The following is a 57,671-nucleotide window of genomic DNA, read 5'->3' on the forward strand; positions in this document are numbered from 1 at the left end:
AAAGCAGGCGAAGAATTCAAAGTAGACACCAAGACGATTGAATCGACAGACCCGGCAGCATTTGAACAAAATCTGCGTGCTGCGGTTGCCGAGAATTATGATCTGATTATTACAGCCACTTTCCAGGCAGAAGATGCATTGAAGAAAGTCGCTGCAGAAAATCCGGACAAGTCCTTTGCAATTGTAGATACAACCGTGGATCTGCCTAACGTACGTAGCGTTGGTTTCCGTGAATATGAAGGGGCGTACCTGCTCGGTGCAGCCGCTGGATTGTCCACCAAAACAGACAAAGTCGGCATGATCGCAGCAATGGATGTACCATTGATCAAGAAATATACAGAAGGTTTCAAAGCGGGACTGGAATCCGTGAATCCGGATGCAGAATTCCTCGTGAACTATGTAGGTGGATTTAATGACCCGGCCAAAGCCAAAGAATTGGCACTCGTACAATTCGGCAAAGGCGCTGATTTCATCGCTGGCGCATCCGCTGTAGGTGATCTGGGTGTGTTCGAAGCAGCGAAAGAAAAAGGCTTCTATACTTCAGGTCAGGATACGGACCGTACGGTTGAAGACCCCGAACATATCGTATTGTCTCAATTGAAATCAACCGATACCGTTGCTTATGAGACTGTGAAAGATTTTGTAGAAGGCAACTTCAAAGCAGGTGCAGTGAACTATGGCTTGAAAGAAGACGGTGTGGGCCTGACTTATGTTACACGTGATAGCGAATCCCCGCTGAATGCTTTTGTTGGACAAGAAGTAATCGACAAAGTGAAAGCAATCAAGGATGATATCGTATCCGGTAAAATCGTAGTCAAAGATCCATTGCAACAATAGTTTTGAATTGTTCTTTTCAATGAATGAGTGATGGAATGGATCAGCCGGCTGCCCGATCAGGCAGCCGGTTTTGCTGCTATTAAATGACCAGTATATGTTCAACTTATCGTTTACACGATAACGAAGAGGACAGAAATAACCTGAAGAAGCTAAGCTAAAAGCTTTCTGAAAGAAAGCTACTTCGGAAGCATACACCTCGCCTTTATCTCCGGATTTTCCCCTTTATATAAAGGGAATCGAAAAATCTGGGGATAACAGCGATCAGAAGGTTGTTCTGTCATCGTAGTGGCGAGTGTAACCTTTTAAGTTGAACTGAGAGGAGCGAACGCGAGATATGCTGTTGGAGATGGAGCACATTACGAAGAAATACGGCGGCTTCACCGCGAACCGTGACATCCGTTTTAATTTGCGTGAGGGAGAGATTCATGCCCTTGTAGGTGAGAACGGGGCCGGTAAAACAACCTTGATGCGTATGCTGTACGGTATGGAACAGCCTACGTCAGGAACAATCAAAGTCCGTGGACGCGAAGTGAGCTTCGCTACGCCGTCCCAGGCGATGGCAAATGGCATCGGCATGGTGCACCAGCATTTCATGCTGTTCCCTTCCTTTACGGTGGCGGAGAACATCGTGATTGGACGCGAACCGGCAGCGGCAGGTGTATTTGACCGTAAAAAAGCAGCAGCCCAGGTGAATGAGCTTGGTAAACAATATGGCATGCCGGTTGACCCGTGGAAAAAAGTGTCCGAGTGCCCGCTTGGCATGCAGCAGCGTGTTGAAATTCTCAAGGTGCTGCATCAGGGCGCAGACATCATTATATTGGATGAACCTTCGGCAGTACTGACGCCTCTGGAAGTAAAGGAACTGCTCGCGAACATGAAATCACTCGCTAAGCTGGGCAAAACCTTTGTACTAATCACGCACAAGCTGCAAGAAGTCATGGATGTAGCCGACCGGATTACGGTACTTCGGGATGGTCAGGTAACGGGTACGCTCGAAGCCAAGGATACACATGTGGAGGAATTATCCCGTCTGATGGTTGGTCGTGAACTTGTGCGTATGGACAAGCAGCCATCGGTTCCTGCCGAAGCGGTGCTTCAGGTGGAAGGGGTCAATCTGTCTGGCGCCAAGGATCGTTCGGCGCTCAAGAAGATTCATATGGAGGTTCGTAAAGGCGAAGTCGTTGGCATAGCCGGCATCTCGGGTAACGGCCAATCGGAATTAATTCAGGTGATTGCGGGACTGCGTAAGGCGGACAGTGGTCGCGTTGTGCTCTCCGGGCAGGATACAACCAATTGGCCTGTACGGCGCATTCGGGAGCATGGACTTGCTCATATCCCGGAAGATCGTTATATGTGGGGAGCGGCCAAGGATGCGAGCGTTCGTGAGAACGGGCTGATGGGACATCATCATCGCTTGCAATCACGTGGCATTATCAAAGCGAAAGCAGCAAGAACAATGGTAGAAAGTTGGATCAAACAGTTCAGCATCAAGACGGGTTCTGCGGAAACCAAGGCACAGTTTCTGTCTGGAGGTAATTTGCAGAAGCTGATTGCCGCTCGTGAATTCGCACAGGATACACCGTTTCTAATTGCAGCCGAACCGACTCGTGGTGTGGATATCGGAGCGATGGAGACGATTCATGCCGAATTGCTACGTAAACGCAGTGAGGGTGCAGGTATTCTTCTCATTTCATCGGAGTTGTCTGAGATTTTGCAATTATCGGATCGCATTATAGTGATGTATGAAGGCGAAATTGCCGGAGAACTGAGAGCAGAGGAAGCGACGGAGGAACAGATCAGTTTGTTAATGGCAGGAGGGAAAGAGCGGATATGAATCGGGTAAAAGAAACACTTCGCGGACTCGTACAGCCGCTGCTTGCCGTATTCATCGGTCTGATTGCAGGGGCTGTGGCGATTCTGATTGTTGGCGGTAATGTGGTGGATACGTATGCGGAGATGTGGAAAGGGGCCTTCGGCAACTTCTACTTCTTCACCAATACACTGGCTCGTTCCACACCGATCATCCTGGCGGGACTTGGCGTAGCCTTGGCATTCCGTGCCGGATTTTTCAATATGGGAGCCGAAGGCCAGATGATTCTTGGCGGGCTCAGTGCCGCGCTCACGGCGCTCTACCTGCCAGGCCCGGGCTGGTTCGTGTGTATTGCTGCGATTGTCGCAGGTATTGTTGCCGGGGGAATCTGGTCTCTGTTTGCAGGTTGGCTGGATGCTCGTTTCGGCATGAATCTATTGATTACAACCTTACTACTTAACTATATCGCTATTTATTTTGGCGGATACATGGTCTCCTATCCATTCAAGGATCGGACTGGATCTGCAGCGATGGCTCAGACACCCATGATTGATCAGAGTATCTGGTTGCCGAAGTTGTTCCAAGGTATGGGACTGCATGCCGGCTTCATCATTGCCATTGTCGCGGCTATTCTGATCTACTGGTTCACTCACAAAACGGTGACGGGTTACGAGATCCGCATGCTCGGCAGCAACCCGTCCTTTGCAACCTACGGCGGTGTTCGCCGCATTCGCATGATGATGCTGTCCATGGTCATCAGTGGTGGACTTGCTGGACTGGCAGGTGCGGGGGAAGTGCTCGGTACACAGTACCGTTTCCTTGATGGATCGCTATCTTCTGCAAGTTACGCCTGGAGCGGCATTATGGCCACGCTGCTTGCCCGCTCGCATCCACTCGGTACAGCTGTAGCAGCTATTTTGCTGGCTGCGTTACAGACAGGTGCCATGGGGATGGAACGGAATACGGATGTGCCGCTTGAAGTCGGCAGTGTCATCCAGGCCGTATTGACGTTATTTGTATCAGCTCAGATCGGTTATTCATTCCTGAAGCGGAGAAAGGAGAAAAAGTCCAATGCAACAACTGTTTGATGCAGCCATGTTTGGCTCAACCTTGCGGATTATGACTCCAATCCTGCTTGCAGCGCTCGGTGGGGCTTTATGTTCCCGTGTCGGTCTGTTCAACGTGGGTCTCGAAGGACTGGTTTTGATCGGTGCATTCTCCGCCATTGTCGGTAATTATCTGTTTGGCAATGTGCTGCTGGCTGTACTCTTTTCCATTATTATTGTGATGTTATTCTCGGCGCTCTTTGCTTTTATAAGTATTAATCTCAAGGCCAACGCCATCGTGGTCGGGATCTCGCTCAACTTCCTGGCTGCGGGAGTGACGACCTTTGCACTGCGTGCGATTTTTGATGTAAAAGGTGCATACTACGACAAAGACATGGTGGGACTTCCCAAGTGGGATATTCCGCTGATTAAGGACATTCCGTGGTTGGGCGATGTATTATCGGGACATAGTCCCTTGGTTTACCTCGGTATTGTGCTCGTGATTGGACTGCAATTCTATCTGTTCAAAAGTGTATCCGGCTTCCGCCTGCGCTCTGTCGGTGAGAATCCGATTGCAGCACAGAGCATCGGGATCAAGGTACGCGGCATCCAGTATGGTGCGGTTCTAATGTGCGGTGTGTTGTGTGCTCTGGCTGGCGCGCAGTTGTCGCTCGGTCAGGTGACGATGTTCACCGAAGGCATGACCGCGGGTCGTGGCTTCATTGCACTCGTAGCAACGATGCTGGGACAAGCGAATCCGCTTGGCGTCATGGGCTCCAGTGTGTTGTTCGGCTTCATGGAGGCATTGAGTATTCGTCTGCAAGGCTTCTCCTTGCCAACCCATTTCACGTTGATGCTGCCGTATATTGTGACGCTGGTCGCGATGTTCTTTTTCAAAGACCGTACTTATGCACAAGATGCATTGAAAGCGGGCGGAAGCTCGCGTTAATTCCTGAATGCCCATGCTAGGGGCAGAAGAAGAAGGAGGAATTCCACTTGCATAACAAGGCTGAACGTTTGAAAAAAGGAAAAGCCCCGGCACCCAAAGCGGGCAATGATTATGGAGATCGCTTGCCGCCGGGACAGATGTTGACGGAGAAATTTCCGATTCTGCATGAAGGGGAAGTGCCGGAATATGACCTGTCCACCTGGGACCTGAAAGTATTCGGAGAAGTGGAAGAGGAGAAGGTGTTCTCCCTGGCCGAGTTGCAGGCGATGCCACAGGTGAACACGGTGAGTGATATTCACTGTGTTACTCGTTGGTCAAAATTCGATACGCCGTGGGAAGGTATTCGCTTCTCGGATTTTGTGAAACTTCTGGGGGTTAAGCCGGAAGCAAAATACGTCATGATCCATGCGGATCATGATTACGAGACAAATGTACCGCTCGAAGAATTGATGCATGATGATGTATTGCTTGCATTCAAATATAACGGCGAACCACTAACGCCCAAGCATGGTTTTCCACTGCGTATGGTTGTGCCACAACTTTACTTCTGGAAGAGTGCGAAGTGGATACGTGGTTTGGAGTTCATGACAGAAGACCGGAACGGCTTCTGGGAAGTGAATGGTTTCCATCATTTTGCCGATCCGTTCAAGGAACAACGTTTCTCGGGTGAAGATCTGCCGATTCCGGAAGACGAGTGGACGAAGAAGGAGTTTGATTGATATGTTGATGCCTATTTTGCAGATTCATTCGGAAGACATGCCGGCATATGCCATCGTCTGTGGTGATCCGGCACGTGCGGAGAAGATTTCCCGTAAGTTGGAGCAAGCGAGAGAACTGGCGTTCAGTCGGGAGTATCGCACGTTTGTTGGTCTGTACGAAGGGGTACAGATCGCTGTGGTCAGCCATGGTGTAGGGTCACCTGGAGCGGCTGTCTGCTTCGAGGAATTGATTCGAGCAGGTGTAACAACTCTGATTCGTGTAGGTACGGCGGGATCGTATACAGCGGATTTTCCGGCAGGTAGTGTGATTGTGAGTACAGCCGCTGTTCGTACAGATGGGTTGACTCGCCAGCTGGTGCCGAATGGTTTCCCAGCGGTAGCAGACATTGGTGTGACGCAAGCGTTGATCGAAGCTGCTCGTGAGCAGGGGAACGCAGCAAATGCCGAATCTGCGACTGCAGCGGGTAAAGTTGGTGTGGGTATCACCGTAACGCTGGATGCGTTCTTTGCAGGCGTGGAAGAGATTCCACATCGCAAGTACAAGCAGGCTGGAGCACTTGCGGCCGAGATGGAAATTGCGGCACTCTACATCGTCAGCACCTTGCGTGGCGCTCGTGCCGGAGCCATTGTCGCGATTGACGGATTCGCGGACAGCGACCTGGCTGCTGAGTATGATCCGCATACAGATGCGGTTGGACAAGCGGTGGAGCGTGAGATTAATGCAGCGCTACGTGCGCTAGTCACGCTTGCGCGTCAGGATCAGGCGTAATACAAAGCTAGTAATTTAGTCGGTTAAACGTCCACCTGAGGTGGACATAAGGAAAGAGGGCATTCCGTAGGGTCATGATAATGGTCTGGGGGAATGCCCTTTTTTGCGCCCAAAAAAGTTGGGGAATTGTATCGACGATAATTGTTTTAGGGATTTGTGAGTATAAGCTGATGTGAGAAGTGGAGGTTATGAATGGTGTACTGTTTCACCTAACGAACCCAGCACGTCTTATTCGAGGGGATATCGCAAGTATGAAAATCTAACGAATCGTTGGCACGCTAATGCCGGAATTAATGCCTGTTTTCAATCCAATATAATGAATTACCGTTAAATAACGTGTCTGAGATTCGCTACATTTTCACTCCGTCGATATTTGCCCATATAAGGTGTGTAGGATTCGTTAGCCTCTGACGTCTATCCCTCGCTGAGAATGATAATGCAGAAAATGGGCACGTTATATAAAGGAACATCACCATGAACATGAATACGAAAAGGGAGGACTCTACGATGACACAGAACAATCAACCTCAGGACGAGGCAGAAATTCGCAACAAGCTGGATGAAGACGGGGATTCCTTGATGGAGAAAAAGAAAATCTTGAGCGGAGTGGACATTGAGCCGCAGGCGGATGAATGGGCAGCGAAGCCATCACCTGTTGCTTTTAATGAAGGAAATACTTCTTCGAAAAAATAATCATCATGAACATCCTATGGGCTTGATGGAATGAAGATAAATTTAGCGAAGCAGGTACCCTTATGGTATCTGCTTTTTGGTTATATAATAATGTAAAATTCAACAGACGAAAGAGTGATGGGGATGAGCACGAAGGGGAATGTTAACATTCGAAAGGCAGAACTCAGGGACTACTCTGGCGTGTCATTGTTGATGGATGAACTGCACCAGATGCATGTCGAGGCGCGGCCGGATCTATACAGAGTGTTAGAGACTAGAATGGAGGAAAGGGAATTTACCGAACTACTGGAAACGGACAAGCGATACCTGTATGTTGCCGAGTCTTTAGAAACAGGCTTGATTCTGGGTTACGGGAGTGCGCAGTTGAGTGTAATTCAGGATAACCCATTGATGGTGGATCGCAAGATGCTGTACATCCATGAACTTGTAGTGGATACCAAGCATCGGGGTCAAGGAACGGGCAAACAGTTGATCCAGGCATTCATCGAGCTAGGAAGAGAGCTTCAGGCAGACAGCATGGAATTATCCGTGTCGACGTTTAACTCGGACGCACAGGCTTTCTATGAACAGATGGGTCTGGTCGTTCGCAGCAGCAGGATGGAATATACCTTGTAAGATGCACTGCTCTTTATCAATCGAACAAGCAATCATCTATTTTTAACAAAATATCAAAATGAACTTGAATACCCCCATGGGGTATGTTACTCTTAGAAAAGAACGAAAGAAAAGGGGTGTTCATGATGGATCATCAGAGCCATCCCGAGGAACCTTTGCAATCCTCCATGTCCGATTCAACGGAAGCTTCGGCTACAGTTCAAGAAGCAGTATCCTGTCATACCGAAGGCAGTGATGGGAAGCATGTGCGCAAGAGTCACCATTCGCAGGAGATGAAGAGTAACCTGGTTTCTCGTTTGAACCGTGTGGAAGGTCAGATTCGCGGGATCAAGGGATTGATCGAGAAGGATACGTACTGTGATGATGTGCTGACGCAGATTGCGGCGGCTCAGTCTGCTCTTAATTCAGTAGGCAAACTTCTTCTTGAAGGCCATATGAAGAGCTGTATTGTTGAGCGTATTCAAGCTGGTGAACATGAGGTTGTGGATGAACTGCTGGTTACGATGCGGAAGTTAATGAAGTAAGCTGAATCAATTCACCTAATTAATTTTATCATTTTAATATATCCCAAGGAGGAATTTACAATGTCTAATGTTACGTTGAACGTTACGGGAATGTCTTGCAATCACTGTGTGAAGTCGGTTGAAGAGGCTGTGAAGAATGTTGGGGCGAGTGGTCACGTGGATCTGGCAGCGGGAACGGTAGCTGTGGAATATGATGAGCAGAAAGTGAACGTGGATCAGATCAAAGCTGCGATTGAAGATCAGGGATACGATGTAGTCTAACGGCATTCCAGGCTTAAACCGAACATGCTCATGGGTAAAAAGAGGTCAGAGGTCTTTTTTCCTACGAGTCAGGTTTAAGCCTAATTTTCTGTCTGACACATACCCCTTGGGGGTATAATTGATTGCAACATATAATAATATGAATCGACATGAAAGGAGCTGACATGATGGTTAACTCAACGAATAAAGCAATGGATGCATCATCAGAACCTACAACATTGCCCCCTATGGCAGACGCGCCTGGACTGAAGACAACACTTCACATCACGGGCATGACCTGTGCCGCATGTTCGACACGAGTGGAGAAAGGCTTGTCCCGCATGGAGGGTGTGCATCAGGCCAATGTGAACCTTGCGATTGAACAGGCAACCGTTTCATATGATCCGAAGACAACCAACGTGAATGCATTGCGGGATAAAGTAGAAGCACTTGGCTACGGTACGGTGTCTGAATCAGTAGATCTGAACATCACCGGTATGACGTGTGCTGCCTGTTCTGCGCGGATTGAAAAAGGTCTTTCCCGACTACCCGGGGTATCTCAGGCGAATGTGAATCTGGCGCTGGAGACCGGGCATATCGAATATGCCGCGGGCTCATTGAAACCTTCGGATATTACCGCCAAGATTAAGCAAATGGGCTACGGTGCTGAACTGCAATTGACGCAAGAAGAGACTACATCGGTTCGTGAACGTGAGCTGCAACGCAAAAAGTGGAAATGGATGATATCAGCTTTGTTATCAATTCCGTTGCTGTGGGCCATGGTGGGGCATTTCTCGTTCACATCCGGAATCTATGTACCTGAGCTGTTCATGAATCCGTGGTTCCAACTGCTGCTGGCAACACCGGTACAGTTCGTGATTGGGTGGCAGTTCTATGTAGGAGCGTACAAAGCACTACGCAACCGTAGCGCGAATATGGATGTTCTTGTCGCACTGGGTACCAGCGCAGCGTTTTTCTACAGTCTGTATCTGACGTTATCCAGTGGGTACTTGCCTTTTGCGTCGGTGGATCATGGGGCAATGGGAACGGGTACAGCCGCCATGCCTTCGGTAGAACTCTATTATGAGACAAGTGCGATTCTAATTACGTTAATTTTACTGGGAAAATGGTTCGAAGCTGTGGCGAAAGGCCGATCTTCACAGGCGATTAAAAGCTTGATTGAACTGGCTCCACGTGAAGCCCGTGTCATCCGGGATGGACAGGAAGTTATGGTTCCTGCTGCATATGTTGCGGTAGGAGAGCTCGTTCTGGTGAAGCCGGGTGACAGCATACCTGTAGATGGTATCGTTGAGGAGGGGCAATCCTCTGTGGATGAATCCATGCTAAGCGGAGAGAGCCTTCCCGTGGATAAAAAACCGGGAGATGCCGTTACAGGTGCTACGTTGAACAAAAATGGCGTATTACGACTGCGTGCGACACGAGTGGGATCGGACACGGCGTTGTCCCAGATCATCAAAGTGGTAGAGCAGGCGCAGGGTTCCAAAGCACCGATTCAACGAATCGCAGATGTTATATCAGGCATATTTGTTCCGATCGTCGTTGGCATAGCCGCGCTGACATTCCTGATCTGGTATCTGTTTGCAAGTCCGGGTGACTTTGCGGGTTCCCTTGAAAAAGCGATTGCCGTGCTCGTCATTGCCTGTCCATGTGCACTTGGGCTGGCCACGCCGACCTCAGTCATGGCTGGATCAGGCCGTGCCGCTGAGTACGGCATTCTGTTCAAAGGCGGCGAACATCTGGAGTCCGCACAACAGATTCAGACCGTGGTGCTCGACAAAACAGGTACAGTGACTCAAGGTAAACCCGTGCTTACCGACGTTATCACGGCTCCGAATTGGACGGAATCTGATCTGCTTGAGCATGTGGGAGCGGCTGAACAGAGTTCGGAGCATCCGCTGGCAGAGGCGATTGTTGCAGGTATCCGTGCCAAGGGTCTGGAGCTGACCTCAACAGAGAAGTTCGAGAACATACCGGGATATGGTGTGCGAGCTTCAGTACAAGGGCAGGAGATTCTGGTTGGCACACGGCGGTTGCTTGCGGATGCACAGGTGGATGTCTCTGAGGAAACCGTTCAGCAGATGAACCGACTGGAAGAGCAGGGGCGTACAGCGATGCTGGTAGCGGTAGATGGTCAGTGGGCAGGCATTGTGGCAGTGGCTGACACCATTAAGGATACCTCTCGTGAAGCGATCGGTCGTCTTCAGGCGATGGGGATTGATGTGATCATGATCACCGGAGACAATGAGCGGACTGCTCGCGCTGTAGCGGAACAGGCAGGGATAGGTAAAGTGCTGGCTGAGGTTCTGCCCGAAGGTAAAGCTGCGGAAGTGAAGAAACTTCAGGAGAGTGGCCTGAAAGTTGCGATGGTAGGTGACGGCATTAATGATGCTCCGGCACTCGCTACTGCTGACATTGGGATGGCCATTGGAACAGGAACGGATGTAGCGATGGAAGCGGCGGATATTACCTTGATGCGTGGTGATCTGAACAGCATTGCAGATGCGATTGAGATGAGCCGGCGCACGATGGGGAATATCAAACAAAACTTATTCTGGGCACTCGGATACAACGTTATTGGTATTCCCATTGCGGCAGTTGGCTTCTTGGCCCCATGGCTGGCAGGGGCGGCGATGGCGTTCAGTTCCGTGTCGGTTGTCCTGAATGCGCTGCGACTGCAACGCATGAAGCTGAATAGAAATGGCTGACCGGCCCATGTTTACAGAGATATTCAATGCCTCATGGTAACAAAGTGAGGATAATACATGCGCGGTTCGCTGCAGGCGGGCCGTGCTTTTTGTTGAGAAGAAACAGTTTGAATCGTGAGAGAAGTACGGCCTGAATCGTTGGTCTAGATGTCCTTTTCTATGGAGAAAAGTTGGTATTATGCTGTTTTGTGAAAATGGATTAATTACATTCATGAATAAATCTTATATTTTCTGAATATTTCAAAAATGAGTTGACAATATGGTCATATTCACATAAAATTTAAACGATCGTTTGATTCAAACAACTGTTTAAATCAAATTAGAACTATTTTGAGTAATGGAGGACACCTTTTATGTTACAGGCTTTACGTACATTGTTTAAAAAACCGCCAGTGATTGTAGGGATCGTAACAGCACTTATGTTCCAAGTGATCTTTAGCGTGATCTGGATGACCGCATATTCTGGAGTAAATGACCGTACGAAAGAATTAACGGTTGCGATTGTGAACGAGGATGGTGAAATGTCCAAAGGAATTGCGGATTCGCTCGCAGGAACACTGCCTTTCCATACCGTATCCAATCTGAGTGCAGCTGAAGCGTTGGATCAGTTGAATCATCACAAAGTACACATGGTGCTGGATATTCCGGCTGGGTTCAACGAACTGCTTCAGACGGCTGGCTCAACCGCCGAGATTAAATACACCATAAATGAAGCGAACCCGGTTACGATTAAAAGCATGATGCAAGGTGTATCGCAAAGTGTGACAAACACGATTAACAAACAAGCTACAGCACAAGGCGTTCAGACGGTGTTAACTGCTTCAGGTGCGCCTGCCGATCAGGCTGCTGAAGCTGCTGCGAACCTGGCTACCCGAGTGGAAGGGGCAACAACGTCCATCAACCCGGTTAACGGGATGAATAATCAGATGGTGCCGATGATGATGGTACTGGCTTCCTATGTAGGTGCCATGATTATGGGGATGAACCTGCAGACAGCCATGGGTATGCTGTCATCTACCTATTCCCGCTTGACTTTGTTTGGCGCGAGAGTTGTCATTAACGTGGGTTCTGCATTGGTCGTTTCCTTGCTGGGATCATCGCTGATCGTTGCATTGGGCGGACAGATTGCACAAGGATTCGTTGCGTTCTGGTTGTTCCAGGCACTCTTCCTGTGTACGTTCATGTTCTTCTCCCAGTTCTTCCTGATCTGCTTCGGACCGGCAGGAAGTCTGTTCAACATCATCTCACTGTCCTTGCAACTGGTATCTTCCGGTGCTATGGTACCGCGTGAATTGCTGAACAGCTTCTATAGCGGCATTGGACAGTACCTGCCTGCAACATACGCCGTTCAGGGTATTCTGAGCGTGCAATTGGGAGGCCCAGGAGTTCAGTCTGCTGCAGGATCTATCGTCATTGTACTGTTGGTTGCTGTTGCTCTGTCACTGGTTGTGACGTTGTTGAAAAAACAACGCATGCCAGCTGGTGCACCACGCCCGGTTCAAGCACACAACTAATACAACAGATACATGTAACGGCTTCATAAGATAGGACAATAGGATAGGACAAGCACCCCGATGATTTTCATCGGGGTGCTTGGTGTAATATAATAGACAGATGATTCGCTGGCTGCTGTCCTTGAGCTAGAGCGAATGAGATGAACGGACAAGAGGGAGCGGGACGGAATGACGGAACCGGAGTTGGATATCAAAACGAGGATATTGCTTGCAGCCAAGAAGCTTTTTGCACAGCAGGGGTATGACGGGACGAGTGTTCGTCAAATCTGTGATGAGGCGGGTGCGAATGTGTCGCTGGTGTCATACCATTTTGGCGGCAAAGAAAAGGTGTTCGAGGCATTATTTGAACATTTCTTCCCCGATCATATGATGAACTCGTTGGCGGAAGAGTCCATGTCCTCGCCTGTGGAAGGTATCCGACGAATTATTGGTGAAGTTGTGAAGTTCACGATGACAGATCGAGAGATGAGCGATATTGTGCAGCTTGAAATTACACTGCGTACACATCGCACAGCTACCGTATTTCGTTTTCTGGACCCCGTCTGGACACGCGTGAGGGAACTGCTGCAAGAAGGAAAGGACCAGGGATTGTTCCAAATCGAGTCCGTATCTTATGCAATGCTTCAGGTTATGGGTGTGGCTTTGGCACACAAACGGGCCAAGAATTCACGATTTGGCTTTGATTATCAACATATGAATACAGACGAGCTCGCGGAGCAGACCATTGAGTTCGTACTTCGAGGATTGGGAGTGAATCGCCATGAATGAAACCATTGAGTTGATGATGAAACACCGCTCTGTACGAAAATTTAAGCCAGACCCGGTAAGTGATGAGCAGCTTGCAGCCATTGTATCGGCAGGGCAGATGGCTTCTTCTTCAAGCAGTGTACAAGCTTACACCGTGATTGCCGTGACTGAATCGGAGCAAAAAGCCAAGCTGGCTGAATTGGCAGGCAATCAGGCCTACGTCAATGAATGTCCCGTGTTTCTCGTGTGGTGTGCTGACCTATATCGGCTGAGTGATGCTGCGAAACGTCATCTTCCTGAGAAGGAATCGTATGCCGATTCGACCGAGAATTTCATGGTAGCCACGATTGATGCTGCTCTGGCTTCCCAGAATGCCGCTCTTGCAGCCGAATCTCTTGGCTTCGGAATTGTATATATCGGCGGGCTTCGTACTCGGATTGAAGAAGTCGCTGAGCTGTTGGGATTGCCGGAAGGCGTATATCCGGTGTACGGCATGTGTATTGGTGTTGCAGATCAGGAAACAGGAATTCGGCCACGCCTGCCATTGAAAGCCGTTCTGCATCATAATCGCTATAATGCCGAGCAGAGCCTTCAAGGTGTTGAGCAGTATGATGAGACTACAACTGCGTACATGAAAGAACGGACCAATGGAGAACGAACGACCCCATGGTCCGAACTGATGGCGAAGCGCCTGACTGAGCCGGCACGGTTGCAGGTGAGACCGTTCCTGGAAGGCAAAGGATTCCTGAAGCGTTAAGTTGAACGGAAGGTAAAAATTTTGTTCCACTTATATATATGTAGATTAGAAGCCAGTCGGGGTGAAAACGACTGGCTTTTTTGTGTTGTGTGGGCACGGGCAAGTGAGAGTGCTTGCAATTACTTGACTGTAATCAAGTTAAGCCGTAGAAACGCTTTGTATTTTGATAAAAGAGACGGGCGGCCCGTTCGGTTCCCATGCCGGTGATCTCACTCCATGCCTGAATGACTTGTCTGGTCATGGCAGGGTGTGTCATTCGTCCCTGAAACGGCCCTTCGAAGGGCCAAGGTCCGTCGGTCTCGGCCATGACTTGTTCTACTGGATACTGCCGGGCGAGTTCACGAATCTCTTCTTCATAACGAATATCCGGCGTGAAGGAGATGAAATAACCGTTGTCTGCCATGCGTCTTACCGTTTCGCGGGACCCTTTGAACCAGTGGAAGTGCGCGCGTCGGAAATGATTTTGCTCCAGCAGATCACAGACGATATCCGCATCTTCGTATACAGCATGAAGGACAAGCGGTTTGTTATGCTTTTTCGCGAGTTGGATGAACCGTTCAAGCAGCTCGATATACCCGCTCTGATCGAAGCGCTGTCCTGCCTGCTCAGCCTCCAGACGATTGTAATAGGGAAGGCCGACTTCTCCGATGGCTGTGGCTTGTCCCATATGCTTCTCGATCCATTGGAAGAACAGGTCCATCTCTGCAGCGGATGGCAGTTCCTGTTCCGGATGAAAACCGAAGGCCGGATATATGGTGCGTGGATGTTGATTTGCAAGCTCCAGATTGACCTGGGCAGAGGCCAGATTCATGGATACTGCAATGACCGCTTCAACCTGCTGGGACGGAAATGATAGCAGCATCTCGCGTAGTTCGTCAGGGGGATACTGATCCAAGTGAATATGAGCATCAATTAATGGAGCGAAAGCTTGAGAAAGCATGAGGGAAATCCTCCTTGTGTTCATATATAGTTTAATTATGGTACGTCAGATTTCATATAATGGATCACCCATTAAAGGAAAATAATAACTTAAAAACCCGCGCTATTAGGATAGGCGGGCTTTCTGCTGTTCTTCTCTCATCCACTGTGCAATCTGCCGTTTACGTTCAAGGAATGCCGATTCCTCCGTAATTTCTTCCCGTCTGGGGCGATCAAAAGGAACATGTACCTCATGCAACACCGTTGCAGGCCGGTTGGATAATACATAGACCCGATCCGCAAGCAGCAATGCTTCTTCGATATTATGGGTGATGAACAGCACCGAACGACGGTTCTGTTCCCAGATATCGAGCAGCCAGCGCTGCATGTCGCTACGTGTGAGTGCATCCAGCGCGCTGAAGGGTTCGTCCAGCAGCATCAACTCCTGCGGACTAAGCAGGGCGCGCAGGAATGCAGCGCGTTGCTGCATACCGCCCGACAGCATATGCGGGTATGCCTGCTCGAATCCGGCAAGACCCACGCTACTTAACCATTTTCGAGCCTCCGCAAGTGCTTCAGCCCGGGGAGGAGTATCCATAGCTACTTCACCAGCAAGCAGTACATTGTCTTCAATGGTACGCCAAGGGAAAAGGGCAGGCTGTTGTGGCATATAACTGATTTTGCCACGTTGGCCCGTAACATCGTGACCGTTCATGAGCACTTGCCCTTCCTGTGGCTTCAGCAGACCACCGATGATATGGAACAGGGTGCTTTTGCCACAGCCGGATGGCCCAACGATAGCGACAAACTCACCTTGCTTCACAGTCAGGGACAGGCCGTTCAACACCGGTAGCCTGCTCCGTCGTTCACGAAATGATGCATGAACATCCACGACGTCCAGTGCAGGTGGAACCGAAGCAGCAGTCGTATATGTCGGTAGCCCGGAATTAGTCGAGTAAATTTTTTCACCGTGCTTTGGTTCCAATGTGCGTGCTCCCCGTTCAGGCTGGACGTGTTCGTCCTGTTGCTGATTCATATGCTGATCACTTCCTAATATATAGACTTACATGCTTTGTTATCGCTTCTGTGGCCGCCAGCGCACGAGCAGCTTCTCCAGCAACGCGATGAGCAGGAAGAGCAGCAAGCTGAGCGCGACAATAATCATGATTGCCACGAATAAGCGATCTGTGCGATAAGCTGATTTTTGCAGCATCATATAATAACCAATACCCTTGTCTGCACCAATCCATTCGGCAATGATGGCACCCATCACGCTATAGGTAGCGGCAATTTTGACACCGGAGAACACGGAGGGCAGGGCATGGGGTAGTTCCAGCTTCCAGAAGATATGGTGACGTTTCGCACCAGCCATGCGCATATAGTTCATCATCGCTGCATCGGTACGAGTCAAGCCGTCCATCGCAGCTACCGCAACGGGGAAAAAGCAGACTAGTATGATCGTAATCAGCTTAGGCAACAACCCGAATCCGAACCAGATTAACAGGAGCGGCGCGAGCGCGATGGTCGGGATATTTTGACTAAGAATAAGTAAAGGATACAGGGCTGACTTGAGAAAAGGAACTAAATGCAGCACCATTGCAATCAGTAATCCAACCGCTGTGCCGGCCGCGAATCCGATCAGGGTTAACTGAATGGTTGCGGAGGCATGCATGCCAAGCCGATCAGCCTGGGATGCCGCTTCGCGGGCGATATCGGACGGTGCTGGCAGCATCCATTTCTCGATATGGAATAGGGAGACGGCTCCCTGCCATATCGCTATAAAGAGAATAACCGCCACGAAGGGCGGCCATACACTTTTGAAATAAGCATTCATTAGCGGTACTTCTCCGTCAGGGTATCCATGCTGAAGCCAGTAGGGCTATGGGCGATTTTGATCTGAGAGATGATGCTTGGGCTGCCAGCCTCGACGAGTACTTCGTGCATTTTGCGGACAACCTCCAGCAGTTCCTCCAGTTCCCCCTCCATCGTGGTGTCGAGCGGGTTCACCTGATATTTCAGACCAGACTGTTGAATAACTTCAATGGCGCGATCTACATAAGGATAAGAGTTCTCGCCATTTGGCGTTTTCGGAATAACCTGAATGCTAAGTAATGTGCTTGCCATGAGAGATCACGGCTCCTTTCGTGATAAATTGCATGAATTGAACCAGGTTTACACTTATCACTCCGATTGCAGTACCCTCTTCCGATCACTGTTATCTCCGGATTTCTTTAATGAATTCTAATGGAGGAAATCCGGGGATAGCATATGCTTCCGAAGGAGCTTTCTTTCAGAAAGCTTTTAGGTGAGCGCTTCGCTTCTTCAGATGGGTTCTGCACTCTTCGTTCTTGTGTAAAAAAGTTAAACTTAAGCAATTTTTATTGGGGTAAAAACGCGTTCGTATATGCTTTGCTCACGTCGACCTGTTCATCCAGCAGTTTTTTGCTAAACATCCAGTCGGTGTAGTTCTGCCATACTTCCTGTTTCTGTTCTCCCCAGCGCAGGGCGTCATCCGTGTACTTCGGACTCAGCCATTTCTGGCTTGCCAGTACCAGGTCTTTATCCAGATCAGGTACGGCCTTGATCAGAATATTCGCTGCGTCTTCGGGATGATCAATTGCGTATTGATATCCTTCTGAAGTGGCTTTCAGGAATGCTTTCACCAACTCAGGATCGTTCTGAATCGTCTGCTCGTTCGTAACGAGAACAGGCGTGTAGTAATCCAGTGCATCTGAATAATCCTTCACATATAACATGTCGATCGGTTCCCCGCGCAGTTCAGCTTCAATCCCCGTCCAGGCGTAGAAAATCCATGCGAAATCAATATCCCGTTTCACTGCGGTGAAAAAGTCGGCATCACCCATGTTAATGTTTTTCACTTTGGATACGTCGGCGCCTTCGCCTTCCATAATGGATTGCATCACGGCTTCTTCCACAGGCGAACCCCAACCACCATAGGTTTTCCCTTCAAAATCTTTCGGTGATTTGATATTCCGATCCGCCGGAGCAGCGAACCCGGATGTATTATGCTGAATAACTGCTGCGATGGAGACGAGTGGAACCCCTTGTGTACGGGCTTGAGTTACACTTTCCTGATAACTTACGCCAAATGGCACTTCATTGGAAGCAACCATCGTATCGGCGCCGCCGGCACCTGGCTGAACAATCTCCACATTCAAGCCTTCGGCCTTATAAAAACCTTGATCTACGGCCGCATACAAGCCGGTATGATTCGTATTTGGTGTCCAGTCGAGCACCACTTTAACATCCTTGAGGGCTGCGTTGTCACCTTCATTGCTGCTCTCCGTATTCGTGCTGCCGTTCTGTTCAGCCGGGGCAGCTTCTTTACCGCCACATGCGGCCACAGTCACCAGTAGTACACATAAGAGCAACAGTCCCATTGTTTTACGCCATTTCATCTGTGATTCTCTCCTTCGGTATGTCCGGCCAGTGGCACGGGTACTCCTTGGCTTCATATCCAAGCTTCTTGCATAAATCGGCAGATTTATACCAGCTATGATCCGGATAACGTCACTTTTTTTAGCTCTCTGGCTATATAAAAGAACATTAAAAAAAGCGCCCCGTAATCCGGGACGCGTGCAGGCGTTAGAGAGGTGGCGTTCAGCCATAGGGCTGTGCCATTTCGATATACTCCGATTCCTACGCTGGCATGATCCAGATCAGGTCTAAGGGTTAGTATCTTGGTGGGATACACTCTCAGCCGGCCAATTCCGACTCCCCTGGGAAACTATGAAGTTACGGGCATTACTAGGTGTAATTATAGGCCAGAGGCCCAGTCGTGTCCAGTCAGGAACTGGATGGGAACGGATTTCCGGTCATCGTCTATTTGCTTCTAAGCCGCTTCGGTGATTAGTTTTTGATCGTTTGGCCTTGAGCCGAGCAGCTTGATTCATTTAAACAACATAATTTAGGTACAAAAGGAGATAGTACTGCTATACCAATAAATACTTTTACATAAAAATGGGGGAGTACTGAATGATCCTTAAAACCATAATCGCAATGATTCTGTGTTATAGTGCCTACGTTTTCTTCACAGCCTACCTTTTATTTTTGGTTCCGTCTCCATCTGCTATTGAAAATACGGATATGCAAAAATCGTTAACAAGAGGAAGTACAACAGATCGCGTAATGCTCCTGGAGGACGGCTTTCAATCGGGTCAGGTGAGAATCCAGACCATTCGAGAGGCAAAAACAAGCATCGACCTGGCCTATTACTCCATTCAAAAAGGAAAAACATCTCAGCTTTTTTTTGCTGCTTTATTCGATGCGGCTGATCGGGGTGTTCAAGTTCGAATCATTTTAGACGGGATTTTTCACAGCATGCGCGGAGAATTGCGTGATATTCCAGATGCCATTGCAGCTCATCCCAATGTCGAATTAAGATATTATGAACCACTCCACCTATTTATGCCATGGACATGGCATAATCGTCTGCATGACAAGATCCTTCTTGTCGACAACACATATGGAATCATTGGCGGCCAAAATATTGGTGATAAATATATGGCATTGCAACCCCCAAAAGACTATGTTTTTGATCGGGATGTCCTTGTTTACAATGCAAACGATAATACGAACAGCACGGTTGTTGAAATGAAACAATATCTAGATCAGTTATGGAACCATCCATTCACCAAACCAGAAAAACATGCAAAACGTCAGCATCATGCAAAAGGGTTAAAAGAGCTGGCTCAGCTGGCTGATTTATATCAAAAAGCCCAGGCTCAGAGTGATCCTTTTGTGAAAGTGTTGCCCAAGGAATGGGTTCGAGGAGCGCTTCATTCCGACCACGTTGCTTTCATTCACAATCCAATTAAAAGGCTGTATAAAGACCCCATCATGTGGAGGACATTTGTTCATTTCGCCAATCAAGCAAAGTCGAAAGTGTACCTTCAGACGCCATATGCCATTCCTACCAAGAAAATGGAGAAAGCCGTACATCTGTCGATGAATCCAAAAGCAGAATGGGTCATGCTGACGAATTCAATCCAGCAGACCCCTAACCCTTTGGCTTTCGCGGGATACTTAAGCTCTAAGGAACGGTTGCTTGATACCAGTCTGGCCGTATATGAATACGAAGGCCCTTATTCCATACACGGCAAATCATTTGTCATGGATGATTACCTCAGCATGGTTGGTTCGTATAATCTTGATCCCAGATCTGCCTTCCTAAATACCGAATCCGCTGTGGTCATTTACGGTTCTGCATTCGCCAACGAACTAACAGAGGCTATGGATATCAAACGTGCACATAGTACACTTGCGGTTAAAGATGAACATCCAGCAGAATCTACGAATCAGAAAGGCTCTATTTTCAAACGAATAGCAATCACAGCGTTATCCAAACTGTCTTTTCTCTGGAAATTTATGTTGTAGAAAAAATCGTATTCTCTTGAGCTTAACTTTTTCTCCGGTTTATCAAAACTTGAAAATCAGATTTGTTCACGGAATGTTCACTTATGTAGTGGGAGTCATCATCTCTATAATTACGAAGGTAAACAGAGAGGATGAGAGAATTGCCAACGAGCAAGAAGGAACAAATTATTTTCGGCTTAATGATGTGTACAGGAATGGTCCTGGTGATGATGACTTTCAATTTGTGGCACACTGGGATACTTGGCAAGTTGTCCCCGCTTGAGATCCTGTTTCAATTCCTATTGTGTTTTGTCATCGCTTTTCTGGTAGAGTCCTTCATTGTTGGCCCAGTAGCGAGAAAAATTGCATTTTCCTTACCTTTTGACAAGTCCAACAAGATTCTTGGTGTGCTGGTCATGTCATTTTTTATGGTGATTGGCATGGTCCTGATCATGTCTTTGTACGGAATGATTTCAGCGTATCTTGCGGACCAATTAAATGTGGTATCCGTACTTGGTACGTACCTGCATACAATCGCTCGTAATTTCAGTCTGGCACTTCCATATCAGTTGATCATTCTAGGGCCGCTCGTACGATATGTATTCGGTAAATTCATCAAGAGCAACGGGCATATAATGCCTACTGTTAACAAAAGTGTGTAATTCCGATGGCCTTAAAGTATTTCCTGGGCAATCTTGTGCAAATGAATAGATCGTAACGAATCGAGAACACTTTATTAAGTCGGTTCTTGGGGAATGAAAAATCTAACGAATCTCAGCGGCGTTAATATGCAAAAAAATGCAACAAGACCTTGATTTGAAGCTGCTTATCTACAATAACTTCTCTAAGGTTCGTTAGATTTCGAACATACAGAAATGGAGCGGAATAGCGTGTGCTGGGTTCGTAAAAAACAGAGTAACGCTACCAAAAATGTCTACCGTCAAGTCATGACAGTAGACATTTCGATTTCTTTAATAGGTAATTCTGATTCTATCGCTCTGGACTGTATCACCCATAGCTGTTAAGTCGCTGGATCGACCAAATGTTTGTTCTGCCACTGGTACGTGATCACGCTAATGACAAGCAGGCCAACTGCAAAGATAGCAAGCATCCATGCGGATTGATTAACCGCCAGATGATCAAGACTCCATCCCGTGGTCAAAGGCAAAATGGCACCGCCAACCCCACCTGAGGCAATCAAAATGCTAGGTGTGGATTCTTCGGTTCCAGGCAGCAGTTTACTGGCGAAGACTAGGGCAATCGAGAAAATGCCTGACATGGCAAGTCCGAGTAGCAAGATGATGAGAAACGCAGACCAGATTTGGTCTGTAAATGGAAACACCATTAACAAAAGCACAGATGCAAGACAACTGTACAGCACATAGACGCGGTACTGGAATTTCTCTGCGATATATCCCGCGAAGAGTCGTCCTACAGACATGGCAATCCAGAAGCAGGTGACACTAAGCGCTGCTCCGGCTTCCTTCATGTTCATTTTCTCAATCAGGATCGCTGGCATGAAGTTTGCAAGGCTCATCTCAGTGCCAACATAAAGGAAGAAGAACAGGACGAACAGAACCAGAAGAGTCAGGTTGCGTCCACGATAGGTTGGGCCGGGTATACGGGTATCTGCGGAATGCGGTTCACCTGATGCACTGGCAGTGTGAGTGTGTCTCGAAGCATCGGCTGGCTTCCGTCGCTCCAGAACCTTGTCCAGCTCACCGAATGATCCTTTCGCCCAGAAAGCAAAGGTCAGCGCTGCGCAGATCGCAACAACGAGAAAGGATAAACGCCAGTATCCGGCAGCAATCAGACCGCTGGCCATGAGCGGCATGACCATCGCTCCGATCCCGAATAACACTTCCAGTCGGCTCATGGCAACAGCAGTATTGTCTTTGATTGCAGCGATGATAATGGTGCCAATGACAGCTTCAACCATTCCGAATCCGAAACCGGCAGCGGGTGCGATGACGTACATCCAGCCCCATGGCGGCAACAGCATGTAGGATAATTCTGCGATACAGAGCAATGCTGTTGCGATTAACAGGCCTCCCCTTTTACCAAAGCGTCGGTTCAGCCACGGAGATAACAATACACCGCCCAGGAATCCGGCAAATTGAGCGAAGATCAATGTCCCGCCCTGGCTATAATCTTTGCCGTAATGTTCCAGTGCAACGGGCAGAATGGAACCAAGCACAACGTGGGCAAGTCCAATGAGGAAATAGGAGAGACACCCGATCCAAAGTAATTTTTTCATAAAGAACTCCTTCTACATATATACATAAATTGAGGATCACAATAAAGCGCAACCATGAAGACAAAGTCTATCATAACAGGACAGGTTACGTTGTGCCATGAATTCCTGATCGATACAAAAGGTTGCAATCTGGTCTATCGTTCGTATATACTGAGACACAACAATTACAGATCGGACCATGCCGTTGATGAGCATCCAACTCGGAGGCGTTTTCGCCAGGGGAGCGATATTTCCCCAAGTTAACCGGAACCGCCCGTTATCGCGGACCAAGAGGCTGGAAGCAGGATATCCTGATTCAGCAAGTTGGGTGGCACCGCGAGCAGAGCGCTCCTCGTCCCAAGGGATGAGGGCGCTCTTTGTATTTTTACAGCCAAAGGAGACGGTGACCATGTTGGAAATGAAGTGGATTCGGGCACACGCAGAAGAGGTTCAGGCGGCAGCAGACGGGAAAAAAATCAAGATTAACATTCGCACATTGCTGGAGCGGGATGAGGAACGCAGAGCACTTTTGCAGGAATCGGAAGAAGGGCGCAGATTACGCAATACGTTATCCGCAGACATCGGCAGACTCATGCAAGCCGGGAATCGGGAAGAGGCCGATGGTTTGCGGGCGCAGGTGAAACAGATCAATGAACAGTTGGAACAGGTGGAAGCGAAGCTCGCCCCTGTGCAGGAGGAAGTAACCAGGCTGCAATGGCTGGTACCTAATATCGTATCCCCGGATACCCCGAAAGGCACGTCGGATGAGGATAATGTGGAATTGCGACGTGTGGGAGAGGTTCCAACGTTCGAGTATACCACCAAAGATCACGTGGAACTTGGGGAGTTGCATGATCTGATCGATATTCCCCGTGGCGTTAAGATTGGTGGTACAAGAAGCTATGTATTGAACGGCGCTGGCCTGTTATTACATCGGGCAGTACAGCAACTGGCGCTGGATCTGTTGCTGAAGCACGGCTTTACACCAATGGAGGTTCCGCTGATGGTCAGGGAGGATGCGCTGGTGAACACCGGATTCTTCCCAACGGGTCGGGATCAGGTCTACGAACTCGAAGGGGAGAACAAGTGGCTGGTGGGGACTTCTGAAGTGCCGCTTGTCTCGTATTATGCGGATGAGATTGTCGATGTGAAGGAGCCGGTGAAGCTGGCCGCGGTATCGACGTGTTTCCGTAGTGAGGTTGGCTCCGGCGGACGTGATGTACGCGGATTGTACCGTGTGCATCAGTTTGCCAAAGTCGAGCAGGTCATTCTCTGTGCCCCTGATGCGGAAGAATCGGAGCGCATGCTGCAAGAGATTACGGGACACGCTGAGGAATTGCTGCAATTACTTGAACTGCCGTATCGTGTTGTCGCCGTGTGCACCGGAGATATGTCGCAGAAAACGTACAAACAGTATGACATCGAGACCTGGATGCCGAGCCGTGGTGCATATGGGGAAACCCATTCGTCGTCGAATCTGCATGATTTTCAGGCTCGCCGTTCGAATATTCGTTGCCTGGATGCCGAGGGTAAGTTGGCCTATTGTCACACGCTGAATAATACGGCGGTGGCATCGCCGCGTATCCTGATTCCGTTGCTTGAGAATCATCAGCAAGAGGATGGAAGCATTCGCATTCCGGTAGCCCTGCGGCCCTATATGGGAGGCGTGGAGAGCTTGATTTTGCCAGAGCAGGATGAAGTGAAGTAGAGAGGTTATGTGACGCTTTAGGCACTAGAAGAGGGGATGTTCCACACGTCTTGTAAAATGACGAGGGACATCCCCTTTTAAGCGGTACCATTTTTTAATCAATCCATCCCCTAAAATTTTGTGCCAAATTTAACTGATCTGTTAATGCTCGGACCTAAGATATAGCTTACTTTCTTGATCACTAAATTTCTTCGTTTATGTAAGTAGATAAAATTATTTTAAAATGTTAACGCAGCTTCCATTCACGCTCGTTAATGATTTCAATTTGTCCAGATTCAAGGGCCTTTTTGAAACGATTGCGGGCTGTTTTCATCAATAGAACCATTTCGTCTTCAGGACGAATCATGGTGGATGTCGAAGTGACGATAGCTTTCATACGTTTACGATTATTTTTAGGTGAAACCATATCAAGCAAATTCTTTTCGATCATACATATCCCACCCCCATCTTTTAGGTTTATTAAAACAGTATTACGCGACCTTCCCATATTATACAATGAAAATCATGAATTGTTCCAAGACTCCCACTTGCGTTATTCAACTTTATGCCAATCATATCCGATATAATATAATAGAAGTAAAATATTGGATTATGGGAGATGGAGATAGAAATGAGTAGAATCAAACTGGCGCTTCGAGGCACGCTTGCTCTAATTATGGCATTAACAATACTTGTCCCTTCGTTGGCCTTGGCGGCTACAGGTGATGTGACATCGATTGAAATAACCAATAACAGTCCGCAGAAGATGAGTGTATCCGAAACAGCTACACTTCAGGTGATGGCCACAGTAGAAGGTTTTGATAATAAGCAGGATGTTACCGAAGGCGTGACTTGGTCCATGAGTAATGCAGCAGTTGCAACGATGGTGAAAGGCAAAGTCAAGGCTGTGGCCGCAGGCGAAGCAACCATTTTTGCAGAAGTAGACGGGGTTAAGGCCCAGTTGGTTGTGCAAGTTCAGGAGAAGATCAAAAGCATCAAAGCTTCACCAAACTCCTATAATTTTGTTAAAGGCAGTGAAAACACCCTCCCGAAAGTAAGCATTACACGTGCGAACGGAAAGGTAGAGGATGTGACGTCTGAGATTGTATGGTCGGTATCAAGTAGCGCGGCTGTGCTGGAAAACGGTAAAATCAAAGGCGTTACGCCAGGCAGAGTATTGCTTCAAGGCAAATACGGAACAACGATTGTGAAAGTGCCCGTTGCTGTGACGGACGAAATTACCAAAGTTGAGGTTACACCTGCATCTATGCAGCTGAACATCAAGAAGTCCAAAGCGTTGAAGGTGATTGGCACCTATGCAAACGGCAAGACGATCAACCTTTCGAAACAAGTGATATGGACCTCTTCCAATACAAATGTAGCTATCGTAAAAAATGGAGCAGTCAAAACGCTGACTGAAGGAAAAGCCACCTTGACAGGAACTTATCAAAATCAGACAATAAAGGCAGAGGTTACCGTTGTACCTTTGCTCAAAAAGCTAATTTCAGGTCAGAAAAAACTGGTTTTATCCCCACAGGGAAGTACAACGCTGAGTGTGATGGCCCAGTATGATACGGGTAAAACCACTGTTGTGACTGACAGTGCGGTGTGGAGTAGCACAAAGCCGAGCGTAGCGACAGTAACGAATGGCAAGATTGTAGCTGTAGGCAAAGGTAAAACATCCATAACGGCCAAGTGGGGCAACAAAAAAGTGACCATCCCTGTTACGGTAAAATAAATCTTTATATAATGAAGCACTTTGCATCAATCCAAAAATTCAGTACATCATCACGTTAAATAGCATTATATGATCAAGGGTATCAGACAATTAGGGGCGTAGACATACGCTCCTTTTTGGATATATAGAAATAGGGATCTGGAATGCCTTCTGTTTTAACAACAATATAACGGGAATGGGTGGATGAATATGAAAGCATCGATTATAAGCTCAGACCCTAACTCTAGTGATCTGGCTTACCTGAAATATCTTCTTCTATCCCTAAGTTCCATACTTACATTTCAACGGAGTACTACGATTGAATGCATGAAGCAACGCACCTATGAAAAATACAGAGAAGGTTACCATTTAAGATGTCATGTGGAAGAGGAGATACCTGAATGACAGATCCAATGCAACCGGAAAACTGGCCTGCCTGGGCGACAGAGTCGGTAGAGATCGCTCCGCCCAATCCGAATTGGGACTTGCAGGCTCAGGAAGAAATTCGGCAACTTCAACACCTTTTAGAGCAATTTAATATCCATCAATTCGAACATATTGGAAGTACATCCATACCAGGGTTACCCGCCAAACCCATTATTGATCTGATGGCAGAGGTTCAGTCATGGGATGACATGGATCGGATTGCCGATCAGTTGAATCCGTTGGGCTGGAACTACGTTCCGCCTGAACTGGATGGTCGGGATTATAGACGATTCTGGGTGAAGGTTAAGGATGGCAAGAGAGCTGTACACCTTCATCTGATGCGCCCGGGAGAAGAACGTTGGAATCGTCAAATGCAGTTTCGGGATGTGCTCAGAAAACGCCCTGATCTGGTGGAAGCTTACGCCACCCTTAAGATGAAGCTTGCTGATGAGAATAAGGAAGACAGGGAATCGTATACCGCTGCCAAAACGCAATTTATTTTACAAGTGCTTGATGAAGGCGTGTGATTGATTGAAAATCGTACTTATCAGAGACAGGCTGATCTATTTCTTCGCAGTCATGATGACCATGGCGGCAGGACTCGCATCCAGACACTATGGTGAACGATTGCCGGGTTGGGTGTACGAACATTTCGGGGATGCATGTTGGGCGGGTATGATTTATTTCGGAGTACGCATGGTGTGGCCTCGTCGCAGTTTGGTATGGGCGATGTGTTTGAGCTGTGCATTCAGCTGGATGATTGAGTTCTCACAGTTGATTCAGACGCCTTGGCTGATTGAAATACGTTCAACCGTATGGGGTGCACTTATTTTGGGACATGGTTTTCTGGTGATCGATCTGATTCGATATATGGTCGGTATTCTATGCATGGTTATGATCGATCGTTATTTCCTGAGAAATAAGATGGGTGGAACCTGAACTCAAGTGAATCATGGAGGTATGCTGAATGAATGTAGAAAAACTTTTTGCCGAATCACCCGAATTCGAAACACAGCGCTTAAGACTGAGACGTCTTACGATGGATGATCTTGACGAATATTATGCGTTTGCCTCTGATCCAAGGGTGAGTCAGCAAAGCTTGTGGAATTGCCATGAGACGGTTGAAGATTCCATTCAATATATTCAACGGGTACTGGATAATTATGAACGGAAAACGGTCCATATCTGGGCTTTTGTCCTGAAGGAAACAGGGACGTTAATCGGGAGAGGTGGCATTTTTCATCTCAACGAAGACATGCAAAGTGCTGAATTGGGATACGGGATAGCCAGCAGTCAATGGGGCAAGGGGCTCGCTGTAGAAGCGATGCAACCCATCGTGGATTATTGTTTTCAGGAACTGGACTGCAACCGGCTGGAAGGGAAATGTAATGCAGGCAACATAGGCTCAGCACGTGTCATGGAGAAACTGGGCATGTCGTATGAAGGTTTGCTGCGTAAACAGTTGAAGATCAAAGGTATCTTTACAGATCAAAAAATGTACTCCCGTATCCGGGATGATCTATAATATTTCCAACGACACATAGGGTACATCGCAGAAAATGAAGGAGGCGGAACCATGATCTACAGTATTATTTCCCGTTCATTGTGGGAGGAAGTGTCCAAGGGCAGTGAGTATGCACCAGACAGCCTGGAGACAGACGGATTCATTCATTGTTCCACCAAGGAACAGATTCCATGGGTAGCCGGGCAATATTATGCAGGTTGCACGGATCTGTTATTGCTTAGTATTGATGAGAAGGCGTTAAAGCCGGAACTGGTGTATGAAGATCTATACGGATTGAATGAACTATTTCCACATATTTATGGAGAACTTAATTTGGATGCGGTACGTAAAGTCATTCCATTTGAACCGAATGCTGATGGTACATTCTCATTTCCTGAATAAAGGCAAGTGACGTATCGGGATGAACGTGATCAGGGCGATATTACTTTTTTCGAAGGGTGGTTAACGGATGGATATGAATCAGGTTTTTCTGGAAACGGCGGAGAAGCAATTTCTGTATTACAAGCAGCTCGGGGAAAAAGCTATGGCGCAACTGGAGTCCGAGCAGTTGTTTCAATCCTGGAATGAAGACGCGAACAGCATCGCGGTGATTGTAAAACATCTCTGGGGCAATATGCTGTCCCGTTGGACAGATGTACTGACAACAGATGGAGAGAAACCTTGGCGTGAACGGGATGCCGAATTCGTGAATGATATTGCTTCCCGGGAAGAGTTGATTGCCAAATGGGAGGAAGGCTGGACGTGCCTACTCGAAGCCATTCGTTCATTTACCCCGGAACAATTGTCTCATATCATATATATTCGCAATGAAGGGCATACCGTCATGGAGGCCATTATTCGGCAATTGGCGCACTATCCATATCATGTCGGACAGATGGTATTTGCCGCAAAAATGCTTAAAGAAACAGCGTGGGACAGTCTCTCGATCCCGAGAAACGGATCTGCTCAATATAATGGCGGCAAATTTGCCAAGCCAAAGGCACGCAAACATTTTACAGAAGATGAACTTCATATCGAAAAAGGTGAGGAACAACAATGACTGAAATTGCACTGATTCGCCATGGAAGCACAGCGTGGAATAAGGAAAAACGTTCTCAGGGCCAGACGGACAATCCGCTGGATCAGGAGGGAAGGGAACAAGCGGTTTTACTTGCAACGAGACTGGCAGAGGAATCATGGGATGCCATCTATGCAAGTGACTTGGAACGTGCAAGTGAGACGGCTCGCATCATTGGTGATCGCTTGGGCATTCAGGAGATCCATCTGGACTCCAGACTTCGCGAGATGGGCGGAGGACAGGTCGAAGGAACGACGGAAGAGGAACGGTTAGCCAAGTGGGGAGCGGACTGGAGTACCCTGGATCTGGGACGGGAGCTTGCAGATGCAGGGACTGTTCGAGGCAGTGCAGTGCTTGAAGAGATTGTACAGCAGCATCCTGATGGCAAAGTAATCGTGGTCAGTCACGGAGCCGTCCTGCGGAATACATTACGAGGTCTGGTGCCTGAGCTTGATATTAGCGTGAAGCTGTCCAATACATCCATTACGCGGATTGCCAAGAAAGATGATACATGGCAATGCGAACTGTACAATTGCAGCGTGCATTTGAATTCGTCCAAGGATGCACAATAGATGGATGCTCTGACGTTAAAGCAAAAATTGCAGCATATCCAGTCAGCTAATCGGTCCATAGACCATGTGGAACAACCTTACGAATTGGCGCTGCATATGATGAAACATATTGGCAGTCCTGACCCTGTCCTGCGGGATGAATTGATCTATATTACGTTTGCAACCTGGATTGGAAAGGGTGTATTTACGGAAGACGAGCTGAGGCATCTGTTGCAGTTGGCTCTGGATGATCAGCACCTCTTCCATGGCATCGGAGAGCAGGGAACGGACAGTGTGTTTACACGGACGTTCTCCATATTGTTACTGCCTCCAATCCTGAATCTGGATCGTGAGAAACCTTTCCTGAACAAGGTGGATATCGCAGGGATTCATCATCGGTCGATTACATATCTGGCATGTGAAAAAGATCTTCGCGGCTATGTCGATGATAAGGGCTGGGCGCATGCCCCCGCACATGCGGCGGATGCGGTTGAAGACCTGGCTCAGTCACCATATCTGGAGCGAATGGAACTGCTGGAACTTCTGCATACAATCAGTCGGAAAATAACCGAATCAAGTGACGTTTACATCCATGATGAAGATCAGCGAATAGCGCATGCTGTAGTGACCATTCTTCGTCGCAATCTGCTGGAGCAAAAAGATATTACGTTGTGGATCGATTCCCTTCATCAAGAAACTAAGGCAGTAAACAGATCATTTCTGGATACCAGTCATAGGGACCTGAATGTGCGTCTGTTTTTGCAGACACTGTATCTTGCGATACGTACAGAAGAAGACGAGCCGTTTCCGGCGGTTCGTTCACTAGTATTGCTGACATTGGAGAGAGATAAATAACGATACGCTAAACGTGTGGACAGAGGGGAGATCGCGCATGAGCGAATTACCGTATGCTTGGACAAAGGAGATTTTGTTTCCGCTGGGTGAGACAGCCGTTATCATCGATTGCGGGGATCACTTGTCTGTCGCGGTACAGCGCAGAGTGGCGTCTGTATGTGCTTTGCTGGAAAAAAGAACTCTGCCTGCCATGATCGAATGGGTGCCTTCATACACATCCGTTACACTATTTTATAATCCGTTCATCTCCCCGTACCCCGAGTTGTGCCGCGCTTTGCTTCAACAGTTGAACCAAATGAAGGAATCCGTACAAGACAAGCCCAGAACGGTCACGATTCCCGTATGTTACGGTGGCGAATGGGGGCCTGATCTGAACTATGTTGCCAGTGAGCATGGACTGACCTCAGAGGACGTTATTGCAATTCATACATCCGGGGATTATCTGGTCCATATGATTGGATTTGCCCCAGGTTTTCCGTATCTCGGTGGGTTATCTGAACGGATTGCTACGCCCAGACGGGCAACGCCAAGGCTTCGGGTAGAGGCCGGTACAGTTGGGATTGGGGGCAAACAGACAGGAATCTATCCGCTAGATACACCCGGAGGATGGCAATGTATTGGACGAACGCCCCTCCGGTTGTTTCGGCCGGATGAGAAGGTACCAAGTTTGCTGGCAACAGGTGATCGGGTTCGATTTGAACAGATTACGAAGCAGGACTATCTGGCGTTGAAGCGGATGGAGGATGAACGATGAGTGTCGAAGTGATTCGTCCTGGGCTGTTATCTACCATTCAGGATGAAGGCAGAACCGGCTATCGCCGGTATGGTATTCATCCTGGCGGCGTCATGGACACCTTTGCAGCCAGAGCCGCCAATATGCTTGTGGGCAATCCCCGAAATGCAGCACTGCTGGAGATGACGATGACGGGGCCGGAGCTTCGATTTCAGGAGAGCCAGCTAGTCTCATTATGTGGGGGGGATCTGACAGCAACGGTGGATCATCTGCCTGTACCTTTGTGGCGTCCTGTGCTGGTGCGGGCTGGAAGTGTAATGAAATTTGGCCCGTGTCGTCATGGCTTGCGTTGTTATCTGGCGTTAGCGGGTGGAATAGCTGCACCGGAAGTGATGGGCAGTCGAAGTACAGATCTTAAGACAGGTATTGGCGGTTTGGCAGGAAGACCCCTGCGTGTGGCAGACCTGTTATCTACAGGTGAACCTTCTGGTGAAGCACAAGTATGGATGAAGCGTATGGAGCAGCAGGTAGAAGAAAGTGAGCGGGGCCGCCGAATATTGGCGCCTGCGTGGTTCTTATCTGAACGTGAAAGACCTGACTATTATGGGAGAGCTGTTATTCGTGTGATGGAGAGCAAGGACAGCTCGCTGTTCAGCGAGGCGAGTCTGGGACATTTCTATGCCGAAAAATACGTAATCTCTCCGCAATCCGATCGGATGGGCTATCGCCTGCAAGGCTCCAGACTGGAGTTGAATCAGCCGCTGGATCGGCTGTCAGAAGCCGTTACCTATGGCACGGTGCAGGTGCCACCCGATGGTCAGCCGATCATCTTGATGGCAGACCATCAGACGATTGGAGGTTATCCTGTCATAGCACAGGTAGCTCAGGTGGATATGCCAATCCTGGCTCAGGCTAGGCCGGGAACCCGAATTTCTTTTGCACAGATTACGCATGATCAAGCCCGACAGTTGTACATGGAACAGGAGATCAATATGCAGCTCATGGATAAGCTGATACGCAGAAGAATGGCAGGAATGGAGGGCGCTCAATGAATACCTTGAAAACCTTGGATATCAATTGTGATCTGGGCGAAAGTTATGGTATATATCGCACGTTATCGGACGAAGCCATTCTGCCCTTAATTACGTCAGCCAATATAGCCTGCGGGTTTCATGCAGGGGACCCGGCTACGATGCGGATCACGGTGGAGAAGGCATTGGAGCATCAGGTGGCAATTGGCGCTCACCCCGGATTGCCGGATCTGCAAGGGTTTGGCAGAAGACGTATGGACATTACGCCACGGGAAGCATATGACATGGTGGTGTATCAGATCGGTGCGCTGGATGCCTTTGTCCGTGCAAGTGGGGGGCAAATGCATCACGTGAAACCGCACGGCGCCTTATACAATATGGCTGCAGAAGATACGAAGCTTGCTGAAGCCATCGTGGAGGCGATCTATCAAGTACAACCCGAGCTGTATTTGTATGGTCTGGCGGGCAGTAAGCTGATTCACGCTGCGGATCGCATCGGTCTGCGCAGTGTGAGCGAGGTGTTTGCGGATCGAACCTATGGGGCGGATGGTAAGCTAACCCCTCGAAGCCAAGCGGGGGCTGTCATTGAAGAGTCGGGACAAGCGATTGCTCAAGTGCTCCAGATGGTGAAAGACGGCGTGGTTGTATCCACGGATGGCACGCGGGTTTCCATGAAGGCAGAGACGGTCTGCATCCACGGTGACGGAGCGAATGCTCTAGCATTTGCTCAAGAGATTCGTCGTGTGCTGGAATCGGAAGGCATTCAGTTATCCGCGCATAATTTTGGAATGACAAGGAGTGAAAGAACAGAATGAAACCCATACGCAACTCGGCGAAGGCCGTTATTGTGCAGGATAGACGATTGCTGGTCATTCGGCTGGAAGACCAATATGGTACCGCTTATGTGTTCCCGGGTGGAGGACAGGAGAAAGGTGAAGAACTCAAGGATGCGGTCGCACGTGAATGTCTGGAGGAGATTGGCCAGGCTGTGAACGTGGGAGAGTTGTTGCATATTCGAGAGTATATCGGAAAAAATCATGAATTCGCCGAGTGGGATGCAGATATCCACCAGGTTGAATTTTATTTTGCGTGCAGCCTGATCAATCCGGAGGCAACTATTTTTGAAGGCTCCAATCCTGACGACCATCAAGTCGCCGTGGAATGGATTGCGCTGGAAGAGCTGTCTCAGGTTCGTTTATATCCAAAAACCATTGGTGAGCTACTGCTTCAATCGGGTTCTTCATCAATCTATCTTGGAGATTTGAATTAAAATGATCATAGGAGCCATAAGGGCTAATGCCTTTATGTAAACATTTTTATAAAGAACTTTTCCGATTTTGTCACGTTTGCATACCTGGTTCATGGGATTCACCACAGGTGAGGTGGGTACACTATAAGTACAGGCTTATTACAGAGCTGCATTAAGCTTGCGCTAGTAATAAGCTATTAATGAACTGTCATTAAACAAAAGAGAGAGTAACAACTACACTTCTCTTGTACTTTTTATTATTCACCCTTAATTGGGAGAACGGTAGACGTAGTGGAGGGGACGGAATCGATTCTGAGGAAGCGAAGCGTTCGCATCTTGAATTTTTATTCATATATCCTTTGGAATTAAGCATTCACACGATAACGGAGAGGACAGAAGAAACCTGAAAAAGCGAAGCGCTCGCCTTTATCCCCGGATTTTCCCTTTAGAAAAAGGGAATCAGAAAATCTGGGGGTAACAGCGATTGGAAGGTTGTTCTGTCATCGTAGTGCCAGTGTGAATCGGTTTTAATCCAATGTATATGAGGAAGTGATCAGGATCATCGTGAGATAACAGCGATCCAAAGAACGATCCGTACCCGGAACGACCGCCTACAAAAGTCCTCCCAATATTCCCCCAAACCGAAAGGAGCACTTCCCATGAACCAGACTGAATTGGAACAAAACATTGTAAAAGCATTGGAAAACAACCCTTTTTGCAGCTTCTCGACTGTAGAGAATGGTAAACCGAAATCCCGCTATATGGCGCTTTTCAACGATGGACTGAACATTCATCTGGCAACGAACCGCCGTACACACAAAGTAGAGGAACTGGAGAATAATCCGAATGTTAGCCTGCTGCTTGGTTATGAGGCTGGTGGTTCCAAGGAAGTCGTTGAGATTGAAGGAACCTGTGAAGTGACCAAGAACGAAGGTTTGCGTGAGCAAGTATGGAATGACGAACTGAAGGCGTGGTTCGATGGACCTAATGATCCGAACTATGTCATTCTGGACATCACTCCGACTCGTATTGAATATACAGGGAAAGATCATGAACATCATGTGTGGGAACAATAATCCAACGATGAAAATAACCTCTGCCAAATAGCGTCCTTTTGCGGAATGCGCGCAGAGTTCACTCCAACCGTGAAAGCCTTTAAGGTTTCACGGTTTTTGATATGAGTGAATAATGATGAATGGATATACATGTAAGAAACATGTAATATACGTATTTTAAAGCTAGTGAGCACTAAATACCTACTAAAATGTTGAAAAAAATGTCGAAATCACGCATGATAATGTAAACCGGCCTAGATATGTGCGGGTAATGTAAAAAATAATGCTTTTCAATGGCTGAACATTGCGTTATGATTTGGAATGTAAACGACAAGCACAGACATAAATAGATGTTCATGTGAGATAAACTTACCTGAAATTCGGATGCATGTCATCAGAGCGTCAGTACGCACAACCCATGAAATCTATCTTTTTTCTGCGCTCTTCGTTTGCCCAATAATGCATGATTCAATGTACATAACCGGGAGGGGTTATTTTGAAAACGAGTAAAAAAGTATTATCAAGCCTGACTGCCGCTTTGGTTGCATTAAACGTGCTTGCGGTGTTTCCGGTACCTGTATCGGCTGCGGATGCTGCCAAAGTTAAACTGCGGATCATGGAGACAACAGACATTCATGACAATCTGATTAACTACGACTATTATTCCGACAAAGAGACAGACCAGTATGGCCTTGCCAAAACAGCTACACTGATCAAGAAAGCGCGTGATGAAGCCAAGAACAGCTTGCTGTTCGACAATGGTGATCTGATTCAGGGTAACCCGCTGGGAGACTATGTGGCGAAGATTGATCCACTGAAAAAGGGTGAAACTCACCCTGTATATAAAGCGATGAATCTGCTCGATTATGATGCAGGTAACATCGGTAACCATGAGTTCAACTATGGTCTGGACTTCCTGGACATGACGCTGGAGGGAGCGAACTTCCCTTACATTAATGCCAATGTCTATGTAGACGATGGTGATGATGATGAGACGAATGACAAGAATTACTTCACACCGTATGAGATTTTGGATAAAAAAGTAACGGACGAGACTGGCAAGGAACATACGATCAAAGTGGGTGTGATCGGATTTGTACCGCCACAAGTCATGCAGTGGGACAGCGCTAACCTTGAAGGCAAAGTCATCGCCAAGGATATTATTGCTACCGCTAAAAAATTCATTCCAAAAATGAAGGCCGAAGGTGCGGACATTATTGTAGCTATTCCTCACTCCGGATTTGAGGATATCCCTCAAACGGACCTGATGGAGAACTCCGTACTGTACCTGAGTCAGGTAGAAGGCATTAATGCCATTCTGTTTGGACATGCTCACAAAGTATTCCCAAGTGCTGATTTTGCCGGCAAAAAAGGGGTAGACCTTGAGAAAGGCACAATCAATGGCGTTCCTGCTGTTGAGCCAGGTTTCTGGGGTGATCATCTGGGTATTATCGATCTGGATCTGGAGCTGGTAGATGGCAAATGGAAAGTGGTGGATTCCAAAACGGAAGCACGCCCGATCTATGACACTGAGAACAAAAAGCCACTGGTAGATGCGGATAAAGACATCATTGATGCGGTTCATGAAGAGCATGAAGGTACATTGGAGTATGTTCGTGGTCCAGTAGGCGAAACGACAGCACCGATCAACAGCTTCTTCGCTCTGGTTCAGGATGATCCATCCATTCAGATCGTAACGAATGCACAGAAATGGTATGTCGAAAAACATATGCAAGGTACGGAATATGAGAAAATCCCTGTATTGTCGGCAGGTGCACCATTCAAAGCGGGTGGACGTTCAGGCGCTTCGTATTACACGAATATTCCTAAAGGCACCATTGCGATCAAAAACGTTGCTGACCTGTACGTATATCCAAATACGGTACATGCTGTAATGGTTAACGGCGCAGAACTGAAAGAATGGCTGGAATGGTCTGCAGGCCAGTTCAACCAGATCGACCCGGCTAAAGGTGGACAACAGCAACTGATCAATAATGACTTCCCAACGTACAACTTCGATGTTATCGATGGGGTAACGTATCAGATTGATGTGACCCAACCAGCCAAATACGATGGCAAAGCTGCGATCGTTAATGCATCTGCAAGCCGGATTAAGGACCTGAGCTTTAACGGCAAACCGGTTGACCCAGCGCAAAAATTCATTGTAGCGACAAATAACTACCGTGCTTCTTCATCCAAACTGGCTAACCCGGACGGCAAACGGATCGTTCTGGCTGCACCGGATGAGAACCGTCAAGTGATCATCGACTACATCCGTGAAAATAAAACGATTAATCCGGCAGCGGACGGTAACTGGTCCCTGGCACCAATCAAACCATCTGCGGGTGTAACTGCAGCGGCGTTGAACGATCTTGAAGTTGTGTTTGCTTCTTCCCCGGATGCGAAAGGTCTGGTTGAAGCGAATCCGGCGATGTCGTTCATCGGCACGAACAAAGAAGGTTTTGCAGAGTATGGCTTGAAACTGACAGGTGAAGCAACGACAACACCTGAAACAGGTACGGAGCCAGCACCGACGCCTAAACCAACTCCAACACCAACGCCTAAGCCACAACCTGAGAAACCGGCAACTAGCAACAAGGTTGTATACGTGGTGAAAAAAGGGGATAACCTGTACCGCATCGGTTTGAAATATGGTGTGGACTGGCGTAAGCTGGCAACAGCTAACAAAATCTCAAATGTGCATAACCTGAAAGTTGGACAGAAAATCGTGATTCCCGCTTCATAACGTTTAATAAGCGGAGAGGAGGAGACCGACAGTCATCAGACTGTCGGTCTTTTTTCTGCAAATTTTGAATATATTTGTTTCAACAACCGTCATATACGAAGTCATCAAAACAGTAGAGATTAATTTTAAGACCCATGATATAATATTTACAAACTTTGGGTATATACCAGTAATCATTAATGGACATGGAATCATAAATTGGCAAGGGGGTCCTACATGAATTGCAGTGGCTGCAGTCCAATCTATCCTATAGAGGGCCAAGGTACCTTGTACCTGCGTCCCATTTCCCCCGCTTTGCTGGAAGCGCTGCAAACGCCGGGAAGACTTATCGAGACGTCGGATGATATGATGTGGATGCATTTTTCAAATCTTGAGGCGGTTCAGAGCTTAATAGAAAAGATCAGCGAAATGGATTCGACATTACGTGATTCCCTAACCGTTCAGATTATGCCTTTATACGAACAGGCGAATGAAGAAAGCTGGATTAGTCTAAGCATGCAGGAGTCACGTTTCAGGCATGCGGAGCTTGTTTCCATCATTCTGGAACATGAATTCAGCAGTCATATGCAGCCCATCGTTGATGCATCGGAGCAGATTATCGGATACGAGTTTTTGCTTCGTCCTGCTGAGAATGGCAAATCCTTCAGTTCCTATGAATTATTTGAAGTTGCACGCGAGACTGGACTACATTCTTTTCTGGATCGAATGGCGCGAATTACTGCCATTGAGACCAGTGCTGTTTTTTTGCCGCATGGTGTGAAACGCTTCGTAAATTTCCTGCCTTCCTCCATATATAATCCCGAATATTGTCTGACACATACGTTTGAAGCGATTGAACGTCTTTCGCTGGACCCTAAAGATTTTGTGTTTGAAGTCGTGGAAACAGAGCAGATCCAACATATGCCCATCTTGCAGCAGATATTTGAGGTGTATCGTTCCCGTGGAATGTCGGTTGCACTGGATGATGTGGGTGCTGGATATTCAACAATAGAGTTGATGAATCGGTTAGAACCGGATTTTGTCAAAATAGATCGAAGTCTTATTGATCGTTGTGATCAGGATTCGACCAAACAACAGCAAATTCTTCATATTGTTGAGATGTCGAGTCGATTTGGAGGTCAAGTCCTTGCCGAGGGGATCGAACGGATGGAAGAGTTTGAATTCTGTCGCTCCATAGGTATTGAACTCGCACAGGGCTACTATTTTGGTAAACCCTCGGCACAACCTCCAGGCGATCCGTACTCTAATACTTCATCTAATACATGGAATAATTAGTAATCCGTACCTTGTACAAGTCACTTCTGATCAGAGGTGACTTGTTTGGCGTGCCTGCACATTTTTCTCTCAAATAAATCCCCTCATTTAGCCGATATATAAGATAAGCCTTTTAGATTGATTCATACATACAAAGAAAGAGGGCATTTTTACATTTAGAGGGGGATAAAGACATGAGTGAAACTCAGGATAATACACCAATGAAAGCAGCGAAACCTGCTAAACCAAAACATAATCAAAATAAAAAGAAGAAGAAAAAGAAAGGTTTCGTCTGGAATATAAGGAACAAACTATTGGTCTCCTTCCTGGCCGTTCTGCTCCTGCCAAGCTTGGCGATCGGCTTGATCACACTAACGATGGCTGAAGATGGCGTACAAGGACAATTAGTGGATAGTGCCAAGCAAAGTGTGAGTACGGCCAATACCATTGTAGAAAGCCAAGTGAACTACAAGATCCATGACATTAACTATTTTGCGGATGCCCTTGATCCGAGCTTGGTCAAAGGGGAGAACGATAGTCCAGAGCTTCAGTTGAAGCTGGAGCAATATCTGGGCTTGCATCCCGATGCCATGAACATTTTTGTGGGAACAACGGAAGGAGTCATGGTTCGGGGTAAAGCAACAGCAAGCAGTACGCGGGGAGATGCATATGATCCTAGGGAGCGGGAGTGGTACAAACTAGCGATGGAAAAGCCGGGTACAGCCGTTGTATCCGCTGTGTCTGTTAATACCGATGGCGTTGCCGTTGTATTTATCTCCAAAACATTAAAGGACCAATCCGGTGTTGTCGGTTTGTCTCTGGATCTAACAGACTTGCAAGAGCAAGCATCCATTAAGGTGGGTAAAGAAGGTTACGTCATTATTTTGGATGCAAACAAAAATTATGTCGTATCGCCTGTAGCAGATGCAGGTACACAGGAAGCTAGTGGTTTGTTGGATGAAATGTATGAGGGTAAAGAAGGTCAATTCGATTATGTATTCAATGAGCAACCGAAAACGATGATCTTTGCTACCAATGAAGCAACGGGCTGGAAAATTGCCGGTACGATGTTCAAGAGTGAAATAACCAGTGCGAGCAAGGACATTCGCATGATTACATTTATAGTGATTCTCGCGGCGACCTTCCTAACCCTTATCTTTATTATCTGGTTTACACGATCCATGCTGCGTCCGATCAAGCGACTGCAGGAATCGGCCAGAGCTGTAAGCAAAGGTGACCTGACCGTGAAAATGGAAACAGGCCGTAAAGATGAAGTCGGTGATCTGGCGAAGTATTTCGAGCGTATGGTGGATAACCTGCGGATGATGATTCTTGGTGTACAGGAAACAACAGAGCAGGTATCTGCTTCTTCTCAAGAATTGTCTGCCAGTGCGGAACAAACGACCAAAGCAATCGAACATTCAACACTGGCTATTCAGGAACTGGCCGAAGGCGCTGAGCAGCAGGTGAACAGCGTGAAAGACGGATCTGGACAGATGAGCCGAATGGCCGAAGATGTTCGGATGATGTCGGAGCGTGTGCAATCGATTACGGCGAATATGCGGAATACATCCGGAGCGGCTTCTTCTGGTAATGAGGCAGCAGGACAAGCTGTAGAGCAGATGAACAGCATCCAGGAAACCGTAGAGCAGCTAGGGACTGTGGTTCAATCTCTGAATGCCCGTTCCGTTGAGATTGGTAGCATGGTGGATGTCATTGCATCCATCTCCAAACAAACGAACTTGCTCGCATTGAATGCTTCCATTGAAGCGGCCAGAGCAGGTGATGCGGGGCGTGGGTTTGCTGTTGTAGCCGGAGAAGTTCGCAAATTGGCAGAAGAATCCGGAAGTTCGGCAGCGCAGATCGGTGAGGTCGTTCATAATATCCGTCAGGACATGGATGCCGCTCTAATCGCCATGAATGCGGCTCAGACGCGTGTGGGAGAAGGGATTCAGGCCGTGAATACGTCTGGACAATCCTTTGCCCAGATTCGGGAGGCGGTGGAAGAGGCGGTTCATACCTTGGATGACTTGTCTGAAACAACGAAACAACTGGAGAGTGGGGCATCCCACGTTGCCAAGGCGATGAGCGATATCTCGAATGTGACCCAGGAATCGGCTGCGAATACAGAATCCGTATCTGCATCTTCGCAGGAACAACTGGCATCGGTAGAAGAAATTGCATCCTCATCGGCACATCTGAACAGTATGGCGGAACAACTGCAAGGATTGCTTGGCATGTTCAAGATGGTAGAGGATACGCCGAAAGATAAAGGCAAAGAATAAATCCCAACACTTTAAACCATAATTTACCACAACTTTTATAATAGAAGAAAAATAAATATAGACAATGTTCCTGTAGCCCTGTATAAATATATCGTCTGGTTATTCCGAGCATATAGCGGTGTAATCTAACAACATAAGATTGAATAAACGAAATAATATATGAATACAGGGTACAGCAGGAGGCTTTATGGTATACGTAGCAATACTGATTTTTGTAGTGACAATCACTTTGGTGATCTGGCAACCTCGTGGGTTGGGAATTGGTTGGACTGCATCGGGTGGGGCTTTGGTTGCCTTGCTGTGTGGAGTCGTCAGCTTGAACGATGCCTCGGATGTAGCGTCCATTGTATGGAATGCAACGTTGGCCTTTGTCGGTATTATTATGATTTCTCTCATTCTCGACGAGACGGGTTTCTTCGAATGGGCCGCTCTTCACATGGCTAGACTCGCTGGAGGAGACGGTCGCAGATTGTTCTTCTACTCCATTTTACTCGGTGCTGCAGTGTCGGCCCTGTTCGCAAATGATGGTGCAGCGCTCATCCTGACACCAATTGTGCTGGCGATGGTGCGTGCATTAAAGTTTGATGAGCGGATGGTACTGGCTTTTGTAATGGCGAGTGGATTTATCGCAGATACCACATCGTTGCCGCTGGTCGTCAGCAATTTGGTTAACATTGTGTCTGCCGATTTCTTTGGTATTACCTTTGTGGAGTATGCGGTACGCATGGCCGTGCCGAATCTGATCTCGATCGTAGCGAGTACGGGAATGTTATTTTTGTTCTATCGCAAAAGCATCCCCCTTCGCTATGACATCTCTGCGGCTCGCGACCCGAAAGAGGCAATACGTGATCCACGGATGTTTCGCATTGCCTGGTTCATGCTAGGGCTGCTATTGGTGGCTTACGCATCCAGTGAGTTCCTGCCAATTCCCGTGTCGGTGATTGTGGGCTCGGTTGCACTGCTGTTCGCTTTACTGGCACGCAAGAGCGAGGCAGTTGATCTGAAACGGGTCATCAAGGAAGCACCGTGGTCGATTGTGGTGTTCTCCGTGGGTATGTACATCGTCGTATATGGACTGCGTAATGCAGGATTAACCGCTCATCTGAGCCGCTGGCTAGATGCCATAGCAGAGCATGGCCTGCTGGCCGCTTCGCTCGGAATGGGCATTATAGCGGCCGTATTGTCATCGCTGATGAACAACCTGCCTACCGTATTGATTAACCTGCTAGCCATCCAGGGTGCGCACACCGAAGGGGTCATCCAAGAGGCATTCATCTATGCCAATGTCATTGGTTCCGATCTGGGTCCCAAAATGACGCCGATTGGTTCACTTGCCACATTGCTATGGCTGCATGTGTTATCCCGTAAAGGTGTGAAGATCACATGGGGGTATTATTTCAAAGCAGGTATCATCCTGACCATTCCAACCTTGTTCATTACCCTAGCAGGTCTGGCATTGTGGTTATGGATTCTGGGTTAGTAAAATTAGTTTTTACAATAGGAACATCTAATAATCATTCAATGTATTGTAAAAGGCTGCTCTCCAGCTGGTGCTACGCACTGGCAGCGAGGCAGTTTTTTTGTTCCTCTTCTGTTTCTTCTATAGAAGGAATGAAAATTCTCTATTTCTATTATGCACCTAACCAATTACATAAAGGGCTGTCTCAAAAGGAATTCTGCTTCGCTCCAAGCGCTAATGAACCTACCGCACCTTAAAAGGCGGATCATCAACGGTTGCAAGATTTAACGAACTTCAGTAACGCTATTTCGTCATAAAAGGACTTCAAATCCTAAAAAATCAACTAAATCGACGAAATAACGTGTCTGAGATTCGTTAGTTTTTAGATCTGGGCAAATGGGAGCGAATAGCGTGTGTCAGGTTCATTACAATAACACGAAATGAGGATGTCCCCCCGTCATATTCATGACGTATGGGACATCCTCTTTTTTGCATACTAGCCAGGCAGATCATTGATATGCCTGAGATACAACGAGCGCTGACACAGCGCAGGGAACGGAACGATTGTATTGTGTTTTTGCCTGTAAGAAAAGAATGATATTTTCCTTGAATCTTAATGTGCAGATAAAACCGCGATCGTAGTGAAGGGGACGGAATCGATTCTGAAGAAGCGAAGCGTTCGCCTTTGTCTCCAAATTTCAACAATCAAATTGTTGATCAGAGAAATTTGGAGACAACAGCGATCAGAAGAACGATCCGTAACTGGAACTGCCACTCAGAGTGTTAAATTTATATTAATTTATTAATGTGTAAAATCTTCATGGAAATCTGGACATAATACGGATTGAAACAACGTCCGTTCCCGAAGCGGCCACTTCAGCGCAATTTGTCTCAGATAAATTTCAATATGCAGCCGATATTTTTAACATTGCGTTTACAAAACACTGATTTTAAGATGACATACCGAAACTACAATGATTAAAGAGTTGATGGTGAACAAACAAATTCACAAAACGCCATCACTACATTGGGGGAGGAAAACAAAACATGTTTAAAAAGTTGCCGTTTATTTTGATGACCTTAACGTTCGTACTGGTGCTCGCTGCATGCGGATCGAAAAATGACGCGGGTACAGAGGGTGCTGCAAGCAATGGTTCAGGGGAAGCTACTGCTGAGCTTAGCGGTAACATTCTGGCAGTCGGATCGACAGCATTGTTACCTCTGGTAGAACAAGCTGGACAGAAATTTATGGCAGTTGATGAATATAAGAACGTAACGGTTCAAGTTCAAGGTGGCGGTAGTGGTACTGGTTTGACACAAGTATCTGACGGACAAGCTACAATCGGTAACTCTGATGTATTCGCAGAAGAGAAGCTGGAGGACGAAGCCAAAGTAAAAGAACTGGTTGACCATCAAGTAGCCGTAGTAGCTATGGCGCCAGTTAGCAACAAAGATACAGGTGTAGAAGATTTGACGAAGCAGCAACTGGTCGACATTTTCTCCGGTAAAGTGACGAACTGGAAAGACGTTGGTGGCGCGGATAAAGCAATTGTTATTGTAAACCGTCCAAGTAGTTCCGGTACGCGTGCAACGTTCGAAAAGTATGCATTGGGTGCAAAAATGGATGATATCCAAGGTTCGATTCAAGAAGATTCTTCTGGTAACGTAAAAAAATTGGTAGCTGAAACACCAGGTGCTATTGGTTACCTTGCCCTGTCTTACTTGGATGACAGCTTGCAAGTGTTGAAATACGAAGGTGTAGAAGCAACAGTTGAGAACGTGGAAGCAGGAACTTATCCAGTGTGGGCTTACGAGCACATGTACACCAAAGGTGAGCCGGATGCAGCAACAAAAGCGTTCCTGGACTATATCCTGAGTGACGAAATTCAACAAAACGACGTGACAGAACTTGGATACATTCCAATGTCAGGCATGAAAGTAAAACGCGATGCAGCAGGTAATGTGGTTCAATAATCTTTGAACTTGCGCATACAGCGAAAGAGGCGGACTTAGGTCCCGCCTCTTTACGCGGTTTGCTCTGAAATAATCCCATATTTTGCATTAATTCTACTATAGAAGGATGGTTGTTATGGAACAGACCGAAGGGGGAACGGTAATGAATAACAAGTTGAAACCGCGCCGGCCCTTAAAAGAAAAACATTATTGGGAAGAGTGGACGGGACGGATCTATACGTCGATTTGTGTCGTTTTCCTGATCGTTGTCATGTTTTCCATTGTTTATTTTGTAGCGTCCAAGGGACTGTCCACATTTTTCCAAAACGGAATAAGCATAAGCGAATTCCTTGGTGGAAAGACGTGGAATCCAACTGGAGAACCTGCGTTCTACGGGGCATTGCCGTTCATTACAGGTTCTTTCATTACAACCTTGCTTGCAGCATTGATCGCTAGTCCACTTGGCCTGTGTGCAGCACTCTTCATGACAGAGATTGTACCGGGTAAAGGGAAAAAGATATTGCAACCGGCGATTGAGCTCTTGTCCGGAATTCCGTCCGTTGTGTATGGATTTATCGGTCTGAGTGTCATCGTACCTTTGCTGCGCAGTATCTTTGGTGGAACAGGCGTCGGGATTGCAGCCGGATGTCTTGTTCTCGCGGTAATGATTCTTCCTACGGTAACAAGTATTATGGCAGACGCTTTGTCCGCATTGCCAAAAGGATTGCGTGAATCCTCGTACGCACTGGGTGCCACTCGCTGGCAAACCATCTACCGTGTCATCATTCCAACGACTTTGCCAGCTTTGTTGACAGGTGTCGTTTTGGGTATGGCCCGTGCTTTTGGTGAAGCCCTTGCTGTGCAGATGGTTATCGGTAATGCACCGCATGTTCCAACATCCTTGCTCGAATCGGCTTCAACATTAACGAGTGTAATTACACTAAGCATGGGTAACACCACGATGGGTTCTGTTCATAACAATGCACTGTGGAGTATGGCGCTTGTCCTGCTGGTGATGACATTTGTCTTCGTCATTCTGGTTCGCCTGCTTGAAAGGAGGAACCGGGTATGAAAATGAAGGCAAAAACGGTAGATAAAATTGCAACATCCGTTATCGTTGTATTGGCCCTGTTTATTGTTATTATATTGCTCGGTCTGCTTGGCTTCATCATGTATAGAGGCATTGGACATATTAGCTGGAACTTCCTGACGAGCGCACCCCAGTTGCTTAAAGGTGGCGGGGGGATTGGTCCACAGCTCTTTAACTCCGTATTCCTGTTGATTCTGACGTTGATTGTGACCATTCCACTCGGATGGGGTGGTGGGATTTACATGGCGGAATACGCCAAGCCAGGCAAGATCACCAGCTTCATTCGTCTTGTCGTTGAAGTGTTGTCATCATTCCCTTCCATCGTTATCGGTTTGTTTGGTCTCTTGTTGCTAGTCAATCAATTTGGTCTTGGTTTCTCCCTGATCTCGGGTGCCCTGGCTCTGGCGATCTTTAACTTGCCACTGATGGTGCGGACAACGGAGCAGGCCTTCCGGGCCGTTCCGAAGGAACAGAAGGAAGCAGGTCTGGCACTTGGACTGTCCAAGTGGAAGATTATCACTTCCATTCTGCTGCCTGTGGCATTGCCGAGCTTGATTACGGGTACGATTCTGGCATCGGGCCGGATCTTCGGTGAGGCGGCAGCATTGATGTTCACCGCAGGTATGAGTAGTCCGCCATTGGACTTTACAGATTGGAATCCGACGAGTCCGAGATCACCGCTTAATCCGTTCCGTCCGGCAGAGACACTTGCTGTCCATATCTGGAAAGTGAACAGTGAAGGCATTGGACCAGATTCCAAAGAGGTGGCAGCAGGGGCATCCGCCGTGCTTGTCATTCTCGTGCTGGCGTTCAATCTAAGTGCGCGCTGGATCGGTCGGGTTGTATTCCGCCGCATGACAGCTTCGAAATAAGGAGGAACCAACATGGCCATACCTTTTGGTACGGAACAGTTAAGCATATATTATGGACATTTTCAGGCGGTCAAGCAGATCAGCCTGACGTTTCCCGAATCGAGTGTAACGGCACTTATCGGGCCGTCTGGGTGTGGTAAATCTACGTTCCTGCGGTCGCTTAACCGAATGAACGACGAGATCGCCGGTTCCCGCACAGAGGGACATATCTGGATGGACGGTAACGATCTGAATGAGCCTGGAACCGATGTAATCAAGCTTCGCCAGAAGATTGGCATGGTGTGGCAGAAGCCAAATCCTTTTCATAAGTCCATCTACAACAATATCGCGTTTGGCCCCCGCTACCGTGGTACGAAGAGTAAGAAGGCACTGGATGAGATTGTGGAAAAAAGCTTGCGTCGTGCTGCGCTTTGGGACGAAGTGAAAGACAGGCTGAATGAATCAGCCTTGTCTCTCTCAGGTGGACAACAGCAGCGGTTATGTATCGCCCGCGCCCTGTCTGTTGATCCGCAGATTCTGCTGCTCGATGAGCCTGCATCTGCACTAGACCCGGTATCCACGGGTAAAGTTGAAGAATTGATTACCGAGCTCAAGAAGGAGCTGCGGATTGTTATTGTTACCCACAACATGCAGCAGGCAGCACGTATTTCGGATTATACAGCTTACTTCTATCTGGGCAGCATGATTGAGCACGGGGATACAGAGCATATTTTCACGAACCCGGACAATCGTCTGACGCAAGAATACATTATGGGGCGTTTCGGATAATTGGATCATGGAGTGGAGTGTCACATAGAGCAACAGACAGAGAGATGAAGAAATAAATAGAGACAGAAGCACAATGCCTGGACGTTTGTTCGGGGGTTGTGCTTTTTATTTTATAATTACAGTGGGATTTTCTGTATGCAGGATCAACATTATGCTACGATATTTAGTACAAAGATAGCGTTTACATAAATTTAAAGGAGATGTTGATAATCACTACGGATCAGAGGTCTTACGACCATGTGGCAGCACAGGTCATACAGAATTACGCGATTGACAAACCTGTCGTTTCCTATATTCGTCATAACGAGAATCTGACGTATCATGTCGTTGATGAAGCAAGCGGGCAGAAGTATCTGCTCCGTATCCATCAAGCAGCATATGCAAGTATGTCAGGCATTCAGCACACGCCTTCTGCATTGGAGGCAGAGATGGATCTGCTTCATGAGTTAAATGCAACAACAGGATTACGCGTCCAACATCCGGTACGCAATGTATCGGGAGATTGGGTCACGTTATGGACAAGTGAAGAAGGTAAAGAAATCTGCTGTACAGTACTGGAGTGGATTGAGGGCAGGGACATCCAACAGGGAGAACGCCTGACAACAGAGCAGATATATGATCTTGGTGCTCAGCTGCAGATGCTTCATCAATATGGACGTGTGCAGAATCAGACAGATCGAACTAAGGTACGCCCGGCATATGGCAATGTCCATGAGAATTTGGTCATGCTAGGGCAGCTGGAAGAGGGAGTCCGATTGGGAATTTTTACAACGGAAGACTTCGATCTGCTTCGGGAGACGTTTGAGAACATTAACGAGCAGTTAGGAGCGTACCCTCTCGATGAAAAGACCTGGGGCGTTATTCATGGAGATATTACTCGCAATAATCTGCTGATCACGGATCAGGGGATGTCCATGATTGATTTTTGTCTACACGGTTATGGTTATTATCTTTTCGATGCCGGAGGGGCAGCGCTTATGTTCAATCGGGAGGAACGTGACATATTCTTATCTGGATACACAAAACAGATCGCACCACTGACGGATCGAGATATCCGTTTAATGGAAGGGTTCATGCTGATCTTTACACTTGGTTATTATGCTTTTCAGATGGCGAACGAGTCTAGGCACGAATGGATGAAAGATCGCATGCCGAAGTTATGCAGCAAGTATTGCAGACCTTATGTACAGAACGAGAGTATCTTCTACGAACTGTGAATTATAATTCAGATGTGCAGATCCGGAAGGGCTATGAACAGGTAGTTCAAAAATTATGGTTGCCTGAATACCCGAACAGTTTCGTGGATAATATCATAAATAGTAGTAAGCGCTTTATGAATTGAAGGGAAATGAAATAATCTGTTTAAAAAGTTTATTTTACCGAATTAATGTGATGAAAGCTGACAAAATATTCTGGTTTTCATCGAATCAATCGAAAATGAAGGAAATACATCCAAAGAAATCGTTAAGTTTGTTGACACTGATCTTCCGGTCGATTAATCTTAATGAAGAAGAATGAACGATTTCCATTACTGTTCTGACATACGCTCAGAATGGTTCCATACAGCGGATGATAACGAGCGGGAGAGACCTGAGTTAGCCGAGCAATGGCTAGTGTTCAGGCACCGAAGGAGCAAGCTGCTGCGCACCCGGCCCAGTGGTTAATCTCTCAGGTAAATGTACCATCGTTGGACGCAACTCTGGAGAGTGCGCGAACTGCGCCACCCAAGGGGTATATGATCAGTCAGTCTGGTGACTTGTCTGCAATTGCAGGGCATGCACCTTGTCGTGAGACACTGCTGATCGTGAAACTCTCAGGTATCGAGGACAGAGAGAGGGCCTGTGGCCTTCTTCTGTCCTTTTTTGATGTCATCATTCAGTAATAAAGGAACATTATGGCATGGGAGCTGGATGGAAATGACGAATACAATTGGAGGGTTATAAGGTGCGATTTAAAGATGTTTTCTCAATTATTGGTCCGTCGATGACGGGGCCTTCAAGTTCACATACAGCTGGAGCAGCAAGACTGGGAAGAATTGCGCGTCAGTGGCTAGGTTGTACGCCTGAACGTGCCCGGCTGACGCTCTACGGTTCATTCGCTGATACGTATCAGGGCCACGGAACTGATCTGGCGCTGATCGGCGGTCTGCTGGATTATGTTACAGACGATCCGCGTATCCCGGATGCGGAGCAATACGCAGAGGAAGCGGGTATGGAGGTTGAGTTTTATACAAGCGGTCTGCCTGCTCCTCATCCCAATACGGTCAAAATTGAGTTGTGGCATGAAGGGCGTACATGTTCCTTAATCGGTGCTTCTATTGGTGGTGGTAGTGTGTCGGTGCATGCGATGAATGATTTTCGTGTCCAGATTAGTGGTGAGTTTCCGACACTCGTGCTGCGACATGCAGACAAGGCAGGGGTGCTTGCCTCGGTAACGTCCACGATCAGTTCATCTGGGGTTAACATCGGGTATATGCAGGTGGATCGGAAAGCCCGTGATGGCGAAGCACTTACTGCGATGGAGATGGACGGCGTGCCGAATCCTGATATGCTCAAGCGTCTAAAAGAGCTGGATCATGTACTGGACATTCGTGTCATCGATTTGAAGAGAGGAGTTGATTCGGATGCGATTTAAACATTTACATGAACTGAATACGATCTGTACAGCGGAATCCAAAACGATTGCTCAATTGATGATCGAGGAGCAGGTTCAGGAGACCAATACACCGGAAGCGGATGTTGTGAAACAGATGTCTGAATATTATCAGGTGATGAAGGAAGCGGTGCGTAAAGGGTTAACGGAAGATACCACATCACGTAGTGGATTAACGGGTGGAGACGGTAAAAAAATGGCCGAGTACATTCGCAAAGGTGAGACTTGCTCAGGAGATGCTTCCGCACTTGCCATGGCGTATGCCCTGTGTGTATCTGAAGTGAATGCCTCCATGGGCCGGATTGTGGCAACACCTACAGCCGGTTCCTGCGGCATCATCCCTGGTGTTTTTATCAGCTCACAGGAGCGATTTGGCTGGACGGACGAACATTTGGTGAATGGGTTGTTCTGCGCGGGAGCGATTGGTTATGTTATTGCCAACAATTCATTTATCTCTGGTGCAGAAGGTGGCTGTCAGGCAGAAGTGGGTTCCGCGATCGGCATGGCTGCGGGTGCCATGGTTGAACTGCGTGGAGGTACACCGGAACAGGTCGTTCATGCCGTTGGTCTAGCGTTAAAAAATACACTGGGCCTGATCTGCGATCCGGTCGCAGGTCTCGTTGAAATTCCATGCATCGTACGTAACGGACTGGGTGCCGTTACGGCGCTGGCTGCGGCCGACATGGCATTGGCCGGAGTGCGTAGTGCTATTCCGTCAGATGAAGTCATCGACGTGATGCTGGAAGTAGGCAGTGCGATGCCGAGCCGCCACCGGGAGACAGCCCAAGGTGGGTTGGCTCAGACACCAACGGGTCGCAAAATGATGCAGAAGCTGGCTAAACCGAAGGCCAAGCGTGCAGAGCCTGAGACGGAGTCGAAGCCAGCGGATGCTGACACAACTACAAGTGGGACGGATACTGTTCAAGCGGAAACGGATCCTCAGGTTTAATCTGAACGGGGGTCACCGAGGAATAACCAGTGACATGATGATGTATAACGGCGGCATTAAACAAGCGTCCGCGAACCCGAATTCGGGTTCTGCAGGACGCTTGTTTAATGCCGCCAAATGATGTGAAGCTAGGCTACTTATAAGTGACTTCAGATATATTTGTATTATGAATCTAGTCCTGGCTTACAGCCGTACTCAGTACGGCATATCCATACGCGGGCAATTCAATGGCAAACACGCCATCATCCTTGGCGGTACGATGGTTTCCACCGAATAGCTCGGTCCATTCCTCGTCACCCGCCTCCAGCTCGACAATAGCCGTCTCTTCCGAGCGATTGAACAGAACCAGAATGCGTTCCTCTTCATTCTGCCGTTCGAATACCAATTGGCTGCCATCCGAGCGAGCCTGCAGGAAACGAACGGTGCCTTCTGCACGCAGGGCAGGATGAGCATGACGCAGGGAGATCAGTTTCTGATAAAAGTCTAGCAGCTCACGGTCCTGCTTCGCTTCATCCCATTCCATGCATTTACGGCAGCCCGGATCATGGTCACCGTCCATGCCAATCTCGTCTCCGTAATAGATGCACGGCGCGCCCATGTAACTGAACTGGAATAACGCAGCTAGCTTCATCTTGCGCTGGTCGCCTTCACATAGCGTGAGCAGCCGCGGGGTATCGTGACTGTCCAGCAGGTTGAATGCAACTTCGCTGGCTTGAAGCGGATAACGGGATAATTGCCGACCGATGGAGTTCGCGAACTGTTCGGCATGCATTGTATTTTTTACAAAGAAAGCATTCACGGCATCGGTAAACGGATAGTTCATGGACGCATCGAACTGGTCGCCTTGCAGCCAGGAAGAAGACTCGTTCCATACTTCGCCCAGAATGTAGGCATCCGGATTAGCGGCTTTGACCACACGGCGGAAATCACGCCAGAAGGCATCATCCACTTCGTCGGCAACATCCAGTCGCCATCCGTCTGCACCTACTTCCTTAATCCAGTACTCGGCAACCTCCAGCAGATAGGCCTTAACCTCGGGATTCTCCGTATTCAACTTAGGCATGTGCGCTTCGAATCCGAAAGTCTCATACGTAGGAATGCCGTCGTTCACGTCCAGCGGGAATTCATGTACATGGAACCAGTCTTTGTATTTGGATTGTTCTCCGTTCTTCTGCACATCCACAAACGGGGCAAACGTCTTCCCGGAATGGTTGAACACAGCATCCAGCAAGACGCGAATTCCACGTGCGTGGCACAGCTCGACCAGTCGCTTCACGGTATCTGCGTCACCAAAATGCCGGTCTACCCGCAGGTAGTCCTCGGTATCGTATTTGTGATTGGTGGTAGCTTCAAAGATGGGTGTGAAGTAGATCGCATTAATGCCCAGATCACTGATGTAATCCAGATGGTCGATCACACCCTGAAGGTCACCGCCGAAGAAATTGAAGGGTGTCGGCTCGCCACCCCACGGTTCCACCTTTTCCGGACTAATATCCGGGTTGCCGTTCGCGAATCGTTCAGGGAAAATCTGATAGAACACGGCATCCTTAACCCATGCAGGGGGTGTGAATACAGCTCCTGCATGAATATAAGGGAACTGGAACATACGACCCGGATCGTCCGGTTCTTCTTCTTGGAAGTCCGTCTCGGTCATCCAGATCTGTTCATCTCCACTTTTGAGAAGAAAAGAGTATTTTAGTCGGTGGTAGGGAGGTTTCACCTCGCCCTCGAAGTAATCGAACATCGAGTCAGAGGTGAACTTTGTTAAAGGAACCAGCGCTTTGGTTGCATCCCATGCATATTTGTCTCCAGTCAGGGCATGTACCTCAGTCAGATCATTCTTTTTGGCGCGCAGGCGCAGATGAATTGTGTCTTGGTCATAGGCATAGGCCCAATTGCGTTTCGGTTGATGATAGATGGCTTCCAACAGCATAATGAAATTCCTCCCGTCAGGTGTAGGTATAATATGTACTTGGTCGATTTGATTGATATAACATTCCCCACGTTAATGGATAAGCTATAATTAGAATGTGTGGTAACGTAAAGGAATTCAACATGGCTTCAACAAGATAACAAGATTTGAATCCATCTGTTATAGATAGCTTTTTTATGATGAGGCTCAGATATATCATTAACCCAATGGGGGCGGAAAGGAAACGAATATTCGAATGAAAACCAAACTGTTATACATTGAAGATGATACGGAAATTGCAACTTGGGTCAGAGCCGATCTGGAGGAGCGCGGTTATGAGGTGGTATGGCTCGGCAGTGGTGAAGGTGCAGCGGAGGCTGCTGTGGGTTGCTCACTCATTATTCTGGATGTCATGCTGCCCGGGCTGGATGGATTTACGGTGGGCCAGCGACTGAAAAAAGAACATCCAGCCGTGCCCATTGTCATGCTCTCGGCGAGAACGTCCATTGACGACAAGTTGCACGGTCTCGATTTTGCCGATGACTATGTAACGAAACCATTTCACCCCGATGAACTGGCTGCCCGGATTGAGGTCCAACTGCGTAAGGCGGGAACTGCGGTCTCATCGGATACAGCTCTGAAGCTGGATCATCTCTCCATCTATGAGAAGGACAACCGCATCGTCAATGAGGAGACGGGGGATGAAATTGTTTTATCGGGGAAACAGTTCCACATCTTCGCTTACCTGCTACGACATATGGGCATGATTCGAACCAAAGAGCAGATCTATGAAGCCGTCTGGAACGAGCCTTATCTGGATGGGGACAAGACTTTAATGGTACATATTCGACATCTTCGCGAGAAGCTGGAGCTTGACCCGGCCAATCCAGTCGTTATTCAGACGGTCCGCGGTGTGGGATATCGTGTGAAGAAGCCATGATCCGACGGTTCAGAGCACGGAAGACGATGAATGGAGAACGCAAAGGAGAACCGCGCATGGTTTCTAAGCATAAGCAAACCAGGCAGGGCAAGCTACGCTTTGGGCGGTCCTTGATGTCCAGATATATCATCCTGATTCTGGCGGCCGTATTATTCGTGCCCGTCGTTCTGCCGATCATATCCATCATATATGTTGTCGTAGTGAACAACACAAATACGAATCAAGCGGCACCGTACGGTGATGTTACCCGGATCAGTAACCTATGGTCGCGTGAAGCGGTGAACCTGAATGGTGCTTCAGATGAGGAGATTAAGGCCCGTTTGGAGCAATTACATGCATCGTACCCCAAGTCTTCCATGTATCGTGTGAATGCGAGCGGTGAGACCCTCTTTATTCTCGGTGGTGAAGATGTAACGCTTCTGAATTCCACATCGCCGGATGGCGGGACGGACACGACATTGAGATGGTCACTGGATTCCGGGAAAACGGCAGAGACTCGAATTCCGGCCATATGGAATGTGAGCAACACGGTGCAATTCATGAAAGAAGCTTCCTATCGAGATCCGCTAACCGTAGTTACATACATCGGTGGAGGTGAAAAGGATAAGGGACAGGGCTTCATGATCATAGAAGTGCCGCGATCACTTCTGCAAACGACACAGAGTAACTGGCCGATGGAGCTCCTGTATCTTGGCATTGTGATGACGATCATCTTCATGATTTTCATCATCATGTCGATTCTCTTCTTCGCGCGCATTCGCAAACGACTTATTCGCTTACAGACGGCGATGATGACCCCGGGCAAGGAGGGCATTCCGCTTCCGGTTGATATCCGCCGGTCAGATGAGATCGGTCAACTGGAGGAATCATTTAACCAGATGGTGCATCAACTGTCCGATAGCCGCCAGCGTGAGCGTGAGGAAGAACAATTGCGCAAACGTCTGATTGCGGGGCTTTCCCACGATCTACGCACCCCGCTAACGGTGATTCGTGGACATATGCATGCTTTGCATAAGGAAGCGCTGAGCGAGCAAGGTGACCGTTCATTACATCGCATGGAAGCGAAGATGGAGGATCTCGGCGGGCTCATTGACAACATGTTATCCTATAATTTGCTCACGAGCGGTAAATATACGCTGAAGCTGGAAGAGAAAGATATGCTGCGGATTGTCAGAGAAACGGCAGCGGCCTGGTATCCGGTCTGGGAGAAAGAGCAATTCGAAATTGATATTGATCTGCCGGATGAACCGTTGATCTGGCATATGGATGAACAAGGCATGCGCCGTATTCTGGATAATCTGTTCCAAAATGTGATCCGCCATGCCGCCAGCGGGAAATATATTGGCATCTCAACCCGGGAGATTCAGGGGGAGACGGCTATCGTTATTCAGGATCTCGGTCCGGGAATGCAGCAGGATTCCGACACCAAAGGCACAGGTCTGGGTTTATCCATTGTAGACCTGTTAATTCGTGAGATGGGACTGCGCAAGCGGGTAGACAGTTCCGATACGGGAGTTCGGACATACATCTACAGTGGTAAGGGAAGTAAGGACACAACGAACCCTTAAGATCTCTTTTTTAAACTAAACTTAAACTGGAGACCACCTTGGCTTTAACCTTGAAAGGTTACGATAGTTCCGAGGTGATCATACAGTGAGTGAAAATATTATTCAAACAGCGAATCTATGGAAAACATACCGGGACCGTGCAGCGGTCCGTGAACTTGATCTGCATATTAAAAAGGGAGATATCTACGGCTTCCTCGGTCCCAACGGTGCCGGCAAAACAACAACGATTCGCATGCTTCTCGGCTTGATTAAACCAACCAAAGGCGTGATCCGTGTCTTTGACAAGGATATCCGCAAGGAGCGCATGGACATTCTGCGCCGTGTGGGTTCGCTGGTGGAATACCCTTCTTATTACGGACATCTGAATGCGGTAGAGAATCTGGAAACTTTGCGCCGCATCCTCAATGTCCCGAAATCAAGAATTGCTGAAGTGCTGTCCATTGTAGATCTGACTAAGGATGCCAAACGTTCAGTGAAGGGGTATTCCCTTGGTATGAAGCAACGTCTGGGTATTGCCAGCGCTTTGCTGGGTGAACCGGAGCTGCTGATTCTGGACGAACCAACGAATGGGCTTGATCCGGCCGGTATTCAGGAGATTCGTGAACTGATCAAACGCATGCCTCTGGAACATGGCATTACCGTTCTCGTTTCCAGCCACTTGTTGAGTGAAGTCGAACAGATGGCAAGTCGTGTCGGCATTATCCGTGAAGGCAAGATGGTGCTCCAGGATACCATTGCGAGTCTGCATAGTCAGACGGGTAGTTCTATCCGCTTAACGGTTTCCGAGCCGGAAGAGGCCATGAAACTGGCGAGAGAGCAGGGGCAATTTGGTCAGCGACAAGGTTCTGCGTTAACGTTCCCTTATATGGATAACCCTTCGGTTGCACTGCTTGTGCGCCGATTGATTGAACAGGATCATGATGTGTATCGTGTTGAGGAACAGCGTCAGTCGCTGGAAGATCTGTTCATGCGGGTCATTGGCGAGGGGGCTTCCATATGACCGGACGTGCATTATCGTCGGACTGGCTCAAGATTCGGGGCAAGGGAATCTGGTTTCTCGTTTTTCTGGCCCCGTTTGGATTGACAGCGATGCAGGCGCTTAATTTTGGCTTACGGTTGGACTATCTGAAAGAACAGTATGCGGATAACCTGTGGGGCGGATTGCTCGGCAATGTAGTTGTCTTTGTACCGTTGTCCCTGATGCTGGGAGCAACCATTCTCAGCTCCATGATCGCGAGTGTCGAGCATGAACAGGGATCGTGGAAACAGTTGCTAGCGATGCCAATTTCAAGACCGGCCGTGTATCTGGCCAAGTTCTTGCTGGCTTGTCTGCTGCTGGTAATCTCCTGCCTGCTGCTAACCGCAGGAATTATAGGTCTGGGTCTGATCCTCGGATTCCATGCCAGTGAGATCCCTTGGACACATGCCATCAAGCTGGGGCTGCTGCCTTTGGCTGGTGCGCTTCCCGTGTTGTCGTTGGAGTTATGGCTCACAATGGTCAATAAAAATCAGGCGCTTCCCGTCACTCTGGGAATTGTTCTCGCGATAACAGGCATGTTCGCGCTCAGTATCTCACCGTATTTTCCACTTGCTTGGGCACAGATGGCTTGGAATGGACCTAATCCATATCTGTATGCAGGCATGGGGGCAGGTCTGGGTCTCTTGATCCTGTTGTTGGGTATGGTGCATTTTAGCCGGAAGGATGTGGCCTGATATGAGCTTTGCGACAACGTATTTTCGCATTCTATCGGCTGAGCGCTTGAAGATGGGCAAGTCACCCATATGGCTCCTGATTCTGTTAAGTCCACTTCTTGCACTGCTCATCGGACTGTTGTCCACTCCATCAGGGAGTTGGCAGGTTTTGATGGGCACCATGGTCTTCTTGCACGGATTACTCCTGTTGCCGATGCTGACTGGCGTGTTTACGTCCTTTGTCTGTCGTTTCGAACATGCAGGAGGAGGGTGGAAGCAGATGCTGGTTCTGCCGCTCACACGTTCAGGTGTATACGCAGGCAAACTGACGATTGTACTTATGCTTCTGGCGGGTACACAAGTGTTGTTGCTGCTATCCATTCTGCTGGCAGGCACGATTCATGGCATTACGATGCCAATACCTTGGGGATTCCTGGTAGGCAAAATGCTGCTTGGGTTATTGGCTTGTGTACCTCTTGCCGCCTTGCAGATGTTCGTTTCTCTCGTGTGGAGTAGCTTTGCTGCACCGCTCGCATTGAATTTTGCACTGACTGTGCCCAATATCCTTATCGTCAACTCAGCGGCATATGGACCGTATTATCCTTGGGCGCAACCGATGATTCTGATGACACCCGTAGACGGCGGAGGTTTCGGAGCCTATAACGTGCCGCTGCTGACGCTGCTGTCAGTCGTTGGGGGCAGTGCTGTCATTTTCATAGGAATTGGCATGCTGTATTTTGCGAAGAAAGAAATCTGAATAATTGAATATATCCCTAGTTATCCTATGACCAAGATCCTCTTTTAAGCAAAACATGCAATGTTCTATTGTATGTGAGCTTGAGGGGATTTTTTCTAATGTCTGACCCAACCGTCATGAATGGTCAGTTCCCGAATGATTTTGGCCGGCGCTCCGGCTACAAGTGTATTATCGGGTACATCTTTGGTCACCGTGCTTCCAGCTGCCACGACGGCATTCCTGCCAATTGTCACGCCGGGCAGAATGAGCGCACCTGTACCAATCCAGGCATTATCCTGAATGACAATTCGCTTGGCAGTCTGGCTCCCATCATCCAGTGAATCAATTCGGTGATAAGCACTGTCAAATATGCTTGTTCGAGGCCCGATCATGACGTTATTACCGATGGTCACCTCTACGTTGGCGGCGATCC

At 48.0% G+C, this 57,671-nt stretch carries 56 protein-coding genes and 2 riboswitches (2 of these 58 only partly in view); of the genes, 47 read left to right on the forward strand and 9 right to left on the reverse strand.

Annotated features, from left to right (window positions below):
- The 14 genes from MKX40_RS02200 to nfsA form a co-directional block, all read left to right on the forward strand.
- A protein-coding gene (locus MKX40_RS02200) for a BMP family protein (protein WP_017691014.1) crosses the window boundary here: on the forward strand, positions 1 to 837 show its 3' portion. Its footprint begins 195 nt before the window's first position; 837 of the gene's 1,032 nt are visible here — the last part of the coding sequence; its start codon lies beyond the left edge, outside the window; it ends in the stop codon at positions 835 to 837.
- A 334-nt stretch (positions 838 to 1,171) separates the two neighbouring features.
- Positions 1,172 to 2,671 (forward strand): ABC transporter ATP-binding protein, encoded by a 1,500-nt coding sequence (locus MKX40_RS02205; protein WP_339239231.1) that lies wholly within the window; start codon positions 1,172 to 1,174, stop codon positions 2,669 to 2,671.
- Positions 2,668 to 3,735, forward strand: coding sequence for an ABC transporter permease (locus MKX40_RS02210; protein ID WP_017691012.1), 1,068 nt, complete (start codon positions 2,668 to 2,670; stop codon positions 3,733 to 3,735). The genes MKX40_RS02205 and MKX40_RS02210 overlap by 4 nt, the downstream gene beginning before the upstream one ends.
- Positions 3,719 to 4,642, forward strand: a complete 924-nt coding sequence (locus tag MKX40_RS02215) for an ABC transporter permease (protein WP_074093220.1) — start codon at positions 3,719 to 3,721, stop codon at positions 4,640 to 4,642. The genes MKX40_RS02210 and MKX40_RS02215 overlap by 17 nt, the downstream gene beginning before the upstream one ends.
- 47 nt (positions 4,643 to 4,689) lie before the next feature.
- Positions 4,690 to 5,361: a sulfite oxidase-like oxidoreductase gene (locus tag MKX40_RS02220; protein ID WP_210109989.1), complete on the forward strand. Its 672-nt coding sequence runs from the start codon at positions 4,690 to 4,692 to the stop codon at positions 5,359 to 5,361.
- Between the two features lies 1 nt (position 5,362).
- The gene (locus MKX40_RS02225) at positions 5,363 to 6,130 is read left to right on the forward strand and encodes a nucleoside phosphorylase (RefSeq protein WP_339239233.1); all 768 of its coding nucleotides are present in this window, start codon (positions 5,363 to 5,365) and stop codon (positions 6,128 to 6,130) included.
- A gap of 507 nt (positions 6,131 to 6,637) precedes the next feature.
- Positions 6,638 to 6,823: a hypothetical protein gene (locus MKX40_RS02230; RefSeq protein WP_036616704.1), complete on the forward strand. Its 186-nt coding sequence runs from the start codon at positions 6,638 to 6,640 to the stop codon at positions 6,821 to 6,823.
- Between the two features lie 123 nt (positions 6,824 to 6,946).
- Positions 6,947 to 7,438 carry a GNAT family N-acetyltransferase gene (locus tag MKX40_RS02235; protein ID WP_339239234.1) on the forward strand — a complete coding sequence of 164 codons (492 nt, stop codon included), beginning with the start codon at positions 6,947 to 6,949 and terminating at the stop codon, positions 7,436 to 7,438.
- A 167-nt stretch (positions 7,439 to 7,605) separates the two neighbouring features.
- The gene (locus tag MKX40_RS02240; protein ID WP_091018657.1) at positions 7,606 to 7,962 is read left to right on the forward strand and encodes a metal-sensitive transcriptional regulator; all 357 of its coding nucleotides are present in this window, start codon (positions 7,606 to 7,608) and stop codon (positions 7,960 to 7,962) included.
- Between the two features lie 60 nt (positions 7,963 to 8,022).
- A complete protein-coding gene (locus tag MKX40_RS02245; protein WP_339239235.1) occupies positions 8,023 to 8,223 on the forward strand; it encodes a copper ion binding protein in 201 nt (66 codons plus the stop codon).
- 227 nt (positions 8,224 to 8,450) lie between these two features.
- Positions 8,451 to 10,928 carry a heavy metal translocating P-type ATPase gene (locus MKX40_RS02250; protein WP_339242883.1) on the forward strand — a complete coding sequence of 826 codons (2,478 nt, stop codon included), beginning with the start codon at positions 8,451 to 8,453 and terminating at the stop codon, positions 10,926 to 10,928.
- 353 nt (positions 10,929 to 11,281) lie between these two features.
- Complete coding sequence (locus MKX40_RS02255; RefSeq protein ID WP_339239236.1) at positions 11,282 to 12,442, forward strand: ABC transporter permease; 1,161 nt, start codon at positions 11,282 to 11,284, stop codon at positions 12,440 to 12,442.
- Positions 12,443 to 12,610: 168 nt separating this feature from the next.
- A complete protein-coding gene (locus MKX40_RS02260; protein ID WP_091018425.1) occupies positions 12,611 to 13,210 on the forward strand; it encodes a TetR family transcriptional regulator in 600 nt (199 codons plus the stop codon).
- On the forward strand, positions 13,203 to 13,946 hold the full coding sequence (gene nfsA / locus MKX40_RS02265; protein ID WP_339239237.1) for an oxygen-insensitive NADPH nitroreductase: 744 nt from the start codon (positions 13,203 to 13,205) through the stop codon (positions 13,944 to 13,946). Before MKX40_RS02260 ends, nfsA begins: the two co-directional genes overlap by 8 nt.
- A 133-nt stretch (positions 13,947 to 14,079) precedes the next feature.
- Here the strand turns inward: nfsA and MKX40_RS02270 are convergent, their stop codons facing one another.
- The 5 genes from MKX40_RS02270 to MKX40_RS02290 form a co-directional block, all read right to left on the reverse strand.
- Positions 14,080 to 14,886, reverse strand: a complete 807-nt coding sequence (locus MKX40_RS02270; protein ID WP_339239238.1) for a TatD family hydrolase — start codon at positions 14,884 to 14,886, stop codon at positions 14,080 to 14,082.
- Between the two features lie 105 nt (positions 14,887 to 14,991).
- A complete protein-coding gene (locus MKX40_RS02275) occupies positions 14,992 to 15,900 on the reverse strand; it encodes an ABC transporter ATP-binding protein (RefSeq protein WP_339239239.1) in 909 nt (302 codons plus the stop codon).
- Positions 15,901 to 15,939: 39 nt separating this feature from the next.
- Positions 15,940 to 16,698 carry an ABC transporter permease gene (locus tag MKX40_RS02280; protein WP_339239240.1) on the reverse strand — a complete coding sequence of 253 codons (759 nt, stop codon included), beginning with the start codon at positions 16,696 to 16,698 and terminating at the stop codon, positions 15,940 to 15,942.
- Positions 16,698 to 16,988 carry an MTH1187 family thiamine-binding protein gene (locus MKX40_RS02285; protein WP_105601532.1) on the reverse strand — a complete coding sequence of 97 codons (291 nt, stop codon included), beginning with the start codon at positions 16,986 to 16,988 and terminating at the stop codon, positions 16,698 to 16,700. The genes MKX40_RS02280 and MKX40_RS02285 overlap by 1 nt, the downstream gene beginning before the upstream one ends.
- Before the next feature lie 254 nt (positions 16,989 to 17,242).
- Complete coding sequence (locus tag MKX40_RS02290) at positions 17,243 to 18,283, reverse strand: ABC transporter substrate-binding protein (RefSeq protein ID WP_339239242.1); 1,041 nt, start codon at positions 18,281 to 18,283, stop codon at positions 17,243 to 17,245.
- A 220-nt stretch (positions 18,284 to 18,503) separates the two neighbouring features.
- A riboswitch (TPP riboswitch) is annotated at positions 18,504 to 18,616 on the reverse strand.
- A 244-nt stretch (positions 18,617 to 18,860) separates the two neighbouring features.
- On the opposite strand from MKX40_RS02290, the gene MKX40_RS02295 reads away from it, so the two are divergent.
- Positions 18,861 to 20,261 (forward strand): phospholipase D family protein, encoded by a 1,401-nt coding sequence (locus MKX40_RS02295; protein WP_339239243.1) that lies wholly within the window; start codon positions 18,861 to 18,863, stop codon positions 20,259 to 20,261.
- A gap of 206 nt (positions 20,262 to 20,467) precedes the next feature.
- The gene (locus tag MKX40_RS02300) at positions 20,468 to 20,902 is read left to right on the forward strand and encodes a hypothetical protein (RefSeq protein ID WP_339239244.1); all 435 of its coding nucleotides are present in this window, start codon (positions 20,468 to 20,470) and stop codon (positions 20,900 to 20,902) included.
- Positions 20,903 to 21,261: 359 nt separating this feature from the next.
- On the opposite strand, the gene MKX40_RS02305 is transcribed toward MKX40_RS02300, so the two are convergent.
- A complete protein-coding gene (locus tag MKX40_RS02305) occupies positions 21,262 to 22,497 on the reverse strand; it encodes an MFS transporter (protein WP_339239245.1) in 1,236 nt (411 codons plus the stop codon).
- Between the two features lie 388 nt (positions 22,498 to 22,885).
- Between MKX40_RS02305 and serS the strand changes: the two genes are divergently transcribed.
- Entirely contained in the window at positions 22,886 to 24,184 is a 1,299-nt protein-coding gene (gene serS / locus MKX40_RS02310) for a serine--tRNA ligase (protein ID WP_339239247.1), read from the forward strand.
- Between the two features lie 226 nt (positions 24,185 to 24,410).
- On the opposite strand, the gene MKX40_RS02315 is transcribed toward serS, so the two are convergent.
- Positions 24,411 to 24,614, reverse strand: coding sequence for a hypothetical protein (locus tag MKX40_RS02315; protein ID WP_339239248.1), 204 nt, complete (start codon positions 24,612 to 24,614; stop codon positions 24,411 to 24,413).
- A 180-nt stretch (positions 24,615 to 24,794) separates the two neighbouring features.
- On the opposite strand from MKX40_RS02315, the gene MKX40_RS02320 reads away from it, so the two are divergent.
- The 25 genes from MKX40_RS02320 (at position 24,795) to sdaAA (ending at position 50,390) form a co-directional block, all read left to right on the forward strand.
- A complete protein-coding gene (locus MKX40_RS02320) occupies positions 24,795 to 25,901 on the forward strand; it encodes an Ig-like domain-containing protein (RefSeq protein ID WP_339239250.1) in 1,107 nt (368 codons plus the stop codon).
- 380 nt (positions 25,902 to 26,281) lie between these two features.
- On the forward strand, positions 26,282 to 26,833 hold the full coding sequence (locus MKX40_RS02325) for a GrpB family protein (RefSeq protein WP_339239251.1): 552 nt from the start codon (positions 26,282 to 26,284) through the stop codon (positions 26,831 to 26,833).
- 4 nt (positions 26,834 to 26,837) lie between these two features.
- Positions 26,838 to 27,245 carry a DUF2809 domain-containing protein gene (locus MKX40_RS02330; RefSeq protein WP_339239252.1) on the forward strand — a complete coding sequence of 136 codons (408 nt, stop codon included), beginning with the start codon at positions 26,838 to 26,840 and terminating at the stop codon, positions 27,243 to 27,245.
- A 28-nt stretch (positions 27,246 to 27,273) separates the two neighbouring features.
- Complete coding sequence (locus tag MKX40_RS02335) at positions 27,274 to 27,831, forward strand: GNAT family N-acetyltransferase (RefSeq protein WP_339239253.1); 558 nt, start codon at positions 27,274 to 27,276, stop codon at positions 27,829 to 27,831.
- Positions 27,832 to 27,882: 51 nt separating this feature from the next.
- Complete coding sequence (locus MKX40_RS02340; RefSeq protein ID WP_339239254.1) at positions 27,883 to 28,212, forward strand: DUF952 domain-containing protein; 330 nt, start codon at positions 27,883 to 27,885, stop codon at positions 28,210 to 28,212.
- A gap of 67 nt (positions 28,213 to 28,279) precedes the next feature.
- Positions 28,280 to 28,870, forward strand: a complete 591-nt coding sequence (locus MKX40_RS02345; RefSeq protein WP_339239255.1) for a DUF1572 family protein — start codon at positions 28,280 to 28,282, stop codon at positions 28,868 to 28,870.
- Positions 28,867 to 29,460 carry a histidine phosphatase family protein gene (locus tag MKX40_RS02350; protein ID WP_339239256.1) on the forward strand — a complete coding sequence of 198 codons (594 nt, stop codon included), beginning with the start codon at positions 28,867 to 28,869 and terminating at the stop codon, positions 29,458 to 29,460. Before MKX40_RS02345 ends, MKX40_RS02350 begins: the two co-directional genes overlap by 4 nt.
- Entirely contained in the window at positions 29,461 to 30,294 is an 834-nt protein-coding gene (locus tag MKX40_RS02355) for a DUF2785 domain-containing protein (RefSeq protein WP_339239257.1), read from the forward strand.
- 37 nt (positions 30,295 to 30,331) lie between these two features.
- Positions 30,332 to 31,048, forward strand: coding sequence for a 5-oxoprolinase subunit PxpB (gene pxpB, locus MKX40_RS02360; protein ID WP_339239258.1), 717 nt, complete (start codon positions 30,332 to 30,334; stop codon positions 31,046 to 31,048).
- The gene (locus tag MKX40_RS02365; protein ID WP_339239259.1) at positions 31,045 to 32,079 is read left to right on the forward strand and encodes a biotin-dependent carboxyltransferase family protein; all 1,035 of its coding nucleotides are present in this window, start codon (positions 31,045 to 31,047) and stop codon (positions 32,077 to 32,079) included. The genes pxpB and MKX40_RS02365 overlap by 4 nt, the downstream gene beginning before the upstream one ends.
- Before the next feature lie 5 nt (positions 32,080 to 32,084).
- Positions 32,085 to 32,873 carry a 5-oxoprolinase subunit PxpA gene (locus tag MKX40_RS02370; RefSeq protein ID WP_339242885.1) on the forward strand — a complete coding sequence of 263 codons (789 nt, stop codon included), beginning with the start codon at positions 32,085 to 32,087 and terminating at the stop codon, positions 32,871 to 32,873.
- Complete coding sequence (locus tag MKX40_RS02375) at positions 32,870 to 33,328, forward strand: NUDIX domain-containing protein (protein WP_339239260.1); 459 nt, start codon at positions 32,870 to 32,872, stop codon at positions 33,326 to 33,328. Before MKX40_RS02370 ends, MKX40_RS02375 begins: the two co-directional genes overlap by 4 nt.
- Positions 33,329 to 33,966: 638 nt before the next feature.
- Entirely contained in the window at positions 33,967 to 34,383 is a 417-nt protein-coding gene (locus MKX40_RS02380) for a pyridoxamine 5'-phosphate oxidase family protein (protein WP_074093246.1), read from the forward strand.
- A gap of 475 nt (positions 34,384 to 34,858) precedes the next feature.
- Positions 34,859 to 37,108 carry a bifunctional 2',3'-cyclic-nucleotide 2'-phosphodiesterase/3'-nucleotidase gene (locus tag MKX40_RS02385; protein WP_339239261.1) on the forward strand — a complete coding sequence of 750 codons (2,250 nt, stop codon included), beginning with the start codon at positions 34,859 to 34,861 and terminating at the stop codon, positions 37,106 to 37,108.
- A 216-nt stretch (positions 37,109 to 37,324) separates the two neighbouring features.
- A complete protein-coding gene (locus MKX40_RS02390; RefSeq protein ID WP_339239262.1) occupies positions 37,325 to 38,383 on the forward strand; it encodes an EAL domain-containing protein in 1,059 nt (352 codons plus the stop codon).
- 173 nt (positions 38,384 to 38,556) lie between these two features.
- Complete coding sequence (locus MKX40_RS02395) at positions 38,557 to 40,647, forward strand: methyl-accepting chemotaxis protein (RefSeq protein ID WP_339239263.1); 2,091 nt, start codon at positions 38,557 to 38,559, stop codon at positions 40,645 to 40,647.
- Positions 40,648 to 40,834: 187 nt separating this feature from the next.
- Complete coding sequence (locus tag MKX40_RS02400; RefSeq protein ID WP_339239264.1) at positions 40,835 to 42,127, forward strand: arsenic transporter; 1,293 nt, start codon at positions 40,835 to 40,837, stop codon at positions 42,125 to 42,127.
- 1,026 nt (positions 42,128 to 43,153) lie between these two features.
- Entirely contained in the window at positions 43,154 to 44,080 is a 927-nt protein-coding gene (locus MKX40_RS02405; protein ID WP_339239265.1) for a phosphate ABC transporter substrate-binding protein PstS family protein, read from the forward strand.
- 142 nt (positions 44,081 to 44,222) lie between these two features.
- Positions 44,223 to 45,131, forward strand: coding sequence for a phosphate ABC transporter permease subunit PstC (gene pstC, locus MKX40_RS02410; RefSeq protein ID WP_100528178.1), 909 nt, complete (start codon positions 44,223 to 44,225; stop codon positions 45,129 to 45,131).
- Between the two features lie 2 nt (positions 45,132 to 45,133).
- Complete coding sequence (gene pstA, locus MKX40_RS02415; RefSeq protein WP_339242887.1) at positions 45,134 to 46,021, forward strand: phosphate ABC transporter permease PstA; 888 nt, start codon at positions 45,134 to 45,136, stop codon at positions 46,019 to 46,021.
- A gap of 12 nt (positions 46,022 to 46,033) precedes the next feature.
- Positions 46,034 to 46,789, forward strand: coding sequence for a phosphate ABC transporter ATP-binding protein PstB (gene pstB / locus MKX40_RS02420; RefSeq protein ID WP_339239266.1), 756 nt, complete (start codon positions 46,034 to 46,036; stop codon positions 46,787 to 46,789).
- Between the two features lie 203 nt (positions 46,790 to 46,992).
- Positions 46,993 to 48,006, forward strand: coding sequence for a phosphotransferase (locus MKX40_RS02425; protein ID WP_339239267.1), 1,014 nt, complete (start codon positions 46,993 to 46,995; stop codon positions 48,004 to 48,006).
- A gap of 353 nt (positions 48,007 to 48,359) precedes the next feature.
- A riboswitch (glycine riboswitch) is annotated at positions 48,360 to 48,482 on the forward strand.
- Between the two features lie 42 nt (positions 48,483 to 48,524).
- Positions 48,525 to 48,671 (forward strand): hypothetical protein, encoded by a 147-nt coding sequence (locus MKX40_RS02430; protein WP_339239268.1) that lies wholly within the window; start codon positions 48,525 to 48,527, stop codon positions 48,669 to 48,671.
- Positions 48,672 to 48,733: 62 nt separating this feature from the next.
- Positions 48,734 to 49,423 (forward strand): L-serine ammonia-lyase, iron-sulfur-dependent subunit beta, encoded by a 690-nt coding sequence (gene sdaAB, locus MKX40_RS02435; protein WP_253429474.1) that lies wholly within the window; start codon positions 48,734 to 48,736, stop codon positions 49,421 to 49,423.
- Positions 49,413 to 50,390, forward strand: coding sequence for an L-serine ammonia-lyase, iron-sulfur-dependent, subunit alpha (sdaAA, locus tag MKX40_RS02440; protein WP_339239269.1), 978 nt, complete (start codon positions 49,413 to 49,415; stop codon positions 50,388 to 50,390). Before sdaAB ends, sdaAA begins: the two co-directional genes overlap by 11 nt.
- 172 nt (positions 50,391 to 50,562) lie before the next feature.
- On the opposite strand, the gene MKX40_RS02445 is transcribed toward sdaAA, so the two are convergent.
- Positions 50,563 to 52,323, reverse strand: coding sequence for an alpha-glycosidase (locus MKX40_RS02445; RefSeq protein WP_339239270.1), 1,761 nt, complete (start codon positions 52,321 to 52,323; stop codon positions 50,563 to 50,565).
- Between the two features lie 235 nt (positions 52,324 to 52,558).
- Here MKX40_RS02445 and MKX40_RS02450 point away from each other — a divergent pair, with 235 nt between their 5' ends.
- The 5 genes from MKX40_RS02450 to MKX40_RS02470 all read left to right on the forward strand — a co-directional run bounded on the left by MKX40_RS02450 (position 52,559) and on the right by MKX40_RS02470 (position 57,259).
- On the forward strand, positions 52,559 to 53,242 hold the full coding sequence (locus tag MKX40_RS02450; RefSeq protein WP_253429484.1) for a response regulator transcription factor: 684 nt from the start codon (positions 52,559 to 52,561) through the stop codon (positions 53,240 to 53,242).
- 113 nt (positions 53,243 to 53,355) lie between these two features.
- On the forward strand, positions 53,356 to 54,810 hold the full coding sequence (locus MKX40_RS02455) for a HAMP domain-containing sensor histidine kinase (RefSeq protein WP_339239271.1): 1,455 nt from the start codon (positions 53,356 to 53,358) through the stop codon (positions 54,808 to 54,810).
- Positions 54,811 to 54,895: 85 nt separating this feature from the next.
- Positions 54,896 to 55,810 carry an ABC transporter ATP-binding protein gene (locus tag MKX40_RS02460; RefSeq protein WP_339239272.1) on the forward strand — a complete coding sequence of 305 codons (915 nt, stop codon included), beginning with the start codon at positions 54,896 to 54,898 and terminating at the stop codon, positions 55,808 to 55,810.
- Positions 55,807 to 56,523, forward strand: a complete 717-nt coding sequence (locus tag MKX40_RS02465) for an ABC transporter permease (protein ID WP_339239273.1) — start codon at positions 55,807 to 55,809, stop codon at positions 56,521 to 56,523. Before MKX40_RS02460 ends, MKX40_RS02465 begins: the two co-directional genes overlap by 4 nt.
- Position 56,524: 1 nt before the next feature.
- Positions 56,525 to 57,259: an ABC transporter permease gene (locus MKX40_RS02470; RefSeq protein WP_339239274.1), complete on the forward strand. Its 735-nt coding sequence runs from the start codon at positions 56,525 to 56,527 to the stop codon at positions 57,257 to 57,259.
- Positions 57,260 to 57,354: 95 nt separating this feature from the next.
- Here MKX40_RS02470 and MKX40_RS02475 read toward each other — a convergent pair whose 3' ends face one another.
- A protein-coding gene (locus MKX40_RS02475) for a DapH/DapD/GlmU-related protein (protein WP_339239275.1) crosses the window boundary here: on the reverse strand, positions 57,355 to 57,671 show its 3' portion. 244 nt of this gene lie beyond the right edge of the window; only the last 317 of its 561 coding nucleotides appear in the window; the start codon falls outside the window, past its right edge — the gene reads right to left on this strand; the stop codon is at positions 57,355 to 57,357.

The sequence above is a fragment of the Paenibacillus sp. FSL R5-0517 genome (assembly GCF_037974355.1).
Taxonomy (GTDB): domain Bacteria; phylum Bacillota; class Bacilli; order Paenibacillales; family Paenibacillaceae; genus Paenibacillus.

Coding starts and splice junctions, on each gene's coding strand:
- MKX40_RS02275 (WP_339239239.1), bottom strand. CDS start 15,900: ATGAATCAGCAACAGGACGAACACGTCCAGCCTGAACGGGGAGCACGC.
- MKX40_RS02215 (WP_074093220.1), top strand. CDS start 3,719: ATGCAACAACTGTTTGATGCAGCCATGTTTGGCTCAACCTTGCGGATT.
- serS (WP_339239247.1), top strand. CDS start 22,886: ATGTTGGAAATGAAGTGGATTCGGGCACACGCAGAAGAGGTTCAGGCG.
- MKX40_RS02235 (WP_339239234.1), top strand. CDS start 6,947: ATGAGCACGAAGGGGAATGTTAACATTCGAAAGGCAGAACTCAGGGAC.
- MKX40_RS02305 (WP_339239245.1), bottom strand. CDS start 22,497: ATGAAAAAATTACTTTGGATCGGGTGTCTCTCCTATTTCCTCATTGGA.
- MKX40_RS02295 (WP_339239243.1), top strand. CDS start 18,861: ATGATCCTTAAAACCATAATCGCAATGATTCTGTGTTATAGTGCCTAC.
- pstC (WP_100528178.1), top strand. CDS start 44,223: ATGAATAACAAGTTGAAACCGCGCCGGCCCTTAAAAGAAAAACATTAT.
- MKX40_RS02225 (WP_339239233.1), top strand. CDS start 5,363: ATGTTGATGCCTATTTTGCAGATTCATTCGGAAGACATGCCGGCATAT.
- MKX40_RS02455 (WP_339239271.1), top strand. CDS start 53,356: ATGTCCAGATATATCATCCTGATTCTGGCGGCCGTATTATTCGTGCCC.
- MKX40_RS02325 (WP_339239251.1), top strand. CDS start 26,282: ATGACAGATCCAATGCAACCGGAAAACTGGCCTGCCTGGGCGACAGAG.
- MKX40_RS02290 (WP_339239242.1), bottom strand. CDS start 18,283: ATGAAATGGCGTAAAACAATGGGACTGTTGCTCTTATGTGTACTACTG.
- MKX40_RS02230 (WP_036616704.1), top strand. CDS start 6,638: ATGACACAGAACAATCAACCTCAGGACGAGGCAGAAATTCGCAACAAG.
- MKX40_RS02365 (WP_339239259.1), top strand. CDS start 31,045: ATGAGTGTCGAAGTGATTCGTCCTGGGCTGTTATCTACCATTCAGGAT.
- MKX40_RS02340 (WP_339239254.1), top strand. CDS start 27,883: ATGATCTACAGTATTATTTCCCGTTCATTGTGGGAGGAAGTGTCCAAG.
- MKX40_RS02430 (WP_339239268.1), top strand. CDS start 48,525: ATGATCAGTCAGTCTGGTGACTTGTCTGCAATTGCAGGGCATGCACCT.
- MKX40_RS02285 (WP_105601532.1), bottom strand. CDS start 16,988: ATGGCAAGCACATTACTTAGCATTCAGGTTATTCCGAAAACGCCAAAT.
- MKX40_RS02390 (WP_339239262.1), top strand. CDS start 37,325: ATGAATTGCAGTGGCTGCAGTCCAATCTATCCTATAGAGGGCCAAGGT.
- MKX40_RS02210 (WP_017691012.1), top strand. CDS start 2,668: ATGAATCGGGTAAAAGAAACACTTCGCGGACTCGTACAGCCGCTGCTT.
- pxpB (WP_339239258.1), top strand. CDS start 30,332: ATGAGCGAATTACCGTATGCTTGGACAAAGGAGATTTTGTTTCCGCTG.
- pstB (WP_339239266.1), top strand. CDS start 46,034: ATGGCCATACCTTTTGGTACGGAACAGTTAAGCATATATTATGGACAT.
- MKX40_RS02250 (WP_339242883.1), top strand. CDS start 8,451: ATGGCAGACGCGCCTGGACTGAAGACAACACTTCACATCACGGGCATG.
- MKX40_RS02450 (WP_253429484.1), top strand. CDS start 52,559: ATGAAAACCAAACTGTTATACATTGAAGATGATACGGAAATTGCAACT.
- MKX40_RS02335 (WP_339239253.1), top strand. CDS start 27,274: ATGAATGTAGAAAAACTTTTTGCCGAATCACCCGAATTCGAAACACAG.
- MKX40_RS02255 (WP_339239236.1), top strand. CDS start 11,282: ATGTTACAGGCTTTACGTACATTGTTTAAAAAACCGCCAGTGATTGTA.
- MKX40_RS02375 (WP_339239260.1), top strand. CDS start 32,870: ATGAAACCCATACGCAACTCGGCGAAGGCCGTTATTGTGCAGGATAGA.
- MKX40_RS02445 (WP_339239270.1), bottom strand. CDS start 52,323: ATGCTGTTGGAAGCCATCTATCATCAACCGAAACGCAATTGGGCCTAT.
- MKX40_RS02345 (WP_339239255.1), top strand. CDS start 28,280: ATGGATATGAATCAGGTTTTTCTGGAAACGGCGGAGAAGCAATTTCTG.
- MKX40_RS02315 (WP_339239248.1), bottom strand. CDS start 24,614: ATGATCGAAAAGAATTTGCTTGATATGGTTTCACCTAAAAATAATCGT.
- MKX40_RS02245 (WP_339239235.1), top strand. CDS start 8,023: ATGTCTAATGTTACGTTGAACGTTACGGGAATGTCTTGCAATCACTGT.
- sdaAA (WP_339239269.1), top strand. CDS start 49,413: ATGCGATTTAAACATTTACATGAACTGAATACGATCTGTACAGCGGAA.
- MKX40_RS02400 (WP_339239264.1), top strand. CDS start 40,835: ATGGTATACGTAGCAATACTGATTTTTGTAGTGACAATCACTTTGGTG.
- MKX40_RS02395 (WP_339239263.1), top strand. CDS start 38,557: ATGAGTGAAACTCAGGATAATACACCAATGAAAGCAGCGAAACCTGCT.
- MKX40_RS02320 (WP_339239250.1), top strand. CDS start 24,795: ATGAGTAGAATCAAACTGGCGCTTCGAGGCACGCTTGCTCTAATTATG.
- pstA (WP_339242887.1), top strand. CDS start 45,134: ATGAAGGCAAAAACGGTAGATAAAATTGCAACATCCGTTATCGTTGTA.
- MKX40_RS02355 (WP_339239257.1), top strand. CDS start 29,461: ATGGATGCTCTGACGTTAAAGCAAAAATTGCAGCATATCCAGTCAGCT.
- MKX40_RS02205 (WP_339239231.1), top strand. CDS start 1,172: ATGCTGTTGGAGATGGAGCACATTACGAAGAAATACGGCGGCTTCACC.
- MKX40_RS02380 (WP_074093246.1), top strand. CDS start 33,967: ATGAACCAGACTGAATTGGAACAAAACATTGTAAAAGCATTGGAAAAC.
- MKX40_RS02350 (WP_339239256.1), top strand. CDS start 28,867: ATGACTGAAATTGCACTGATTCGCCATGGAAGCACAGCGTGGAATAAG.
- MKX40_RS02260 (WP_091018425.1), top strand. CDS start 12,611: ATGACGGAACCGGAGTTGGATATCAAAACGAGGATATTGCTTGCAGCC.
- MKX40_RS02240 (WP_091018657.1), top strand. CDS start 7,606: ATGTCCGATTCAACGGAAGCTTCGGCTACAGTTCAAGAAGCAGTATCC.
- MKX40_RS02405 (WP_339239265.1), top strand. CDS start 43,154: ATGTTTAAAAAGTTGCCGTTTATTTTGATGACCTTAACGTTCGTACTG.
- MKX40_RS02270 (WP_339239238.1), bottom strand. CDS start 14,886: ATGCTTTCTCAAGCTTTCGCTCCATTAATTGATGCTCATATTCACTTG.
- MKX40_RS02280 (WP_339239240.1), bottom strand. CDS start 16,698: ATGAATGCTTATTTCAAAAGTGTATGGCCGCCCTTCGTGGCGGTTATT.
- MKX40_RS02300 (WP_339239244.1), top strand. CDS start 20,468: ATGATGACTTTCAATTTGTGGCACACTGGGATACTTGGCAAGTTGTCC.
- MKX40_RS02465 (WP_339239273.1), top strand. CDS start 55,807: ATGACCGGACGTGCATTATCGTCGGACTGGCTCAAGATTCGGGGCAAG.
- MKX40_RS02470 (WP_339239274.1), top strand. CDS start 56,525: ATGAGCTTTGCGACAACGTATTTTCGCATTCTATCGGCTGAGCGCTTG.
- nfsA (WP_339239237.1), top strand. CDS start 13,203: ATGAATGAAACCATTGAGTTGATGATGAAACACCGCTCTGTACGAAAA.